56 protein-coding genes (1 of these 56 only partly in view) are annotated in these 56,301 nt (G+C 56.3%); 21 read left to right on the top strand and 35 right to left on the bottom strand.

The genetic code is table 11. The features are described from left to right. The 3 genes from FVB43_RS05040 to FVB43_RS05030 form a co-directional block, all read right to left on the bottom strand. Positions 1-707, bottom strand: the 5' portion of a protein-coding gene (locus tag FVB43_RS05040) for a type II toxin-antitoxin system HipA family toxin (RefSeq protein WP_167863506.1). Its footprint begins 559 nt before the window's first position; 707 of the gene's 1,266 nt are visible here — the first part of the coding sequence; the start codon lies at positions 705-707; the stop codon falls past the left edge of the window. After that, entirely contained in the window at positions 697-1,017 is a 321-nt protein-coding gene (locus FVB43_RS05035) for a helix-turn-helix domain-containing protein (protein ID WP_242462107.1), read from the bottom strand. The genes FVB43_RS05040 and FVB43_RS05035 overlap by 11 nt, the downstream gene beginning before the upstream one ends. 182 nt (positions 1,018-1,199) lie before the next feature. Next, on the bottom strand, positions 1,200-2,114 hold the full coding sequence (locus tag FVB43_RS05030; RefSeq protein ID WP_167863505.1) for a LysR family transcriptional regulator: 915 nt from the start codon (positions 2,112-2,114) through the stop codon (positions 1,200-1,202). Positions 2,115-2,231: 117 nt separating this feature from the next. On the opposite strand from FVB43_RS05030, the gene FVB43_RS05025 reads away from it, so the two are divergent. From FVB43_RS05025 to FVB43_RS05005, 5 genes are all read left to right on the top strand, one after another. Next, positions 2,232-3,671, top strand: coding sequence for an NAD-dependent succinate-semialdehyde dehydrogenase (locus tag FVB43_RS05025; protein WP_167863504.1), 1,440 nt, complete (start codon positions 2,232-2,234; stop codon positions 3,669-3,671). Between the two features lie 19 nt (positions 3,672-3,690). Beyond that, positions 3,691-4,023, top strand: a complete 333-nt coding sequence (locus FVB43_RS05020; protein ID WP_167863503.1) for a carboxymuconolactone decarboxylase family protein — start codon at positions 3,691-3,693, stop codon at positions 4,021-4,023. Between the two features lie 48 nt (positions 4,024-4,071). Further along, on the top strand, positions 4,072-5,055 hold the full coding sequence (locus FVB43_RS05015; protein WP_167863502.1) for an NAD(P)H-quinone oxidoreductase: 984 nt from the start codon (positions 4,072-4,074) through the stop codon (positions 5,053-5,055). 102 nt (positions 5,056-5,157) lie between these two features. Further along, positions 5,158-5,676, top strand: a complete 519-nt coding sequence (locus FVB43_RS05010; protein WP_167863501.1) for a hypothetical protein — start codon at positions 5,158-5,160, stop codon at positions 5,674-5,676. 421 nt (positions 5,677-6,097) lie between these two features. Next, positions 6,098-6,235 carry a hypothetical protein gene (locus FVB43_RS05005; RefSeq protein WP_167863500.1) on the top strand — a complete coding sequence of 46 codons (138 nt, stop codon included), beginning with the start codon at positions 6,098-6,100 and terminating at the stop codon, positions 6,233-6,235. A gap of 3 nt (positions 6,236-6,238) precedes the next feature. Here the strand turns inward: FVB43_RS05005 and FVB43_RS05000 are convergent, their stop codons facing one another. Further along, positions 6,239-7,906, bottom strand: a complete 1,668-nt coding sequence (locus tag FVB43_RS05000) for a methyl-accepting chemotaxis protein (RefSeq protein WP_167863499.1) — start codon at positions 7,904-7,906, stop codon at positions 6,239-6,241. 571 nt (positions 7,907-8,477) lie between these two features. Beyond that, positions 8,478-9,470 (bottom strand): threonine ammonia-lyase, encoded by a 993-nt coding sequence (locus FVB43_RS04995; protein WP_167863498.1) that lies wholly within the window; start codon positions 9,468-9,470, stop codon positions 8,478-8,480. Between the two features lie 51 nt (positions 9,471-9,521). On the opposite strand from FVB43_RS04995, the gene FVB43_RS04990 reads away from it, so the two are divergent. Then, a complete protein-coding gene (locus FVB43_RS04990; RefSeq protein ID WP_167863497.1) occupies positions 9,522-9,857 on the top strand; it encodes an ArsR/SmtB family transcription factor in 336 nt (111 codons plus the stop codon). A 135-nt stretch (positions 9,858-9,992) separates the two neighbouring features. Here FVB43_RS04990 and FVB43_RS04985 read toward each other — a convergent pair whose 3' ends face one another. Then, complete coding sequence (locus FVB43_RS04985; RefSeq protein ID WP_167863496.1) at positions 9,993-10,688, bottom strand: DJ-1/PfpI family protein; 696 nt, start codon at positions 10,686-10,688, stop codon at positions 9,993-9,995. Between the two features lie 384 nt (positions 10,689-11,072). Between FVB43_RS04985 and FVB43_RS04980 the strand changes: the two genes are divergently transcribed. Beyond that, entirely contained in the window at positions 11,073-12,881 is a 1,809-nt protein-coding gene (locus tag FVB43_RS04980) for a sensor domain-containing diguanylate cyclase (protein ID WP_167863495.1), read from the top strand. Here FVB43_RS04980 and FVB43_RS04975 read toward each other — a convergent pair. Beyond that, complete coding sequence (locus FVB43_RS04975) at positions 12,857-14,242, bottom strand: aldehyde dehydrogenase family protein (RefSeq protein WP_167863494.1); 1,386 nt, start codon at positions 14,240-14,242, stop codon at positions 12,857-12,859. The genes FVB43_RS04980 and FVB43_RS04975 overlap by 25 nt on opposite strands. Positions 14,243-14,381: 139 nt before the next feature. On the opposite strand from FVB43_RS04975, the gene ptrR reads away from it, so the two are divergent. Beyond that, on the top strand, positions 14,382-15,296 hold the full coding sequence (ptrR, locus tag FVB43_RS04970) for a putrescine utilization regulator PtrR (protein ID WP_133846752.1): 915 nt from the start codon (positions 14,382-14,384) through the stop codon (positions 15,294-15,296). Beyond that, positions 15,293-16,045, top strand: a complete 753-nt coding sequence (locus FVB43_RS04965) for a hypothetical protein (RefSeq protein WP_242462106.1) — start codon at positions 15,293-15,295, stop codon at positions 16,043-16,045. The genes ptrR and FVB43_RS04965 overlap by 4 nt, the downstream gene beginning before the upstream one ends. 55 nt (positions 16,046-16,100) lie before the next feature. Here the strand turns inward: FVB43_RS04965 and FVB43_RS04960 are convergent, their stop codons facing one another. Further along, positions 16,101-16,700 carry a TetR/AcrR family transcriptional regulator gene (locus FVB43_RS04960; protein ID WP_167863493.1) on the bottom strand — a complete coding sequence of 200 codons (600 nt, stop codon included), beginning with the start codon at positions 16,698-16,700 and terminating at the stop codon, positions 16,101-16,103. Between the two features lie 183 nt (positions 16,701-16,883). Between FVB43_RS04960 and FVB43_RS04955 the strand changes: the two genes are divergently transcribed. Genes FVB43_RS04955 through FVB43_RS04945 form a run of 3 tightly spaced genes read left to right on the top strand, consistent with a single transcriptional unit; the run spans position 16,884 to position 19,700 of the window. Further along, positions 16,884-17,939, top strand: a complete 1,056-nt coding sequence (locus tag FVB43_RS04955; RefSeq protein ID WP_167863492.1) for a sugar phosphate isomerase/epimerase family protein — start codon at positions 16,884-16,886, stop codon at positions 17,937-17,939. 2 nt (positions 17,940-17,941) lie between these two features. Continuing rightward, a complete protein-coding gene (locus FVB43_RS04950; RefSeq protein ID WP_133846749.1) occupies positions 17,942-18,802 on the top strand; it encodes an alpha/beta fold hydrolase in 861 nt (286 codons plus the stop codon). Next, positions 18,789-19,700 (top strand): alpha/beta hydrolase, encoded by a 912-nt coding sequence (locus tag FVB43_RS04945; RefSeq protein WP_167863491.1) that lies wholly within the window; start codon positions 18,789-18,791, stop codon positions 19,698-19,700. Before FVB43_RS04950 ends, FVB43_RS04945 begins: the two co-directional genes overlap by 14 nt. 6 nt (positions 19,701-19,706) lie before the next feature. On the opposite strand, the gene FVB43_RS04940 is transcribed toward FVB43_RS04945, so the two are convergent. The 3 genes from FVB43_RS04940 to bhsA form a co-directional block, all read right to left on the bottom strand. Beyond that, positions 19,707-20,306 carry a hypothetical protein gene (locus tag FVB43_RS04940; RefSeq protein ID WP_133846747.1) on the bottom strand — a complete coding sequence of 200 codons (600 nt, stop codon included), beginning with the start codon at positions 20,304-20,306 and terminating at the stop codon, positions 19,707-19,709. Between the two features lie 105 nt (positions 20,307-20,411). Continuing rightward, the gene (locus FVB43_RS04935; protein ID WP_133846746.1) at positions 20,412-20,669 is read right to left on the bottom strand and encodes a hypothetical protein; all 258 of its coding nucleotides are present in this window, start codon (positions 20,667-20,669) and stop codon (positions 20,412-20,414) included. A 35-nt stretch (positions 20,670-20,704) separates the two neighbouring features. After that, the gene (gene bhsA, locus FVB43_RS04930; RefSeq protein ID WP_133846745.1) at positions 20,705-20,962 is read right to left on the bottom strand and encodes a multiple stress resistance protein BhsA; all 258 of its coding nucleotides are present in this window, start codon (positions 20,960-20,962) and stop codon (positions 20,705-20,707) included. A 281-nt stretch (positions 20,963-21,243) separates the two neighbouring features. Here bhsA and FVB43_RS04925 point away from each other — a divergent pair, with 281 nt between their 5' ends. Then, positions 21,244-21,885: a TetR/AcrR family transcriptional regulator gene (locus FVB43_RS04925; RefSeq protein ID WP_167863542.1), complete on the top strand. Its 642-nt coding sequence runs from the start codon at positions 21,244-21,246 to the stop codon at positions 21,883-21,885. A gap of 41 nt (positions 21,886-21,926) precedes the next feature. Here the strand turns inward: FVB43_RS04925 and FVB43_RS04920 are convergent, their stop codons facing one another. The 17 genes from FVB43_RS04920 to FVB43_RS04840 all read right to left on the bottom strand — a co-directional run bounded on the left by FVB43_RS04920 (position 21,927) and on the right by FVB43_RS04840 (position 41,143). Further along, the gene (locus FVB43_RS04920) at positions 21,927-23,234 is read right to left on the bottom strand and encodes an NtaA/DmoA family FMN-dependent monooxygenase (protein WP_133846744.1); all 1,308 of its coding nucleotides are present in this window, start codon (positions 23,232-23,234) and stop codon (positions 21,927-21,929) included. Positions 23,235-23,239: 5 nt separating this feature from the next. After that, on the bottom strand, positions 23,240-24,031 hold the full coding sequence (locus FVB43_RS04915; protein ID WP_133846743.1) for an amino acid ABC transporter substrate-binding protein: 792 nt from the start codon (positions 24,029-24,031) through the stop codon (positions 23,240-23,242). Positions 24,032-24,051: 20 nt separating this feature from the next. Continuing rightward, entirely contained in the window at positions 24,052-24,720 is a 669-nt protein-coding gene (locus tag FVB43_RS04910) for an amino acid ABC transporter permease (RefSeq protein ID WP_167863541.1), read from the bottom strand. 20 nt (positions 24,721-24,740) lie between these two features. Continuing rightward, positions 24,741-25,472: an amino acid ABC transporter ATP-binding protein gene (locus FVB43_RS04905; RefSeq protein WP_167863490.1), complete on the bottom strand. Its 732-nt coding sequence runs from the start codon at positions 25,470-25,472 to the stop codon at positions 24,741-24,743. Positions 25,473-25,606: 134 nt separating this feature from the next. Continuing rightward, the gene (locus tag FVB43_RS04900) at positions 25,607-26,419 is read right to left on the bottom strand and encodes a MetQ/NlpA family ABC transporter substrate-binding protein (RefSeq protein WP_167863489.1); all 813 of its coding nucleotides are present in this window, start codon (positions 26,417-26,419) and stop codon (positions 25,607-25,609) included. An 18-nt stretch (positions 26,420-26,437) separates the two neighbouring features. Further along, positions 26,438-27,106, bottom strand: coding sequence for a methionine ABC transporter permease (locus tag FVB43_RS04895; RefSeq protein ID WP_167863488.1), 669 nt, complete (start codon positions 27,104-27,106; stop codon positions 26,438-26,440). Next, complete coding sequence (locus FVB43_RS04890) at positions 27,099-28,124, bottom strand: methionine ABC transporter ATP-binding protein (RefSeq protein WP_167863487.1); 1,026 nt, start codon at positions 28,122-28,124, stop codon at positions 27,099-27,101. The genes FVB43_RS04895 and FVB43_RS04890 overlap by 8 nt, the downstream gene beginning before the upstream one ends. 421 nt (positions 28,125-28,545) lie before the next feature. After that, the gene (locus tag FVB43_RS04885) at positions 28,546-28,791 is read right to left on the bottom strand and encodes a hypothetical protein (RefSeq protein ID WP_167863486.1); all 246 of its coding nucleotides are present in this window, start codon (positions 28,789-28,791) and stop codon (positions 28,546-28,548) included. An 82-nt stretch (positions 28,792-28,873) separates the two neighbouring features. Continuing rightward, a complete protein-coding gene (locus FVB43_RS04880; RefSeq protein ID WP_167863485.1) occupies positions 28,874-29,713 on the bottom strand; it encodes a transporter substrate-binding domain-containing protein in 840 nt (279 codons plus the stop codon). Positions 29,714-29,767: 54 nt separating this feature from the next. Continuing rightward, a complete protein-coding gene (locus FVB43_RS04875; RefSeq protein ID WP_167863484.1) occupies positions 29,768-31,765 on the bottom strand; it encodes an oxidoreductase in 1,998 nt (665 codons plus the stop codon). Positions 31,766-31,800: 35 nt separating this feature from the next. Then, positions 31,801-32,580, bottom strand: coding sequence for an amino acid ABC transporter ATP-binding protein (locus tag FVB43_RS04870; RefSeq protein WP_277950365.1), 780 nt, complete (start codon positions 32,578-32,580; stop codon positions 31,801-31,803). Next, a complete protein-coding gene (locus tag FVB43_RS04865) occupies positions 32,577-33,539 on the bottom strand; it encodes an amino acid ABC transporter permease (protein WP_167863483.1) in 963 nt (320 codons plus the stop codon). The genes FVB43_RS04870 and FVB43_RS04865 overlap by 4 nt, the downstream gene beginning before the upstream one ends. 176 nt (positions 33,540-33,715) lie before the next feature. Then, positions 33,716-34,555 carry a transporter substrate-binding domain-containing protein gene (locus FVB43_RS04860; RefSeq protein ID WP_167863482.1) on the bottom strand — a complete coding sequence of 280 codons (840 nt, stop codon included), beginning with the start codon at positions 34,553-34,555 and terminating at the stop codon, positions 33,716-33,718. 27 nt (positions 34,556-34,582) lie between these two features. Further along, complete coding sequence (locus FVB43_RS04855) at positions 34,583-35,749, bottom strand: FAD-dependent oxidoreductase (RefSeq protein ID WP_167863481.1); 1,167 nt, start codon at positions 35,747-35,749, stop codon at positions 34,583-34,585. After that, positions 35,746-37,341: an ABC transporter substrate-binding protein gene (locus FVB43_RS04850; RefSeq protein ID WP_167863480.1), complete on the bottom strand. Its 1,596-nt coding sequence runs from the start codon at positions 37,339-37,341 to the stop codon at positions 35,746-35,748. The genes FVB43_RS04855 and FVB43_RS04850 overlap by 4 nt, the downstream gene beginning before the upstream one ends. A gap of 14 nt (positions 37,342-37,355) precedes the next feature. After that, the gene (locus tag FVB43_RS04845) at positions 37,356-39,029 is read right to left on the bottom strand and encodes a hydantoinase B/oxoprolinase family protein (protein ID WP_167863479.1); all 1,674 of its coding nucleotides are present in this window, start codon (positions 39,027-39,029) and stop codon (positions 37,356-37,358) included. Next, positions 39,026-41,143: a hydantoinase/oxoprolinase family protein gene (locus tag FVB43_RS04840; protein ID WP_167863478.1), complete on the bottom strand. Its 2,118-nt coding sequence runs from the start codon at positions 41,141-41,143 to the stop codon at positions 39,026-39,028. The genes FVB43_RS04845 and FVB43_RS04840 overlap by 4 nt, the downstream gene beginning before the upstream one ends. Before the next feature lie 216 nt (positions 41,144-41,359). Here FVB43_RS04840 and FVB43_RS04835 point away from each other — a divergent pair, with 216 nt between their 5' ends. The 4 genes from FVB43_RS04835 (at position 41,360) to FVB43_RS04820 (ending at position 45,662) form a co-directional block, all read left to right on the top strand. Beyond that, positions 41,360-42,343, top strand: a complete 984-nt coding sequence (locus FVB43_RS04835) for an ABC transporter permease (RefSeq protein WP_167863477.1) — start codon at positions 41,360-41,362, stop codon at positions 42,341-42,343. Continuing rightward, entirely contained in the window at positions 42,343-43,224 is an 882-nt protein-coding gene (locus FVB43_RS04830; RefSeq protein WP_422718014.1) for an ABC transporter permease, read from the top strand. Before FVB43_RS04835 ends, FVB43_RS04830 begins: the two co-directional genes overlap by 1 nt. Next, positions 43,221-44,912, top strand: coding sequence for an ABC transporter ATP-binding protein (locus FVB43_RS04825; protein WP_167863476.1), 1,692 nt, complete (start codon positions 43,221-43,223; stop codon positions 44,910-44,912). Before FVB43_RS04830 ends, FVB43_RS04825 begins: the two co-directional genes overlap by 4 nt. A gap of 135 nt (positions 44,913-45,047) precedes the next feature. Continuing rightward, on the top strand, positions 45,048-45,662 hold the full coding sequence (locus FVB43_RS04820) for a Fic/DOC family protein (protein WP_167863475.1): 615 nt from the start codon (positions 45,048-45,050) through the stop codon (positions 45,660-45,662). Here the strand turns inward: FVB43_RS04820 and FVB43_RS04815 are convergent. Next, on the bottom strand, positions 45,659-45,817 hold the full coding sequence (locus tag FVB43_RS04815; protein WP_167863474.1) for a hypothetical protein: 159 nt from the start codon (positions 45,815-45,817) through the stop codon (positions 45,659-45,661). The two genes, FVB43_RS04820 and FVB43_RS04815, sit on opposite strands and share 4 nt — an antisense overlap. Positions 45,818-45,929: 112 nt before the next feature. On the opposite strand from FVB43_RS04815, the gene FVB43_RS04810 reads away from it, so the two are divergent. Continuing rightward, complete coding sequence (locus tag FVB43_RS04810; protein ID WP_167863473.1) at positions 45,930-46,589, top strand: DUF1345 domain-containing protein; 660 nt, start codon at positions 45,930-45,932, stop codon at positions 46,587-46,589. 45 nt (positions 46,590-46,634) lie between these two features. Here the strand turns inward: FVB43_RS04810 and FVB43_RS04805 are convergent, their stop codons facing one another. The 5 genes from FVB43_RS04805 to FVB43_RS04785 are packed head-to-tail and all read right to left on the bottom strand — an operon-like array spanning position 46,635 to position 51,873. Then, positions 46,635-47,396, bottom strand: a complete 762-nt coding sequence (locus FVB43_RS04805; RefSeq protein ID WP_167863472.1) for an amino acid ABC transporter ATP-binding protein — start codon at positions 47,394-47,396, stop codon at positions 46,635-46,637. Next, positions 47,393-48,295 (bottom strand): amino acid ABC transporter permease, encoded by a 903-nt coding sequence (locus FVB43_RS04800; protein WP_167863471.1) that lies wholly within the window; start codon positions 48,293-48,295, stop codon positions 47,393-47,395. Before FVB43_RS04800 ends, FVB43_RS04805 begins: the two co-directional genes overlap by 4 nt. Then, positions 48,292-49,188, bottom strand: a complete 897-nt coding sequence (locus FVB43_RS04795) for an ABC transporter substrate-binding protein (RefSeq protein ID WP_167863470.1) — start codon at positions 49,186-49,188, stop codon at positions 48,292-48,294. Before FVB43_RS04795 ends, FVB43_RS04800 begins: the two co-directional genes overlap by 4 nt. A gap of 3 nt (positions 49,189-49,191) precedes the next feature. Further along, positions 49,192-50,541, bottom strand: a complete 1,350-nt coding sequence (locus tag FVB43_RS04790) for an LLM class flavin-dependent oxidoreductase (RefSeq protein WP_167863469.1) — start codon at positions 50,539-50,541, stop codon at positions 49,192-49,194. A gap of 15 nt (positions 50,542-50,556) precedes the next feature. After that, positions 50,557-51,873, bottom strand: coding sequence for an MmgE/PrpD family protein (locus tag FVB43_RS04785; protein ID WP_167863468.1), 1,317 nt, complete (start codon positions 51,871-51,873; stop codon positions 50,557-50,559). Positions 51,874-52,191: 318 nt separating this feature from the next. Here FVB43_RS04785 and msrA point away from each other — a divergent pair, with 318 nt between their 5' ends. Further along, positions 52,192-52,728 carry a peptide-methionine (S)-S-oxide reductase MsrA gene (msrA, locus tag FVB43_RS04780; RefSeq protein ID WP_133846730.1) on the top strand — a complete coding sequence of 179 codons (537 nt, stop codon included), beginning with the start codon at positions 52,192-52,194 and terminating at the stop codon, positions 52,726-52,728. Here msrA and FVB43_RS04775 read toward each other — a convergent pair whose 3' ends face one another. After that, positions 52,729-54,099 (bottom strand): DHA2 family efflux MFS transporter permease subunit, encoded by a 1,371-nt coding sequence (locus FVB43_RS04775; RefSeq protein WP_167863467.1) that lies wholly within the window; start codon positions 54,097-54,099, stop codon positions 52,729-52,731. It abuts the gene before it with no gap. Between the two features lie 111 nt (positions 54,100-54,210). Here FVB43_RS04775 and FVB43_RS04770 point away from each other — a divergent pair, with 111 nt between their 5' ends. Both FVB43_RS04770 and FVB43_RS04765 read left to right on the top strand, forming a co-directional pair. Further along, entirely contained in the window at positions 54,211-55,110 is a 900-nt protein-coding gene (locus FVB43_RS04770) for a LysR family transcriptional regulator (protein ID WP_159338424.1), read from the top strand. Between the two features lie 109 nt (positions 55,111-55,219). Further along, positions 55,220-55,933: an SDR family oxidoreductase gene (locus tag FVB43_RS04765; protein ID WP_242462105.1), complete on the top strand. Its 714-nt coding sequence runs from the start codon at positions 55,220-55,222 to the stop codon at positions 55,931-55,933. Positions 55,934-56,301: the final 368 nt, after the last annotated feature.

Genomic DNA, 56,301 nt, shown 5'->3' with positions numbered 1-56,301 from the left:
TTGGGAAGGGCAAAATACGCGGTATCTGGCGTACTGATTTGGCACTCGCGCAGACAGTGCGCATAGACAGCTTCAATGGCACAGACTTCCGGATGTTCCTGCCGGGCAGGGAACTTGATGAGCCAGGCTTCAAGGCCCGGTGTGCTGGCGGTGCTGAAGTGACCGCTATTCGGATCGCGATACAGCAGCGCTTTCGGTCTTGCACCCTGTGGCGAGCCTCCCATCTGCAACAGCCTTTGCAAAAACCCACCGCCTTCGCCCTCCAGTACTTCCTGAACTTCAGCGGAGAGTTGTGCGAGGCCGATATCTTCAGTCGGCCCTGCGGCTTCAGACTGTGACGGTTCAAATGACATGGCACCCATCGCATTGTTGCCGATCCAGGTCAGGCGTTCTAACGGTCCAATCCGTGCCGCATTGAGCCCGCGCTGGCGGAACAGTCGGTCCATCAACAACATGCCCCAACCATCAGGAAGTGCGTCATAAACCGGGCCGGGAAGGCCCAACTGATGAACCGGGAAGTCTCTGCGCAGGCGGGGCCCCTTCAGCGGCAGGGTGAGGGAGGCCAGCTCCAGGCCACGGCGAACCGCCTCTTCGCTGTACTCAAACAGGATCACCGGCCGCCCGGTGAGCGCCGTCGAGGATACCAGCGATCCCCAGAGCCAGCGATCGCCCCATCCCTCGTACCAGACATCGACTTTATTCACCATGATGCGCGCTCTTTTTTACCCGCTGGCGGGTGGTGGTTTTCTCAAAACGCCGCAAATCGTCCAGACTGTCGATCTGAGGGGCAAACAGCGCCTCCAGCTCTTTGCCACGACCCAGCACCATCGCCACTCTCACCAGGTTTTCAAACCCGACATTGCGCCCGGACTCCAGGTTGGACACAGTGTTCACACCGATCCCGGCCCTGGCAGCCACTTCAGCCTGGGTCATCTGTTGCAGCAGACGCTCTTTGCGCAGTCGCTCGCACAGCAGCTTAACGATTTCATCGGGCTTACTGAGAGTTAAATCCATCATAAAGTGGTTCAGGTCCGTGAGATGAGGTAACAGCCACCATTATAGTGTTAATCCAGCAAAGTGCGAAGCAAGATAAATCCATTATTATGTGGTTTAAAACTCTATTTTTAATATAAACCACAAAATACTGTTTTTATATTTCACACTTTCTCTGCGTTCTTCTCTCGGTTCTACATGAATAGCTAAGACCACACAGGGGGCTGACCGATAGAAGCACGCAGATAATCCATGAATACGCTGACGCGAGCAGGCGGGTTGCGCAGGGCGCGCAGGGCATGGATGCCGGTGCAGGCTTCGGGCTGTTCTGACCATTCAGGAAAAATCTGCTGTAACAGGCCAGTTTTAATATCCATGCCAACAACCCAGTCCGGCAGGTAAGCAATGCCCAGGCCTTCCAGCGCCGCCTGGCGCATTCCTTCAAAATCATCGCAGCCAAACACCGGCTGCGAATGCGAACAACGCGCCGGATGCCCCAGTACATCGGTCCAGCCAAGCAGATCAGCGCCGTGTAATTTATCGATCAGACGATGTGATGCAATGTCCGGAAGCTGCGCCGGTTGCCCCGCCGCGTTCAGATAATCCGGGCTGGCGCACAGGACTCGCTTCTGCAGCGCGATACGGCTGCCAATGAGCGTACTGTCCGACATATCACCGATACGGATAACCACATCCAGACGTTCAGCCACGGGATCGGCAATGCGCTCGGTGAGATCCAGTTCAACCTTTAACTCAGGATATTTTCGCGCCAGTTGCCCCATCACCGGTAAAAGATAGCGTTTACCGAACGTCGGGAAGCAGGCCACGCGCAGAACGCCGGCAACTTCCCCCTTCATTGATGCCAGCTCCTGCCGGGTGTCTTCCAGCGAATCAAGTATCTGGCGGGCGCGAACCAGCAGCACTTCTCCCGCATCCGTCAGGGTCAGATGGCGCGTGGAGCGAAGGAATAAGGGGGTGTCCAGCCAGGCTTCAAGCGCATCAATCTGACGACCAATCGACGAGGGCGTGCGACCACGCCGCCGGCCCGCAGCGGAAAAACTGCTCTCCCGCGCAACATCGGCAAACACACCAAGAAACTCTGCGAATTTTTCTGACTGCATTTGTGCGTTCTCTGCATAGCTGTTGTGGGCAGGGGCTATCTTATCAGCTACCTGCTAACCCCTTAAGCTTCTTCTCACCGGAAAAACATCCCTGAATAATCCGAAGAGGAAAAGGCCATGCAAACACCATCTTATGATCCACTGTATCTTTTTATTAATGGTTGCTGGGAATCAGCAGGTGAGCGGGATACGTCGCCCGTCATCAACCCAGCGAACGGCGCTGTTCTGGGCCGTCTTCCAATGGCAACAGACGCAGACATTCAACGTGCCCTGAACGCCGCATCTGACAACTTCGCCATCTGGCGCCATACCGTTCCCGAACAGCGCGCAATGATAATGAAAAAAGCAGCGGGATTGATGCGTGAACGGGCAGACCATATTGCAACACTGATGACGTTAGAAGAGGGTAAGCCGCTGGCGGAAAGCCGTGATGAAGTGCAGCGCGCTGCCGATTACTTCGAGTGGTTTGCCGAAGAAGCGCGGCGTATTGACGGTCGTATCGTCCCGGCGAACCGGCCCGGGGTTCAGCAGCTCGTCAAACGCCAGGCTATCGGTCCGGTTGCGGCATTCACGCCCTGGAATTTTCCGGCCATCACCCCGGCACGCAAACTTTCTGCAGCCCTTGCGGCAGGGTGTAGCGTTATCCTGAAGCCCGGCGAAGAGAGCCCGGCGACAGCGCTGGCACTGGCACGTTGCCTGGACGATGCGGGCCTGCCGAAAGGTGTATTGCAGATCGTTTTTGGTGTTCCGGACAGCGTTTCCTCAACCCTCATCGCCTCACCAATCATCAGAAAGGTCGCCTTTACCGGCTCCGTTCCGGTAGGTCGCCTGCTGTCAGAACGCGCGGCGGCAGGCGTCAAACCCATCACGCTGGAGTTGGGTGGTCACGGGCCAGTGCTGGTGTTCAATGATGCCGACATCGAAAAAGCGGCGGAAGAGGGTGCCGCAAACCGGTTCCGCGGCACCGGCCAGATTTGTATCTCCTCAACCCGCTTTCTTATCCAGCATGATGTTTACGACCGCTTTGTCGAACGCTTCGTTGCTGCAACAAAACAGCTCGTCATTGGCGATGGCATGGCGACAGGAACGCAGGTGGGGCCTTTAGCCAATTTGCGACAGGTAGAAAAAATGGGCGGGCTTATCGCCGATGCCGTTGAGCAGGGAGCGGTGATCCTCACCGGGGGAAAACGCATCGATGGCCCCGGCTATTTCTTTGAACCCACAGTGCTGGCCAACGTGCCAATGAGCGCGCGCATCATGCATGAAGAACCCTTCGGCCCGATTGCCATCATGCGTCCGTTTGATGCCCTTGAAGACGGACTGGTCGAAGCCAACCGGCTGCCCTATGCGCTTTCAGCCTACGCCTTCACCACCAATGCGCGCACCGCGCTGGATGTCGGCGATGGCCTCGAAGCGGGCATGATCGGTATCAATCAGTATCGTATTGTCGCAACCGAGTTGCCTTTTGGCGGCATGAAGGAGAGCGGTCATGGGTCAGAAGGCGGCCGCGAAGGCATCGCGCCATACCTGACAAATAAATTTATCAGCCAGATTTGAGCCACCTAAGGAACTCCTTATGAAACCGATCGACTTTACCAGCCCGCGTGCCGCTGCGCGCCCATTTACACCCAGGCTTGCCGAATTCGTGGAGCATCCACTTTACACCGAGGTCTGGGCCGACCCCGCGCTCGCCCCGCGAGATCGCAGCCTGATTACGATTGCCTGTCTGATTGCACTGAACCACGCCAACGAGTTACCGGCACACCTGAAGCGTGGCATCCAGAATGGCTTAACCGAGACGGAGTTAAGCGAAGTGATCACCCATCTGGCTTTTTATGCCGGGTTCCCGGCAGCGATCACCGCGTCGGCTTACGCCAATGCCACCTTTGCTGGCAACCAGACTGCCTGAAAAGCCGGGGCAGATGGGTATTAGATAAATAACAGAGGAAAAACAACGATGAAAGCCATTACTTTTGATCAATTCGGTGCGCCGGATGTGCTGCACCTGACAGATATCGCGCAGCCGGTTCTCCGTCCACACGACCTGCTGGTACGCAACCATGCTGCCGGCGTTAACCGCGCTGACCTGACCCACCGGCGCGGCGGGTACGGACGGCCAGACTTTGGTGATTCAACCATTATGGGGCTGGAAATAGCGGGTGAAGTTATCGCAACAGGGTCAGCGGTAGAAGGCTATAAGGTCGGCGTTCGGGTAATGGGGATCGTGGGCGGTGGAGCCTATGCTGACGTTTCCCGCATCGATTACCGTATGGCGATGCCCATTCCTGACCGACTGAATTATATTCAGGCCGCAGCCATCACTGAAGTCTTCGTCACGGCCCACGAAGCCCTGATCCATCTTGGCAAATTGCAGGCGGGGGAAACAGTTTTGATCCATGCCGGTACTGGCGGTGTGGGCGGGGCCGCTGTTCAGCTGGCAAGGGCCACGGGTGCAAACGTAATCACCACGGCGAAAGCTGAACATCATCAACAGGCTATTGCGCTGGGTGCTCATTCTGTCATTGATTATCAGAATGAAGATTTCGCTGAAAGGGTGGCGCAGTTAACTCACGGCAGCGGTGTTAACCTCATTCTTGATTTCATTGGTGCGCCTTACTTTGAGCGTAATATCAACGCGCTGGATTTTGGTGGGCGTCTTGTTCAAATCGGCATCATGGGGGGAATTGAAAATGCCCGTATTCCTCTCGACAGACTTCTCTATCGTCATTTGCAAATTATGGGCACGGTGATGAAGTCCCGCTCACAGGAAGTGAAACACAGCATGTCACGCCGTTTTCGTGAACAGTGGCTGGCAAAGTTTAACGATGGCACGCTTAATCCGGTTATCGACAGCATCTATCCCTTAGCGGAAGCCGCTGCTGCCCATCAGCGTATGGAGTCGGGCCTGAATGCCGGGAAAATTGTGCTGACAATGGCGTGAAATTCTTTAGAGGAAACGCTTTTTTACCGGGCTGGAGTTGGTCACACTGACTCCAGTGTAATAATATGACGATAATGTCCTGGTAAACGAAAAGGGAAATCAATGAAGTCTTTTTTGACTTGCGCATCAATTCTGGCGCTGTCATTTTCAGCAGGTGCTGCTGAAAAGAACGACAATATGATATATACACAACCCTCAGCAGGACGAGATGTCTATCTTACCTGCAAAGGTTACCAGGTAAAGGATCGTGTGTTAAGCAAACTTGAGAAGGACGCCTATCTTGAAGGAACAGGAGAACAAATTCAGTTTGCACTTATCGCTACTGACTACTCCCCAAATGCATTGAAAGTCTTTTTTGATTCATGGGGTTTCACTCCTTTTGGATTGATTGAAAACCATACGATGCATAATAGCTGGACTTTAATTCATACAGGAGGAAGGGTGTCTGTTGAGGAAAATAAAATTGATTACTCCTTTGTGGATACTCGACCACAGAACACTTTAAAGCCTGAATCAAAAACTGGCGTATTTCTCTACAACTGTCGGGAGGCCGGGAAAAGGCCTTCATGGGTTGAAAAAAAATTAACGGCGGCAAAAGCCTTCAGTGGCATCCTGAAATGATTCGGTGATTAAAATCACCACATAAAAATCATATTATCGCGTTGTACTGATCCTGATGAGTGTTCGGTGACCGCATGTGCGGCCACCATTACATACGGAGACAGATACAGAGCATTATTCATCAGGTCAACTTGAGCTGCAACCTTAAGGCATATTATTGCTCAACCACCTGGCTGGTGCAATTAATTTACTGCTGTTTTTTCTTGATAATTTCACTCAAATTACTGATTAAATTTGAAATCACTTTAAAAGAAAGGATCATGCTTTGCAGATTGTAATAGAGTTGTGAATCACACCTGATGATATAATCATTAAACCCTTCAGAGGATAATATTTTTCTCGCTTCCAGATACTGGGTATGCAAATGACTACAGTTGTTGATATAGATATCCATTGACTGATACTGGCTGTCTGACATCTGATGAATAAGCGTCACCATATGTTCGAACGTGAAGAGCAGTTCCTCATGCAGGATGAGATGATTGTGATTATTATCAATATTGTTCATATTTCCCCGAAAAGCATGAGCGGCATGATATTTACCGCTCATAAAAAGTAAACATTAAAAACTCTGCCAGTTATCCTCTTCCGTCGTCACTGACGATGGTTTTATTCTGGCTGACAAATTTGAGGAGGGAGGTATATATGGCAGGTTCCTGTTAACACTGCTCTCATACCGCTCAGGTGCTTTATTAAGCCGGAATTCTCCAACCAGTTGTGACAGCATAGACGCCTGTTCGCCCAGAGACTGAGAAGCTGCGGAGGCCTCTTCTACCAGGGCTGCGTTCTGCTGGGTTACATCATCCATCTGATTGACAGCCTGATGTACCTGAGTGATCCCCTGGCTTTGTTCGGATGCCGCTGCAGCGATTTCGTTTACCAGATCCGTGACCTGCCTGATCGCACCCTTCATGACCATCATGTTTTTACTTACATCTTCTGCCTGATCCGCACCCGTTTCGATCAGTAACGACGAGTTATCAATCAGCTCTTTAATCTCACGTGCTGCCGTCGTGGAGCGTTGGGACAGGTTCCTGACTTCACCAGCCACTACCGCAAACCCTTTACCATGCTCGCCGGCGCGTGCAGCCTCGACCGCCGCATTCAACGCCAGAATATTGGTTTGAAACGCAACACCCTCGATAAGAGTGATGATGTCGGTTATTTTGCGCGAACTGTTGCGAATCCCCTCCATAGTGCCCATCATTGTATGCAGTGAGTCGGCATTTTTTTCTGACAGTTCATTCACACTATCAGCCAGAAGACTCGCCTGCCGGGTGTTGTCTGCCGTCTGCCTGACGGTCTCACTGAGTTCAGCCATACTGGATGCCGTTTGTTCTAAAGATGCAGCCTGTTCTTCCGTACGTGCAGACAGATCTTCGTTGCCCGCTGCGATCTGAGCTGAAGCACTACTGACCGAATGAGAGGCAGAACTGACCGATGTGAGTGCTTCGGAAACACGTTTCATCAGTGCATTAAATGCACTGCCCGTGGTCCCTATTTCGTCATGCCTTCTGACATCGGCCACAATCGTGAGGTCCAGTGATTCACTGACCTCTGTCATCGTCTCACGAATGCCTTGCAGACTCCGGCGTATACCGACTATCACCTTTATAGCAAAAGTCCCCAGGATCAGGATTACCGCAAGGACACCTAAACTGAGTCCCCATAGTGTTCTTTCATAAGTCTTATGATTTACTTCACGCAGCCCATCCCCAATAGCCACATTCAGCGCAAACTGCTTTTTATAGGTCTCCGTAAGTGCTCTGATTGACTGACCGACGCCACTATTTCCTTCAATCAGACTCAATGTGACATCATCATGATGTTCCCGTGACGCAGACAGAAATTCCGGTAGCTTTTTGCCAATCGCCTCAATATATCCATAAGCAATATTTGTCATTCTTCTGTCTTCATCAGAGGAGATGTCATTTTCGAGATAATGGTCAGTCAGCGACTTAAGTTCGGAATAACGATTCTGAAGATTCGTTTCAATGGGCGGCATTTTGCTGTTATCAGTCTGGCTCTGATGTTGATAAAGTGTCAGCATCAAGCGGTGACTTTTTTCAACTAACTGACTGAGATCTTTGATAGAGGGTATCGCATTGCTCTGCACAGCCTCAAAACGGCCCTGAAAACCCGAGAGTAAAATTATTGCCGTGATAGCGACCGCCAATAGCGCTGTTGACATAAGAAAAAAAGTCAACATAAGTCGTTGCGTAATATTCATATTTTTCCCTTTGAAATTCATTCAAAATCAGAAACAAGAAAAGTAAAAAATCGTTTCATTAAGGGTGTAATTTACTTCAGTTTATTTAACACTTTCAACAAAATAACTTTATCTGATTTTAAGTAGATCTTAAGTGTCTTTATTTAGCCAAATTTATAATTGTAAAAACTCATGTTGATCGTTTTTTTGAAATAATATTCCGACAATAATCACCCTCCATTGCTCGTTACGTAAGCTCCTGCTTCAATTGGAATTAATATATAAAAAACAACAGAGGAAAACCTCTGACTTTTGTTCAAAAAAAATCAATCTCATTGTGATTTATCAAGAATTAAATTGAACTAATACCTATTCTCATCATTCAACCATGACGCTTTACATGGAAAGAACAACGGAACTTACGGCAGGATTTGAATCGTTGTACGCCACGATGACGAGGAGGATGACAAGAAACCCTGCGCGACAGGCTCTCTTGTCGGACCTTAAATCAGCTTAAGCAAAGCCCTTTAATCCTCAAAAGACACTGTGCAGAACACTGACCACCGTGTTCTGCAGAGCCGTCAACCTTTCCTCAGGTTGTCGCTTCATTCAGTAAGCCGAGATAACGTGAGCCTGATATATTCCTGCCCGTGACTACACAGACCGTTTTGCGCTCCCTGAGCGCTTTCGCATAGCGAAGTGCTCCCGCAACGGCCGGAATACCTGAAGGTTCGACAACGTGACGATGCAGATTGAGCATTAAATGCATCGCTGCCTTGATTTCAGCTTCAGAGACGGTTACTACGCGATCAACATAATCACGGATAATTGGCCAGGTCATCGTCCCCGGTTCTATATAGCCACTGATGCCCTCGGCAACAGATGGCGCTAATGTAACAGAGACAGTATCATTCGCCTCTTTCCAGCGGGCGAACGTCGGGCTTGCTTCGCTTTGTACGCCCCACACTTCAACTGCGGGATTAATGGCTTTGATGGCCGTCGCAATGCCTGCGGCCAACCCGCCGCCACCGATATTGACGAGGATCACCTCAGCATCCATCCAGTCTTCCAGAATCTCCAGCGCGACGGTGCCGCCACCAGCGATCATATGCGGATTATCATAGGCCGAGACAAACGTCGCCCCAGAGTGCTGAGCAGCGGCAATCGCCGCCAGCCTGGCCTCTTCGATCCCGTCAAAATACCTGACCTCAGCACCATAGCCCTTCATTGCTGCAACCTTCATCGGGTCTGCCGACTGCGGCAGGCAGATAGTCACCGGAATACCGGCTATTTTCCCTGCACAGGCCAGACCCAGCCCATGATTTCCCGCCGTCGGGGCAATAACCCCAGAGCGTCGCTGTTCTGCATCAAGGCTGGCAAGCACGTTGGCAGCACCTCTTAGCTTAAAGCTACCGGTTAGCTGGAGATTTTCCATCTTAAGCCGGACTTCTGCCCCCACAAGCGCTGACAACTCTTGCGAATACTCCAGCGGCGTTCTGCATATTGTTGTTTTAATACGTTGAGCAGCGAGGAAAATGTCCTTCAGATTTACGTTGTCCGTTGCCCTCAGGTGGTGATTTGTCATAATATTCTCCATCAAGTGTATATGAAAAAGACTATATAGGTGTTTGGCTATATGAACAAGCAAGCGACAGCAATGGCCGACATATTTCGTGCTCTCGGCAATGAACAGCGGTGGATAATCGTGGAGTGGTTGGCTGATCCACGGGCACATTTTCCAGAGCAGCAGGACGGTGATTTGGTGTTGGATGGGGTATGCGTTGGGTTTATCACTGAGAAAATCGGCCTGAGTCAGCCGACGGTCACAGGCCATCTTCACACACTTTCAAAAGCAGGTATTGTGACGTCGAAACGGATCAAGAACTGGGTATTCTACAAACTCGTCCCTGAACGGCTGAATGAAGCCATAACAACGCTGGCTGAACAGATTAAAACCACATCAAACAATTAGTTACAAATCAATAGCATACGTTCGCATAACGTTAATTATGTTAAATTGAGAATCAGAGTATGGCGACGAGCCAATATTCTCTGCAAGTTTAATCACCTCAACACCGCCTTTCCTGACACCCGGAAGAAAACAGGTTTACCCTTTCAGTCTGCCCGCCGATTTCAGCGTCGCTAATCGTCTCTTTTCAATAAAGGGGGCAAGCCGTTCTCTCATCTGTCTGACCTGCTCTTGCGGTGCAGAATGCGGAGATCCGCTATTAAAGGGGGGCTCGGGATCATATTCCAGACCCAGCTGAATGTTTTGTGCGATTTCAACGCCGTAAAGTTCCGCCACAACATACAACGCAAAGTCGATGCCCGACGTCACGCCCGCACCGGTAATACGATTACCATCCCGAACCACACGCTCACTGACCGGTTCAGCGCCCAGAAGAGCAAGCTGGTCGGACGATGACCAGTGAGACGTGGCTTTATATCCCTGAAGCAACCCTGCCGCCCCCAGGATCAGGGAGCCTGTACAGACGGACGTCACCAGCCTGGCCTGCTGGCTTTGGTGCCTGATAAACGCTAGCGTGCTGTCATCGTCCATCAGGTTTATCTGCCCCGGACCGCCAGGTATGCAAATCACATCTAACGGCGGACAGCTTTCGAAGGTCTGTGTCGGTAGCATCGCCAGCCCGCGATCGGAGATGACAGGGTCGAGGGTCTTCCAGATAAGGTGGACTTTCGCCCCAGGCGCACAGGCAAAAACCTCATACGGTCCGGTCAAATCCAGCGAGGTTAATCCGGGGAACAACAGCATGCCGATAGAAATGTCAGGGAAATCACTCATAGTCGCATCCTTATAAGAGAAAGATTACAACACCCGTTTAAACAGCCGCTGCACGCTGGCGTAAAGCAGGCCCGCAACATCATCCAAATGGAAACACCATTCAGGATACACGACAGGTTACTCAACATGTTCACGCTTCTTTTGCACAAGGTTATCCGCAGAATGTGCGTCAGCACGTGCCTGTATTGCGCCGGCTCCTCTGAGAGAGCAGCGCACGTCAGGCGCATCCTGCCTGTATCCCTCTGATATTTTTCGCTTCTTTTACACATTTTTATTGATTAAACAATTTCGTCATGTAATCAATAAAGTTTGGCTAAAAACCGCCGATACCGATCCTAGCCTGGCCCCGCTTCACGGCCGATAATCTGGAAAGCGAATCTGAATATGAGCGGGACTTTTTGTAGCGACGAGGCTAAACGCCTGGCGGCCCTTGAGATGCTGAAGGCCGATGATGCGGACCGTGATGATATTCTCGAAAAATTTACCCGGCTGACCAGTGAACTGCTGGGCATCCCCGGCAGCTTTGTCTCCATTCTCGATGACGAGAATCAGTTTATAAAAGCATCCTGTAACTTCGACCTTAAACAAACGTCACTGCAGAATGCTTTTTGCCGCCATACGCTGGCGCTGGGAACCGTGCTGGTATGCAACGATACGCATCGTGACCCGCGCTTCAGCCAGCATCCCCTGACGCTTGGGGAGCCTTTTATAAGGTTCTATGTCGGTGCTCCACTGCGTAATCGTGATGGCATACTCATCGGCACCCTGTGTGTTACCGATGTCAAACCTCAGACATTTTCTGATGACAAAATTGAATTGCTGGAGCTGTTAGCCGGTCTGGTCATCGGCTATCTGGATGCGTGGTACATTGCCGGTTATCAGGACGTGGTGACACGGTTACCGAATCGTCAGCGCCTGCTGAAAGATATCGAACTGTTGCAGCAGGCCGGTAACGATGAGACTCATCATCTGACCCTTATCGACTGCATTGATATGCCTCGGGCTTATGAAATTGCACGTTCGGTGGGAATGAATGCGGTTGAAAGCCTGCTCAAAGAACTGACATCCATGCTGCGTTCGCGTCTGCAGCTGGAAGATGATGACGTGCTGTATACCGTCGCGGTTGGCCGTTTTGCGTTGTTGAGTGGCAAGAATAATGGTGCCCGCGCCCGTGAGCTCAGCAAGCGGCTTGGCGGCATACGCGCCCAGATTTTTGACAATATTACGATTGATGCTAAACCGCACCTCGGTGAGGTGAGCTTTGTTCCGGCTGAGTCACAGGTCCCCGAAGTGCTGCGTCGTGCGGTCAGCGCCCTGCATGAAGCCATCACGCTGAAGCAGAGTTACATGGCCTACAATGCCGACAGTGATGGCCGTAACAGCCAGAACTTCCGCCTGTTGCATGACCTGGCGGCGGCGCTGCGCGGCAACAAAGGGCTGTATCTGGTTTATCAGCCGCAGATCTCCCTGCTGCACGGTAAACCGGTCGGACTGGAAGCCCTGCTGCGCTGGGATCATCCGCTGTTCGGCAATATCCCGCCGGATGAATTTATCCCGCTGGTGGCACAAACCAGCCTGATGGAAGAGTTAACGGACTGGGTGATCGACCACACCCTGGCGCAGCTGCGTCAGTGGCGCAGTACCGGGCTAAACCTGCCGGCCTCGGTGAATCTGTGCGTCAGTGATTTTTCACGTGCGGACTTTGCCGATAAGCTGGAAGAGAAGATGCTCAATGCCGGGCTTAATCCCGACGATCTGTGCATTGAATGTCTTGAGACCGAGCAGGTACTGGGGAATCCTGATGCACGGCGGGGGCTGGATAAACTTAAGCTGCGCGGTTTCCGCATAGCATTGGATGATTTTGGTTCCGGCTACAGCAATATCAATACGCTGTGCCGTATTCCGGTGGATGTGATAAAGCTGGACCGATCGCTGATCCAGAAGCTTTCTCACGACCCGGCCAGCGAAGTTATCGCCCGCCATGTCATCACCATGCTGAAAGAGCTGCACTATGTGGTGCTGGCCGAAGGCGTAGAAGATCAGCAAACCCTGGCCTCATTGCAGCGTTTAGGCTGCGATGAGATCCAGGGTTTTTATTACTCACGCCCTCTGGCACCGGAAGGTCTGGAACACTGGCTCAGCAACCACTACCCGGCAGCAGCAGACGATCAGGACTCAATCCAGACCGTCTGAGTATTGGTGAACTCGCGTAGACCGAAGTGTGACAGTTCACGGCCAAAGCCACTTTTCTTCACACCACCGATCGGCACGCGCGGATCGGAGAAACTTGGCGAGTTAATAAACATGCCTCCAGTTTCAATCTGTGATGCCAGCTGCTGTGCTTTGGCCAGATCGCGGCTCCACAGGCTGCCCCCCAGGCCGAACTCAGAATCGTTAGCCATCGCAACGGCGTGCGCGGCATCGTCTGCCACAATCAGCGAGGCCACCGGACCGAACAGCTCCTGAGTAAAACTGGTCATGCCAGGTTTAACATCACTGAGTACCGTTGGCGCATACCAGTTCCCTTCTCCTGGCAGCGCATGGCCGCCCAGCAGCAGCGTGGCGCCCTCTTTCAACGTTGCCTGCACCTGCGCGGCCAGTTCGTCACGCAGGTCGAAGCGTGCCATCGGACCAATCCAGATCCCGGACTCACGCGGATCGCCGATTTTCATCGCTTTGACGGCACTGACAAATTTCTCGCTGAACTGTTCAAACACCGCCGCCTCCACAATAATGCGTTTTGCCGCGATACAGATCTGTCCGTTGTTCATAAAACGCCCGGCGATAGCGCCCTTCACGGCCGCATCGATATCCGCATCGGCCAGCACGATAAAGGCATCGGAACCTCCCAGCTCCAGAACGCATTTCTTAATCGCGGCCCCGGAGAGCGCGGCGATGGCCGCACCGGCACGCACGCTGCCCGTTACCGTCACGGCGGCAATACGTTTATCGCCGATCGCCTGTGCCACACCGTCATTGTCAGCATTCACGACAGCAAATAAGTTCTGCGGCACACCGGCATTCGTCAGAATATCCCGCAATAACAGCGCACAGCCCATCACGTTCGGTGCCGGTTTAAGCAAATAGCTGTTGCCCGCCAGCATGATGGGTACAGCACCACGCAGCACCTGCCACACCGGGAAGTTCCACGGCATCACGGACAGCACCGGGCCGAGTGGCAGATAGTCCACGAAGGCTTTGTTACCTTCCACCAGCGTCGGTTCACGCTTGAGGAATGCCGGACCATGCTCACCATACCATTCGCACAACCTGGCGCTTTTTTCCACTTCAGCCAGCCCCTGATCGACAGGCTTACCCATTTCACGGGTCATCATATCGGCCAGTGCCTGGGCCTGCTGACGCAGTCCGCCTGCGATGTTTTGCAACAACGCCACACGGTCGCTCATTGCACTGTGGCGCCACTGCTGAAACGCCGAGTTAACAGACGCCAGCGCCTCGCTGACATCCGCGCTGCTGGCGAAAGGATAACGGGCAATGATCTCGCCCGTCGCCGGATTACGTGAAACTGCTACCGCAGAAGAGACATTTGTCATGATGACCGCCTTATCAGAAAACAGAGAATGTGGCGCCGCGTATTCACCCAAACGACGCGATATACCGTCATCATAGGCTTGCGAGAGATTCTTTTAAAATGAATAATAGAGAAAATTATTAGCTCAAAAAGAGAATGATATGGAATTAGCCCAGCTTGAAATTTTCCGTGCCATTGCAGAGGAAGGCAGCGTCACGGCGGCGGCCGAAAAGCTACACAGGGTGCCGTCTAATATCTCCACACGTCTGAAGCAGCTGGAAGAAGAACTCGGCTGCGCCCTGTTCCGGCGCGAAAAATTGCGTCTGTACATTACGGACAGCGGCAAAACGTTCCTCGACTACACCCAGCGTATTCTGGCCCTGACGGAAGAAGCGCGGCAGAGCGTGTCCGGCCAGCATCCCAGCGGCATTTTCACCCTGGGGGCGATTGAAAGCACTGCGGCCGTGCGGTTGCCGCCGCTGATTGCGCGTTATCATCAAACCTGGCCCCAGGTCGAGCTGGATCTGACCACCGGCCCGTCCGGGGATATGATCGATGGTGTGCTGGCCGGACAGTACAGTGCCGCCTTTGTTGACGGGCCGCCAAAGCATCCACAGCTGGAGGGCGTGGCGGTGTTTGCCGAAGAACTGGTGCTGATTGCCGCGCTGAATCATCCCCCGGTACCCAGCGCGGCCAGTATCTCCGGTTCAACTATCTACGCGTTCCGCGCCAACTGCTCCTACCGCCGGCATTTTGAAAACTGGTTTTCACGGGAAGATGCCGCACCGGGTAAGATTTTTGAGATGGAGTCTTACCACGGTATTCTCGCCTGCGTCAGCGCCGGGGCAGGACTGGCGCTGATCCCCGCCAGCATGCTGGCCAGTATGCCCGGCAGGGACAGCGTACGATCCTACCCGCTTAGCGGCGGACGCGGCAAAATTGCCATCTGGCTGATCTGGCGTAAAGGCACACAATCCACTAATTTACAGGCCATGACCCGGCTGCTACAGGCCAGCGTTACCGATGAACAGGCAGCCATCACCACTGAAAATACAGGGAAGAAAAGAGAACCATGAAGATGAAAACAGGCCTGACGATCGCCGCATTCTTACTCGCCGGCAGCGCCCACGCCGGATGGTATGTGGTGGATAACTATGAAGGTTCGCTCGGCGCCTGGCCGATACATCTGTCATTGCAGGAATACGACAGCTATGGCAGTGGGCTCAACATCAAGGGCAGCTATTATTACGATAAGTATCATGCCCCCATCCCGCTATACGGTAAACGCACCGCTGACGCGCTCGAACTCTGTGAAGTTCATGGTGCAGAGGACTATGACCGTGCGCTGGTTCAGGGAACACAAAAGGGTTTTGATACGCACTCCTGCCCGTTTCGCCTGACGCGCAAGGGCGAAGCGCTGACCGGACACTGGCAGCAGGGGGAAAAACGCTATGCCGTTGCACTGAAGCACACCACCTCGCTGGACAATACCAACGAGGGCAGCGTCACTGGCCAGCTGGTTGATATTCCTTTCTGGGGGCAAACCGCGACCCACAGCTTTATTGGCCACTATCAGGCCAGCACGGATGGCATCGCCATCGACAGCATCAGTGTCGTCAATAAAAAAACCGGCAACACTGACCAGACGATTAACCCGCAGCGGCCCCCGTGTAAGTTTGGCTTCTTTATGACGGCGATTTATCAGAATATGGAGAGTGATAACACAGGAAAAATGGTGTGGCTGAACTGCTACAGCGAGAAGGCCGATATCACCGTCGATTACCATTTTGATAGAACCCGACAGCGCTATATCACCACAGAATAGCGGGATCACAGATGGCAAACGCAGGGAGGCGGCGGGCCATCCGTGATATCGCGATTTATTCGGGTGTGCGCGTGCTCTGCAACAGCAGCAGTGAGCAACGCACCACCGGGTATAGTGCCTCACGGCTGACGCCATCACGGGCCTGAACAGAAAGGCCATGCAACACCGTAGCGTAATAGTTTCCCAGGCTTTCCGTATCGGTTCCCGCTAACAGTTGCCCAGCCTCTGCCGCCTGCTGCATTCGCTCAACGATCCCCCGGGTGCGACGGGTGCGTTGCTGCATCAGCCATTCACTCAGCAGCGAATGGTCTTCACTTAAAGCGCCCGTCGCCGACACCACCATACAGCCCAGCGGCGCCTCAGGGCGGGCATATAAACGGACGGCCTGTTCCAGCATCTCTCTGATGGCCACCTGGATATCAGGGTGCCGCAGGGCGCGTTCAGCAAATCCCCCTTCCTGCTGCTCGTAATGGCCGATAGCTTCACGGAACAGCTGCTCTTTCGAGCCGAACGCTTTATAAATACGTGCCGAGGCGATCCCCAGCGCCGCCACGAGGTCAGACAGGGAAGTGCCTTCATAGCCGTGGCGCCAGAACAGATCCCGGGCCTGAACCAGTGCCGTCTGCCGGTCAAATTCTCTTGGTCTGCCTGCCATAATGTTCCCGATAAGTCGCGATAATCAGCGCCTATTATCCTGCATATTTTATAAAAACCCACTGGCAATCCATCACGGCGGTCACAGGAAGATGAACCCTTTGTGCTGCCACAGCGATCCCGGGTTGCCAGAAACAGGCCGCGCCCCTATTGTTTGTTGATTGACAACAAATAGGAAAACACCATGCAAACGCTCAAAGGTCCCAGCCTGCATCTGGCCCAGTTCAGCGACGATATTTATCCCTTCAATACCCTCGACAACCTCGCCGCCTGGGCCCAGGGAAAGGGGTTTAAGGCGTTACAAATCCCCGCCTGGGACAGTCGCCTGTTCGACGTCAATACAGCGGCGCAGAGCCAGACTTACTGCGACGACCTGCGGGGACGCCTGGCCGAACACGGTCTGGCGATCAGTGAACTGACCAGCCATATTTTCGGCCAGCTGATGGCTGTTCATCCCGCCTATGACACCCTGTGTGACGGCTTCGCACCGCCCGCGCTGCGCGGTGAACCGTCGGCCCGACAGGCCTGGGCGAAAACACAGTTGCTGGCCACCCTTAAGGCAGCATCGCGTCTGGGCTTAGAAGATGTCGGCACCTTTTCAGGCTCGCTGGCCTGGCCCTATATCTTTCCTTTCCCCCAGCGCCCGGCGGGACTGGTGGAGAGTGCCTTTGATGAACTGGCCCGCCGCTGGCGACCCGTGCTGGATGAGGCAGAAGAGCTGGGCGTGAATCTGTGCTTTGAGATTCATCCGGGGGAGGATCTGCACGATGGCATCAGCTTCGAGATGTTTTTACAGCGTACCGGTCACCACCCCCGCTGCAAAATCCTGTTTGACCCCAGTCACTTTGTTCTTCAACAACTGAAGTATCTGGATTTTATCGATATCTATCATCCTTTCATCCGCATGTTTCACGTGAAGGATGCCGAGTTCATACCAACGGGGCGCCAGGGACTCTACGGCGGCTATCAGTCCTGGACAGAGCGCGCCGGACGTTTTCGTTCGACCGGTGACGGGCAGGTGAACTTCCCTGCCATCTTCTCAAAACTGGCGCAGTACGATTATCCCGGCTGGGCAGCGCTGGAGTGGGAGTGCTGTCTGAAGAACAAGCAAGATGGCGCACAGGAAGGGGCCGAGTTTATCCGTCGTCACATTATCAACGTGGCCGATACCGTGTTTGATGATTTTGCCGCTGCCCGCGTCAGCCAGACGCAGATAAACACACTGCTGGGAATCGACTGATTATGGAAAAGAAACACCATTATCTGCGGATTGCAGGACGAAAACTGCACTGTGTCACCGAGGGTGAAGGCCCGGCCGTGCTGCTGCTGCCAGGATGGCCGCAAACCTGGTTTGCCTGGCGTGACGTCATGACAACACTGGCACAGCAAGGCTTTACCACGGTGGCCATCGACCCGCCGGGCACCGGAGAGTCTGAGGCACCCGCAGGCGGTTACGACACCGGGAATATCGCGGCAGTGGCCCACCAGCTGATGACACAGCTGGGACACACCCGCTACCAGGCCATCGGCCACGATATCGGTATGTGGGTGGGTTACGCGCTGGCCGCTGATTTTCCCGAGGCTATTGAACGGCTGATCCTGACCGAAGCGGTGATCCCCGGGCTGGCACCCGCCCCGTCAATTTTTGTTGATCCCCAGGAAAATATCTTCCTCTGGCACTTTATGTTTAATCAGCTGGCCGACCTGCCAGAGGCGCTCACCACGGGCCGCGAACGCGCCTATCTCAGTTTTATCTTTGACAAATGGTCATGGCAGCGTCACCGGGTGGCGGCCGATATCTATATCCAGGCCTATAGCGAGCCCGGACGGCTTCAGGCTGGTTTCAGTTATTATCGCGCCATACCTGAAACAGTGCGTCAAAATCAGCGCCGCGCCCTGACACCGCTGCCGATGCCCGTGCTGGCCATTGGCGCAGAACATGCCACCCGTGATGCGCCCTATCTGACGATGCAGCCCGTCGCACCTTACCTGCAAAATGCCATGGTGGAGAACTGCGGCCACTTTATTACCGAAGAGTGCCCTGAGGCATTCTGTCACCTGGCCCTGCCATTTTTACAGGGAATAACCCATGCCGCTGAATAAAGACGTTGCGGCCTGGCTTGCCCGGCAGGTGCCGGCAGAGTCGTTGTCACTGGCGGCACTTCGCCACCAGACCGATCTCAGTCTGATAACGCAGCAGGGCGAAGCCCGCGATGGGCATTATCAGCACAGTTTCACCTTTCCCGCGAGCGACGGGCACGCCATCACCGTACGGGTCTATGTGCCCTGCGCGCTGGAACAGGAGACAGGACGCCCGGCGCTGATCTGGGCTCACGGGGGAGGATGGTGCCTGGGCAGCCTCACGGCGTGGGACCGACCCTGCCGCCTGCTGGCAGAAAACACCGGGTGCGTGGTATTTTCTGTCGACTACCGGCTTGCACCGGAACACCGCTGGCCCGTGCCGTTAAACGATCTCTGGCAGGCGCTGTGCTGGATCAGCGACCATGCCACAGACTGGGATCTGGACAGCACACAGATTGCCGTGGGAGGTGACAGTGCCGGGGGGAATCTTGCGGCAGCGGTATGTCTGATGGCACGGGACCGGGGAGGTCCTGCCATTTATCATCAGCTGTTGCTCTATCCGGCGCTGGATGCCAGCCTGTCACAACCCTCTTATCAGACCTGTGGGCAGGACTTCGGGCTGACAAAAGAAATGATGGCTTTCTGCTGGCAGCATTATCTTGGCCAGCAGCCGCTGCCGGAAACATCGCTGATTTCCCCCCTGCTCCTGTCATCGGCACGCGGCTTACCAGCGACAACATTGTTACTGTGTGAATACGATCCGTTGAGGGATGAAGGCGAGGCCTTTGCCCGGCGTCTTATCACGGAAGGTGTGAACGTAAACCTCCACTGGCTCGATGGCCTGATCCATGGTGCCATGCACATGACCGACATCACCCCGGAGGCAGAGCGCTGCTATACCCTGTCGCGCTTTATCTGAAGAGATTCAGCGCCCGCGCACGGGCGCTGAAACCTGTCGCCGGATTGCAGCCAGCGTCCGGCGACGTATCAGTCCACTGGCTGCACGGATCAGCAACCAGTAAGGCAGCAGTTTAAGACGGGTACGGGTATCCGGGCAGCCAATAAAGGTTTCAGTACATAACCGCCACGCTTCTCCATCAGGTAACAGGTGAAAATGCAGTACCAGCCGGGCAACCCCCTTATCCTGAAGCCGTCCGAAGTCAGCCGCATCCTCCAGCGTAATAATCCCCATATCCGGCCGCCAGAAACGCCCGGCCAGACCAAACGACATCAGCTGATCCTGACGTTGCAACAGCGTAAATGTGTGCAAACCAAATTCCGGCTGTGGGTTGATTTGCCTGCCCAGGCGCAGCACCTTCCCCGGTAGCTCCCGCACCGTCATCAGAGCATCAGCGACCCGATCGTTACGCATATCATACTGTTCCACCGCATTAAGGATGGCCTGCGGAGTGGCATAAATCGGCGCGGAGTGGTGTTTTTCGTAGAAGTGAGTCGAGGGTAGGTACGGCGTATAGCAAAGAGACTGCTGTCGGTCCTTTTCACTTACCCATCCCAGAATGGTCATTGCTGCTCCTGATTCACATGGCTGGCTTCCGTGTCGATAGTAGCGTAGTGGCTTTTTTTTCGCATAAAAAAACCGCCGGATAAGCGGCGGTTTTCAAAATACATTTTAGTGATAGCTGATGGTGGTGCCATACAGACTGTTCGCACCCGTCACCCGGGCTATCGCTAACGGTCTTGCCGCAGGTAAGGCAGGCGTTCCCGAGAGCTGAACGTCCAGGGATACCAGCGTGGTGCTGCCGGTAACATAGGTCGTGGCCACAGCAGGTGGAACCGTACTCACTTGCCCTTCAGGAAGTGCTGCCAGGCTGGCACCAGACATCGTGCTCAGGATGACGGCAACAAGGGCGGATTTGCTAAGTTTCATACTATCCCCTTGATGCTCATTCATAGTCATCGCTATTACTGGTAAATCACCGCGGTGCCGTTCAGTTTATTGTCACCGACAGTGGAAGTGATTCGGAATGATTTCGCGCCCGCCTGGTCCGCTTTTGCAGACAGCTGGGATTCCAGTGAAGAGAGGTTAGACGCGCCGCTGGCAGAAATGACACCTACCTGCTGTTGCTGAGCGGGATCGGCATTCACGAGATCAGCGGCAAAACCGGCGAAAGATACGGAAGTCAGTGCGATAGCGGCCAGGGTCATTTTGATGGTTTTCATAATTTTACTCTCAGTTGAATTCGGTTGTTTGATGTTGCCGTCGTTATTAATTAACGATCGATAGGTAAATGTTATGCCTGTTTGTGATCTCCGTCAACATTGTTTTATTAACGATCGCTAATTTAAAAACTAACATCTTGAATTTATTTACAATAAAGTTATATTTTTTTCTTCTTAACGCCAGATCACAGCACATGTAAACGCCGCTCGACAGCGGGGTTTAATGTTTTTATACTGATTGATAATTAAATGACCGAGCGGGATTGCGTAAGTGAGGAATGATGAATACTGAGCAGGACGCAGGCATCAGAAAAGGCCGGGGACGGCCAAAAACGTTTGACCGGGAAGCCGCGCTGGATAAAGCGCTGGAACTGTTCTGGCGCCATGGCTACGAAGGCACGTCACTGGCAGATCTGGTGGAAGCCACGGGTGCGAAAGCGCCAACGCTGTATGCGGAATTTACCAATAAAGAAGGGATGTTCCGTGCCGCTGTCGATCGCTATACAGAGAAGTTTGCCCGCCAGAGTGAAGCGGCGCTGAGCTGCCCGGAAAGCTGTGTTGCGAGCGGTATAGAGAACTATTTCCGTTCAACGGCCGCCTGTTTCACCGACGGTAAAAAACCCGGAGGCTGCTTCTTTATCTGCACCTCCAGCACCCTGTCAGCGGATTCGTCGGAAGTGGCCGAAATGCTGCGCGACCGGCACAGCAATCAGGAACAGCATCTGCTGGCGTTTTTGCAGGCGCGGCAGGCGGCCGGAGAGCTTGACCCGAACACCCGCGTCAGTGCGCTGGCGGCGTATCTCTGCTGTTTGTTGCAGGGGATGTCGGTACGTGCGCGTGAGGGTGCGACGCGCGCGGAACTGGATCAGTTGATTGATACATTGATGTTGCAGTGGCCGCTGTTAAGTAAACTGGGCAGCTGAAAGCGGAAGGGATCACCCCCTTCCGTTTTTGCCTGATATTTTCAGCGCGTGGGACGTTCCAGCCCCAGATGCCCGCGTAACGTATCTGACTGATACTCGTCACGGAACACGCCTCTTTCCTGTAATAACGGCACCACCTCGTTGAAGAAGGCATCTGACGCGCCCGGCACCCAGGGCGGCATCACCACAAATCCATCGACTGCCCGTTGCTGATACCAGAGCGCGATCCGCTCCGCCAGCGCAGAGGCTGTACCGGCAACGGTAAACCCCGATCCGGCAATCCAGCGGGTAAACTGCCGCACTGTCATGCCCTGCGCACGTGCCTGATTCAGCATTGGCGCAAAACGCTCACGTCGTGCCAGTGTATCGGCAATGTCCGGCATCGGGCCGTCGAGATCGTGCTGCGCCCAGTCATAGTTCATGGTGTTCGACAGGTGCGTCAGCGTTGCCAGCGGATGATGCAGACGCGTCAGCTCGGCGAGTAACTCATCGGCTTCTTTCTGCGTACGCCCAATCACCGGTTGCAACCCCGGCAGGATCTTCAGGCTGTCCGCCGCACGTCCCTGCGCCACCACCAGCGCCTTTAACTGCGCGTAATACGCCTGGGCCGAGGCCAGATCCGGTTTCTCAGCGGCAAAGACGGCATCGGCTTCGCGTGCTGCCAGCGCCATAAACGGTCCGGAACCGCCCGCCTGGAAGGTGACCGGATGCCCCTGTGGCGGGCGTGACAGATTCAGCGGCCCACGGCTGGTAAACCAGGGTGTCTCAATGCCTGCATAGCGAATACATTCGCCGCGTGCATATACTCCGCTTTCACGATCCGCCACGATGGCATCGTCGGCCCAGCTGTCCCACAGGGTACGCACCGCCTGAATAAACGCAGCGGCTTTCTGATAACGCTGATCGTGGCTTAACAGTGTCTGACCGTAGTTTGCGGCTTCTGCATCGCTGGTTGAGGTCACTACATTCCAGCCGGCACGTCCCCCCGTGAGGTGATCAAGGGTTGCCAGCGTGCGCGCGGCGGCAAACGGCTGGATCACTGAGCTGGATATCGTCCCGGCCAGCCCGATTTTCTCCGTGACCGCCCCCAGAGCGGAAAGCACCGTAAACGGCTCCGGTCGCTCGGTCACCCGATAGCGCACGGCATCGGTGACACTGTCACCATACACATCATCAATCGACAGCTTGTCGGCCATAAAAATCAGGTCAAACTTTGCCGCTTCCGCCTTTAACGCCAGTGATTTCAGTACATGCCAGTCCGTCGGGCTGGGCCGCTCCGCGCCCGGCATACGCCATCCTGAATAGTGACAACCGGTGGCATCAAGAAACAGGGCAAGATGCAGAGACATGCGGGTTATCCTTTTACAGGCTGATGGCTGACGCTGAGATCGCTGTCGAACCATTTCTCAGAAATTTTCTTCAGCGTACCGTCTGCGCGCAGCTCGCCCAGCGCCTGGTCCACTTTAGCCTTCAGCGCGCTGCCCCGCTCATCTTTGCGGAACGGCAGCGCCACCTGTTTCTCACCAAAGGTTTCTCCCACCACCTTCAGCGGCAAATGTTTGCGCTTAATCTGCCCCAGCAGGATCACCTGGCCGGAGACAAACGCATCCACTTTGCCCTGCGCCACGCTGCTGACAATCACGTCCATCCCCTCAAAAGTCACCAGCTTAATCTGGTTCTGCGGGTCAAACTCCTTCAGCACCTTCGCATAGTTAGAACCGAGTTCCGCCGCCACAGTTTTGCCTTTCATATCACTCAGGCCATGGATCGTGGTGTTATTTTCACTGACCGCCAGTGCCGCAGCGGAGTAGTAATACGGGACGCTGTAATCATACTTTTTCCGGCGCTCCGGGGTATCCGCAAAGTTACCGACCGTATCGACCTTACCGGTTTCCAGCGATCCCAGCACACCGACCCAGTCAGAGGTCACCCACTCCACTTTATAGTGAATTTTATCGGCCACCGCCTGCAAAATATCCGCGCTAAAACCCTGAACTTCACCGTCCTGCACAAAGTAGTGCGGGTAACCGTCCGGCGTGGCCCCCACGCGTAAAACAGGCTGTTCACTTGCTGAGTCAGATGGCTTGTCGCAACCGCTCAGCAGCGACAAAACGCAGGCCATCAGCGCTATTTTTTTCCCTTTCATTGTTCTGTTTTCCCGATTAATCAGACTTTATAAGGTTTGCCGATATAGCGTTCCAGCTGTCGCTGGAGTGCACTCAGCACAATGGTCAGTGCCCAGTACACCAGGCCCACCGCGAAGTAGGCTTCAAAAAACTTCAGTGACTCTGTAGCGATTAACTTCCCCCCCGCCAGCAGCTCACTGACACCCAGTGTGAACGCCAGCGAGGAGTTTTTGATCAGGCCAATCCAGATATTGCCCGCACCGGGGATAGCATTGCGGCATGCCTGGGGCAGCACAATACGCCGCGCCGCCTGGATGTGACCCAGCCCGGAGGCCAGTGAGGCTTCCCACTGTCCTTCGTCCACTGAATCAATTGCCGCTCGGAACACTTCCGCCAGATAGGCCGCACTGTTGAGGCTCAGGCCGAGGATCACCGCGTGAATAGCATCGAGGTTGTTCATTAACGGAAACACCTGCGGCAAGCCAAAGTAGATCATCAGCAGTTGCACCAGCACCGGCGTACCGCGAAAGAAAGAGATATACAGATGGGCGAAGGCCGCCAGCGGACGCGCGGCACGCAACAGTAAGGCCACGCCCAACCCCAGCACGGTAGCAAGCACAATGGAGAGCAGTGAAATGGTCAGCGTCACCGGCAGGTACTGAAGGATCTGGGGGATAATGCCCAGCATGTAAGCCACATCAAAATGCATCAATAACCTCCCTGTTGCGATCAGGCAACATCATGAAGAAAGTGCCGGGCGCGGCCTTCGCCAGTGATATCGAACAGCTCGGCGGGGGGACCCTGCTCGATAATCCGCCCCTGCTCCATAAAGAACAGGCGGCTGGAAATATCGCGGGCGAAATGCATCTCGTGGGTAACAATCAGCATGGTGAAATCCCGTTCCGCCAGCGCAGCAATCAGGTTAAGAATATCGCGGCGTAATTCCGGATCGAGCGATGAAGTCGGTTCATCCAGCAACAACACCTCAGGTTCAAGACTCAGCGCACGGGCGATGCCCACCCGCTGCTGCTGGCCGCCGGACAGCGTGGCCGGATACGCCGCCGCTTTGTGCGCCAGCCCCACGCTGGTCAGCAGCGCCATGCCGCGCTCTGTGGCATCCGCACGCGAAAAGCCGCGCCCGTAGATCAGCACTTCAGTGATGTTCTCTAACGCCGTTTTATTACGGAACAGGTTGTAATGCTGGAACACCATCGCGCTCTGACGGCGAAAAAGGCGGGTATCACTGCGACTGAGCCGACGGGCATCAACGGACATATCGCCAATCGTCAGCTGACCGCTGTCGGGTTTCACCAGCAGATTAAGGCTGCGTAACAGAGTCGATTTGCCGGAGCCGGAAGGGCCGATAATGGAAATCACCTCACCCCGTTTAACGGTGAAATGAATATCATTAAGTGCATGATAATGCTGGAAGGTTTTGTTTAATCCGCTAACCGATATCATCGTCGCCCCGGGTAAAAATTGACATCCGGGCAGTGTAGCGTTGCAGAAATGAGTAAACGAATGCTTAAAAAATATAAGGTTAGCAGGGAAAAGTCAGAGGGAAAAAAGGCCGGTTACCCGGCCTTCTGTCAATATCAGTTATTAACCGGGATCACCGCGCCTTTGTATTTGGTACGGATCCAGTCCTGAATCGCTTTTGAATGCAGCACGGTCACCAGCGCTTTCACATCCGGCTTGTTCTCATCACCACGGTGCACGGTAATGATGTTTGCGTACGGGTTGTTCTCACCGCTTTCTACGGCAATCGGGCCTTTCACCGGGTCCAGACCCGCATCAATCGCATAGTTTGCGTTGATCACTACCGCATCGCCTTCGTCATTGTTGTACATCTGCGGCAGCAGCGCGCCTTCAACATTGGCAAGGAATTTCAGGTGTTTCGGGTTTTCCACGATATCGCTGATACGTGCATCAATTTTGCTGACGCCAGGTTTCAGTTTGATCACACCTTCTTTCTCGAAGATAGACAGGATACGGCCTTCTTCAGCCACCGCATCACGCATGATCACTTTGCCGTTCTGCGGCAGATCTTTCAGCGATTTGTACTTCTTCGAGTAAATGCCAATTGGCTCGATGTGGATAGCGCCAGCGCTGACGAAATCGTAGGTTTTATCCCCGGCGTGATCTTTCAGCACGCTGTTCAGGTAAGGGATATGCTGGAAATAGTTAGCATCGATATCACGGCTGGCCAGCGCGGTGTTCGGCAGAATGTAGTCCTGGAAGGGTTTGATTTCCAGATCAATGCCCTGCTTCGCCAGAATCGGTTTCGCCTGCTCAAGGATCTCAGCGTGCGGCACGTTGGAGGCGCCGACGGTCAGCGTATCAGCCCATGCACTCAGACTCAGCGCACCCAGAGTGGCCGCAGCCAGCAGCGTCAGTGTTTTTTTCATTTTGTTTTTCCTAAAAAGTTAACGTTTGTCGAGCCGTGCCGTGAGCACATCACCTAAGAACTGGATGATAAAGACAATCACCAGAATCATTACCGTCGCCACCAGCGTCACATCGCCGTGGTTACGTTGAAAACCTTCCAGATACGCAAGATTGCCGAGGCCGCCCGCGCCAATTACGCCAGCCATCGCGCTGTAACTGACCAGTGCAATCAGGGTCACCGTGATACCCGACACCAGTGCAGGAGATGACTCCGGCAGCAGCACGCGGAAAATCAGGGTACTGAGACGTGCGCCCATCGAACGCGAGGCTTCAATCACACCTTTGTCGACCTCACGCAGGCCAATTTCCACCAGTCGTGCATAGAACGGTGCCGCACCGACGATCAGGGCAGGCAGCGCAGCATCTGCGCCGAGAATGGTGCCGATCAGCGTTTTGGTAAACGGGATCAACAACACGATTAAAATGATGAACGGAATCGAGCGGAACACGTTGACCAGGACCGAGATCACCGAATAAATCGCACGATTCTGGAACAGTCCCCCGCGTGCGGTCAGGAACAGCGCCAGCCCGAGCACAATGCCGAGCACAAACGTCGCCACGCCGGACAGCGCGGTCATATACAGCGTCTCACCGGTGGCGGCCCAGAGCTGATCCAGTTTCAAATGCGGGAACAGGTTCTCAAACATGGCTGACGACCTCGGTAGTAATGGCATAAGAATGTAAATCGTCGAGAATGTTCGACAACTGGGCAGGCGTCGCAGGTACCTGCAGCCAGAGTTCGCCAAAGGTGCCGTTGGTGGTCTGGGTCATTTTTCCATGCAGAATATTGAAGGGTAAGGCGTACTTCAGCGTCAGCTCACCGACAATCGGCTGCTGGGTGCTTTTACCGACAAACGTCAGCCTGACCACCGCGCCCTCCTCGGCATTAATCAGCTCAGGATTAAACGGAGTATCTGCGTTGCTGTACTCCGACGTCTGCTTAACAAACATGCGGGTAATGGGCTGCTGCGGGTGAGTAAACACCGACAGGACTTCGCCCTCTTCAACGATTTTACCGTCTTCCATCACCGCCACGTGGTGACAGATTTTACGCACCACATGCATCTCATGGGTGATCAGCACGATAGTCAGTTTCAACTGACGGTTAATATCCAGCAGCAGATCGAGAATGGCATCGGTAGTTTGCGGATCGAGCGCAGAGGTTGCTTCATCACACAGCAGCACATCCGGGCTGTTGGCCAGCGCACGAGCAATACCCACACGCTGTTTCTGCCCGCCACTGAGCTGCGCAGGATAAACCTGCTCTTTACCGGTCAGCCCCACCAGCGCGATCAGTTCCTGCACCCGGCGCTGGATCACCGCTTTTGGTGCCCCGGCAATTTGCAGGGAGAAGGCGATATTTTCGCTAACGGTGCGTGACCACAGCAGGTTGAAGTGCTGGAAAACCATGCTGATTTTCAGACGGGCCTGACGCAGGGCTTCACCGCTGGCCAGCGCGATGTCCTGCCCGGCGATAATCACGCTGCCGGAAGTCGGTTTTTCCAGCCCGTTAAGCAAACGGATCAGGGTACTTTTTCCTGCCCCGCTGTAGCCGATAATGCCGTAAATCTGCCCCTGCTCAACCTGCAGGCTGACGTCATTAACGGCGGTCACCGGGCCTGATTTGGCGTTAAATATTTTTGAAACGTTGCGTAAAACTATCATCTGATGCCTGTTTTCTGCCGTCGTACCAGCGAAAAACGCTGATTAATTAAACTGATTATTATGCGTGCATTATTGGTAGCACTAATTGCCAAACGATATTAATCAGGCCGGGAATTATTGGAAACGATTGAAATGACATGGGTTATAACTAAATGGAATATGTAGAATGGATCGCATACAAATGATCTAAAAATACAGCGTTGGTCCTGAACGTGGCAGGCTGGGCTGTCAGGAATGCGTTTATTTACGCACGCGTAACAAGCGGGCTGATGGCGAACGGATTTTTCAGGGAGATGAAAAGCAAAAAACCACCCGTAAAGGTGGTTTCTGTAATGCTTTTAGTGTTCGTCGGCCTGCATCTTTCAGCGTCGCGAGGGAGAGCGCCGTCTCTGTATCCCTGCCGATTGATATTACAGCACTGTTATACCCTGGAATCAAGCTGCTGCAGATACTCTGCAACCTCCGCATCCACGCCATCAACAGCAGTGTGTTCCGAGGCGGGGAGGTATAGCTCGGAGAGAATACGATGTTTTTGTTTCAACAGCGAAAGTTCGCTTTGCAGCAGGCTTTCCGCATACCGGGTATCGGCCAGTTGAGTAGTGAGTTCTGCCTGCCGGACGTCAAACGTGGCTCGTGTCTGACGGGCGTTAGCTTTGCGGCGAACCACTGCGAATTAGCCGACAGATTTCATTCATGACTCTTTGTAGCATCAAGCACAGGGAGCCACAAAGGCTCCCTGTGGCAACCCCCTACTCCGCTTTCGCCGGGTTGATCGATGAATGGGTAATGGCGACATCTTCTACATGGTATTTCGCCAGAATCTTCTGGTAGGTGCCATCCGCAATCAGCGCATTGATCGCCTCAGTCCAGTATTTTGCCGCGCCGGATGACTTGCTGACCGGTATCCCTGCATAAGTGGTATCAAACACCGGGCCAACGGCTTTCAGGTCTGACTGGCTTTGCAGCAACCAGCCATTTTCCCCGGTATACCCCAGCGTGGCATCGGCACGGCCGGAGCGCAGAGCCAGCCAGGTCGCACCGCGATCGGGGAACTGACTGACAGTGATCGCTTTCTTCCCGGCGGCAGTACACTGCGCCGACTGCGTTTCCAGCGTTTTGGTGGACGGATGGCTGGCCAGTAACGCCACGGTTTTCCCGCACAAATCCTGCAAGGTGGCCTGCTCATTCAGCGCCGAATTTTTCAGCACAATCAGCCGGTATCCGGCAATAACCGTGGCGGCAATATCCACCACCTGCTGGCGCTCCGGCGTGGCATCCAACCCTGCCGCCAGCGTAAATTTACCGGACTGGATAGCCGGGATCACCGCGGCAAAATCCCCGCTGGTGACCTCCAGCTTGGCCCCCAGGCGCTCGGCGGCCGCCACGGCAATATCATAGAAATAACCGGTCGGTTTCCCTTCATCGTTTTTAAACGATAAAGGCTGCCAGTCATACTGTATCGCCGTCACCAGCGTTTTACCGACATAGGGCGAACCCGCTATCGGTGCCGCAGCAGCGATAGCGGGGAACAACGTTGCAGCGATCAGGGCACTGGCGATAGCGGTGAGACCCGCTTTAGTCACTGGCATAATGGTCTTCTCTGGTTGCAGGTGAAAGACCTCCCGCAAAGGGAGGCGTTGAAATTAGTCAGAACGCCGTACCCGGCCGAACGTACGGGCGGCCAGATAGCCTTCGCGGGTGGCTTCGGTAATACCGCGTGGCGCACGGGCATCACCGATAATCTGCACGGCGATCCCGGCCTGCTGTAAGGCGGTAAATAGCGGGAAGTTCACCGTCGGGACGCGTGAAGTCACCAGTGCCGTGAAACGTTCCGATAACGGCTGCTGTTCACCGGAAAGTGAATCAACCCGGATCAGCGCCCCCTGCCGCAGATGCAGAGACTGATTCACGCTGAAACGGCAGCCAAGACGGGCGAGACGCGCCACGGCCGGTAAGCGTACCGTGCCATTCAGCCCTTCGCCGGGATAGGTCAGCGGCGTGACAAACTCAATCTGATGCCCCTGCGCCGCCAGATACTCAGCCACACTCAACGCCGCGCGGCCGCCCCATTCGTCATACACCAGCACCGGCTGTAAGCCGTCCAGCGGCTGCGTCAGTGCCTGGCTGACCGTCAGGATCTGACCGTTAAACGCGTCCAGCCAGCCAGCATCAGAGACTTCCTGTGCACCGCAGGCGACAATCACCTGGTCCGGTGCGCTCGCCAGCAAGCTTGTCGCATTCACGTCGGCCCCGAGGCGCAACTCAACGCCCGATACCGCCAGTTCACGTTCGAACCAACCGATGATGTTGCGCAGGTCCTGGCGATGCGGCACCTTCTCAATCAGTGCCAGCAGGCCACCTGGCTGTGACTGGCGGTCATACAGCGTCACCCGATGCCCCAGCAGAGCGGCGTGGCGCGCGGCTTCCAGTCCGGCGGGCCCGGCGCCAATCACGCTGACGTTTAACGCGGTGTCGACCATCACGGCAGCGTTATCACGTTCATCCACTTCGCGCCCGGCTACCGGGTTAAAGGCACAATGAATGGGTTTTCCATCGGCAACGCGCTGCCAGCAGCCGGACTGAATACCGACGCAGGGCCGCACGCTATCAGCCTCACCGCGCTGTGCTTTCAGCGGCAGGTCGGGGTCGGCCACCAGCTCACGCGCCATCGTCACCGCATCGCAGTAACCGTCGCGGATCAGCTGCTCTGCCAATCCGGCCGTCAGCACGCGTCCGGCGAGAAAAATCGGGATCTGGCGCGGATGCTGGCTGAGCTTACGTGCGGCTTCACGCCATAATGCAGGCGGGAAACTGGCATCCGGTAAGTTTGTCGATACACCCCAGCCGCTGGAAAAGTTGCCGCCGCTGACCGAAACGTAGTCCAGCAGGCCGCTGTCCATCAGAGCCTGAACCTGTTCGGTCAGCTCTGTCTGCGTCTCTTCCTGCGGCGAGAGCTCAAGATTGACCCGCGCCCCCACCACCAGCCGATCGCCAACCCGCTGACGCACCGCCACCAGAATGGACCAGGCCAGACGGTTGCGGTTCTCTGCGCTGCCGCCCCAGCGATCTTCACGGTGATTGGTTTCCGGGGACATAAACTGCTGTACCAGGTTGCCATGACCAAAATGCAGCTCGATGCCGTCAACGGCGGTCTGCGCCACCGCCTCAGCCGCTCTGGCAAAATCCTCAATAATTTGCAGTATCTCGCTGTCGGAGAGCGGCGTCGGCACGCGTACCTGCTTACCATATTCGCGGTGTGGCACCGCAGAGGCAGACCAGAGGATCTCATCACCCCGGTTCGGCCCGAGAAAAGCCTGCTTCCCCGGATGGTTCAGCTGCACAAATGACAATGCACCCTGCGCCTGAATGCGCCGCGCCAGTTCGTCATACTTGCCGCTTTCTGCCTCATAAAGGGCATAAAAATCCCCGGCGCCGGGGCTGACGGCATTGGCCTGGGTGATCACCACCGCCGCCCCGCCCTCAGCACGCCGGGCTTCATAGGCCAGCAGGTCTTCGTTGTGTGTGCCCGGTCCAAGGCTGGTGCCGTGCCCGGAGTTAATAATCCGGTTACGTAGGGTACGCCTGCCGACCTTCAGCGGGGAAAATAGGGTGTCCGCCTCAGCGGTCAAAACATCTGTCATCGTCACTCCGGGGTCATTGTCAGCATGAAGCGCCATCAGTGGGCATGGATTTGATGGAGAAACTCGCGCGTGCGCGCTTCCTGCGGGTTATCCAGCACCTGCGCAGGCGGGCCATATTCCACAATGCGTCCGTGGTCGAGAAACGCCACATGGTCGGCCACGCGGCGGGCAAACCCCATTTCGTGGGTGGCAATCGCCATGGTGATCCCCGTCGCGGCCAACTCGGCAATGGTCGCCAGCACTTCGCCCACCAGCTCGGGATCTAGCGCACTGGTGGGTTCATCAAACAGGATCAGCTGAGGCTCACGCGCCAGAGTGCGGGCAATCGCCACGCGCTGCTGCTGCCCGCCGGACAGCTCCCCCGGATAAGCGTCGGCTTTATGGGCCAGCCCCACTTTTTCCAGCAGATCCAGGCCACGCTGGCGAACAGCGCGCCCGGCCCCCAGCAGCGAAGGTGCCAGCGTTACGTTCTGCAACGCGGTCAGGTGCGGAAAAAGGTTGAACTGCTGAAACACAAAACCAATCCGGTCACGTTCGCGACGCGCCTGTTTTTCACTGGCATGGAATAACCGTCCTTTCTTCAGCATCACGCCCAGCGGGGCATTATTAAAGAAGATCACCCCACCATCGGGACGATCAAGGGTCGCCAGCGTGCGTAACAAGGTGCTTTTCCCTGAACCGGACGGGCCGATCAGACACAGCACTTCCCCGGCCGCGATATCCAGATCGATACCGTTCAGCACATGATTTTCACCAAAGCTTTTCGACAGATTACGGGCGCGTAAAATAGGGACAGGAGGCGAAGGTGCCGTCATGGTTTTTTTCTCCCGGTTAAACTGTTTTTCACTACGCGGCGATAGCCCCGTGAATAATATTTTTCCGTCCAGGACTGCCCCAGAGAAAGTAATGAGGTAATAAAGACATACCAGAGTGTTGCCACCATTAGCAGCGGAATGATTTTATAATTGCGGTTGTAAATTAACTGCGCGGAATAAAGCAGTTCCGTTACCGCCACCACGCTGATAATCGAGGTGCCTTTCAAATTATCAATCAGGAAATTACCCAGCGCCGGAATAATGGTGCGCAGCGACTGTGGAAAAACGATTTTTCGAAATATCTGCCCGGATGACAGACCGAGCATTCTGGCTGCTTCCTGCTGCCCTTTCGGCACCCCCAGCAATCCGCCACGAATAAACTCGGCGGAGTGTGCCACGCCGTGCAGGGTCAGCCCGAGGATGGAAGCGCCGAGCGCGCTGATCAAATCGTTGGTCGGAATGCTCCACAGCGGCGGCAGGCCGGGTAAACCGATATTCAGCTTAGGCACCAGGTAACCGATATTGAACCAGAACAGCAGCTGCACCAGCAGCGGCGTGGCGCGAAACAGCCAGATGTAGCACCAGGCCAGCAGAGAAATCACCGGGTTGGCTGACAGTCGCATCACTGCGATCAGCACGCCAAACACCATACTGAGGAACGTCACCAGCAGCGTTAACCACAACGTGGTCCACAGCCCGGCAAGGATTTGCGGATGAAACAGATACTGGCGCACCAGCGGCCAGTCAAACGCCTGATTGTCTGCGGCCTGTAGCGCCAGCCAGCCTGCAATCAGCAGCGTCAGCACGCCCAACAGCCAGCGTCCAAGGGGGAACGCCTGCGCGATACCCTGCTCCTGTTCCAGTCTGATCAGTAAATCAGCGTCAGAGGTAATCTGTTTTTGAGGCGCAGGATCGGCGCGTTTTTCTGGTGAAATAAATAAACGATCGACATCAGACATGCTGTTTCCGCATCAGGACAGGGTAAATAACAGTCTTAATTTTTTACACAGCACAACGCAGCATCACAAACACCTTTTCCGGCTATTTATTGTCATATTTCGGATATCAGAAAGGAATGATTAGCGGTATTAAATAAAACGGCGGCAATAAAAACAGTGCCGCCGTTAACGCTATATCAGGACTGTGGATTCACAATAATTTCTTTTAATGCTACTGACTCAACGCCATATTTTTTCAGGATCTGCTGGTAAGTGCCGTCCGCGATCAACGCATTCACCGCACTGGCCCAGGCCTGAGCATTACCCTGCTGTTTATTGACGGAAAAACCGGACTGCCCGCGATTAAACGTTGGCCCGGTCACGCGCCAGTCCGGATCTTTTTTGGTGATCCAGCCCGCCTCCCCGGTATACACCGGTGTCAGCTCCGCCTGGCCACTTTTCACCGCCAGCCAGGCCGCCGAACGCGACGGGAAAATGGCGATTTTCAGTTCGGCTAAGCCGCTGGTTTTACACTGATCTGCCTGCGCACTGAGCGCCTCCAGCGTTGACTGCCCCGCCAGCGCTGCCACCGAATGTCCACACAAGGAGGTCAGGCTGTTATCCAGCCGAACCGGGCCACTGGTTTTGGTGATAAACGAGTACCCTGCGTCGATCAGCGGAATAATATCGACGATTTTCTGGCGTTCAACGGTGGCATCGGTGCCCAGCGCAAAGTCATAACGCCCGCTTTGCAGGCCAGGAATAAAGCTGTCGAAGGTGCCGTTCTTCACCTCGATCTTCGCCCCCAGTTTTTTGGCGGCGGCCGCCACAATCTCATAGAAATACCCGGTATTGTTGCCCTGCTCATCCAGGTAAACCAGCGGTTCATAATCGTTCTGCATAATGCCGTGCAGCGCCTTATCGCGCAGCGGTGTATTCAGCGGGGCGTCGGCGGCCATCGCGGAGGAAACCAGCGTCAGGCTACCGGCAAACAGCACAGCATGCAGTTTCGTTAACGTATTAAGCGTGAAAGTCATTGCAGTATCCCAGGTGAAAGAAAAAAATTAACGTGAATAAACCGCTTCCGGTTCATGGAACTCGCGCCCCGGATCAAAACAGCCCCACTCCTGTGACAGATCGACCTGCCCGGTTACGGCGGTTGCCAGCAGTTCGCCCAGCGACGGTGCCAGCTTAAAGCCGTGGCCGGAAAGCCCCAGCCCTACATAGACCCGCGAACCAGCATGGCGTGCACCCAGCAGCGGAGCCTGATCGAAGGTGTAAGCTTCCGGGTAGGTGGCACCCCCGACAATCGCCCGTTCAGCGCCGTTGACCGCCGAGGTCAGATGCAGGTCAATGCGGTCAATAATGCCGGGCGTCAGTGCGCTGCTCTGATCCACGGCGCGTTTGCCCGGATGATGCTGCTCGTCGAATTCGGCATCACCGACAAAAAACTTAAAGGATTGCCCGTCGGGCATCGGCTGAGTGTTCCACATCGGACGGCCCGCACTGACGCGCATGGTGGCCGGAAACGCAGCAGTATCGAACCCGCTCTGTTGTGGCAAGTGGAAGGTCAGCCCCAGCCGCCGCGAGGAGAGCGCCACGTCCGGTAACAGGGCTTTGCCCCAGGCGCCGGTGGTCACCACCACCCGGTCGAAATGACGGCGCTCGCCGTCAATATCCAGCGTCACGCCGTCGTCGTTTTCCGCAATATCGCGGATGGTGGCGCGTTCATGCACTTTCGCCCCCAGCGCCTCCGCTTGCCTGACCGAGGCGATAAGCAGCTCGTGCGTCAGCAGTACCCCGCCAGCCGGGTCGAACAGCCCGACTTCATCGTGGTCCACATTCAGCCGTGGAAAGCGCTGGTTGATCTCATCACGACTGAGCAGCTCATAAGGCAACTGCTGTTGCTGCGCGGACTGCAAAACCGCGTTAAACCACGGGCTGTCCGCGGTACCCAGCGTCAGAAACCCGGAGGACCAGAACAGCTGGCGCTGCTGCTCCGCCTCCAGCTGCTGCCACAGCGCACGGGCGCGCAACAGCAGCGGGGTGTAGCGCTGCCCTTCACCGTAAATCAGACGGTACTGACGCGTTTTCCCCCCGGAGGCACCGAACTCATGCCCCACCCGGTACTGTTCAAATCCTTCGACGGCAATCCCCTGGCGGGCCAGTGCCAGCAGGGTGGCGCTGCCCAGCGCCCCCAGACCAATGACGGCAACCTTAAGCTGGCTCATTTCTGCTCCACCCAGACGGAGGACAGATTGCCCTCCACGCCGTCAGCGGTCACGGAATGGTCATGCACGCGGCGGTTGTAGATAGTGATAAATTCCGGCGAGACCAGGTTGATGTCGGGCAGGTCGTGCTCCACGATCTGCTGGAACTGTTTAAATTCTTCTACGCGCTTCACCGGGTCATTTTCGGTCTGGGCCGCTTCCAGCAGGCGGTCGACCTCCGGGTTGTGGTAGTGCGACGCATTCGAGAACGGTACGCCTTTGCGGAAGTTCTTCGACCAGTAAATGCGCTGTACGCCAACCGTCGGGTCAAACAGGTTGCTGTGGCCGTTCAGCGTGAACGCAAAGTCACGGTCGGTATAAATGCGACGTACGAAGGTGGAGAGATCCTGCGCACGCAACGTCACGCTGATCCCCACTTTTGCCAGCGCCGAGCGGGTGTATTCAGCGGTTTTCTTCAGATCTTCCGCAATCGGGTTGTAATCCAGTGTGACACTGAAGCGGGTGCCATCGCTGCCGCGTGGATAGCCAGCCTCGTCCAGCAGGCGATTTGCCGCGGCCAGGTCAAACCCGTAAGGCGAAGGTGACGGATCGGAATACTGAGTTATCCCCGGTGCAATCGGTGATGCGGTGGTTTTCGCATAGCCGAAGTACGCCACCTGGCGGATCACGTCGCGGTTAAGGGCATGCGCAACGGCCTGACGCACGCGCAGATCCTTAAAGCGAGCATCATCGAGGTTGAACTGCAACGACGAGACGTTATGCGAGTAGCTGTTTCCCCGGGTTTCGAAACCGAGCTGCGGCAGCGCTTTTAAGCGTTTGAGGTCGCTGAGCGCCACAGGCGAACGATAGCCCAGGTCGGCTTCGCCGGTTTCAAACGCCAGCGAACGGGCGGCGGCATCTGGCACAAAACGAATGATCAGCCGATCCACATAGGGCCGGGTGCTGTCCCAGTAGTTCGGGTTACGTTTGTACTGCACATAACTGCCGCGCACCCATTTCTCGAAGATATAAGGCCCGGTGCCCACCGGCGCGCTGTTATTGGGGTTGGTCAGCGGATCTTTATCCTGATACAGATGTTTCGGCAGGATCGGTGACTCCGCCGCAGCAAAGGCTTTAAGCAGGTAAGGGGCCGGTTTGGACAGCACAATCACTGCCGTCAGCGCATCCGGTGTTGCAACCTGGGTGACGTTGGCAAAGGTACTGGAACCACGCGGGTGAACCTTTTTCAGCAGCTCAATGGACCAGGCCACATCCGCCGAAGTAAACGGCTGACCATCATGCCATTTAACCTCCGGGCGCAGATGGAAGGTATAGCGTGTGCCGTCGGCGCTCACTTCCCATGACGTCGCCAGCTGCGGCTGCGGCTCCAGCTGCTCGTTGTAACTCAGCAATCCTTCCGTCACTTTGGCGCTGACGCTCAGTGCCGGGGTCGCCACCGTGGTCAACGCCACCAGCGCAGGCGGTTCGTAGTTGATAATCATATTCAGCGTGCCGCCGCGCTGCACATCGGCCGCCAGCGTGCTGGCACTCAGCGCCAGCCAGAGGGAAAGCGCCAGCGCACCACGACGGGCGCTGAAGGTTAACGAAGACATAGTCACTCCTGTTTTTATTCTGCTGCAGCCGACCAGCCGTAGATCGCCTGTGCGGCATCCTCGCTAATCAACTGGTTAGTGAGATCGCGTTGTACCGCCTGCGGGTCACGCGTTGTCGGATCGCCGATGCCGCCGCCCCCCGGGGTTTCCACCACCAGGTGTTCGCCCGGTGGGATCACCTGCCGTCCTTTGCCCTGTAATATCGCACCGGAAGCCAGCGTCACGCGCCCCGGCGCGCCGTTGCCGCCACCGTCAGCGCCCAGCGCCGGGAACAGAATGCGATCCCATGCTGCCCCCAGTTCCATTGGCGCGGCATCGCCGTGCGACACTTCAATCACCTGTCCCAGGCCGCCGCGCAGGCGTCCGGTACCGCCAGAATCCTGGCGATACTCTTTACGCCAGAACACCACCGGGCTGATCGATTCGAGAATTTCGACAGAGACATTGCGCACCCCGCTGGGGAATGAGGTGGTGGAAAGGCCGTCCAGCCCCGGACGCGCCCCGGTTCCTCCGGTGGAGAAACTGGTAATGGAGAAGCGGCGCTGTTGCAGGAAATCAGCGGCGTTATAGCCCGGTAGCACGTGGCCGCCGGACAGCTGGATATTCCACAAGCAGGAGGCCCCTTCCGCAGGCACCGCATCGGGTACCGCCTGGCGCAGGCAGCCAAACACCACATCCGGCAGCATCTGCCCGATAATATGGCGCGAGGTCACCGCCGCCGGATACGGCGCGTTAACAATTGATCCCTCCGGTGCCTGAATGGCAATCACCCCCAGTGAACCGGCATTGTTCGGCACATCCGAACCAATCAGGCAGCGGATACCAAACGAGGTGTAAGCATCGGTATACGCCTTCACCACGTTGATCCCCTTCGCCACAAAGCCCGAAGTCCCGGCGAAATCGACGGTAATGCCCTGCGCGTTCAGGGTCAGTTCAGCCTGTAGGAAAATCGGCTGGTCAAAGCCATCCACCCACATCCCGTAACGCCAGCCCCCGGCTGGCCACTGTTGTAACGCGGCCAGCATTGCCTCACGCGAATGTTGCAGAATATGCTCGCCGCTGGCCTGCAAGTCTTCCAGACCAAACTCCGCCATCATCGTCAGCAGGCGGCGTGCGCCTACGTCATTACAGGCCACCAGCGCCAGCAGATCGCCTTCAACCTGCTCCGGTTCGCGCACGTTGGCTTTCACAATCGCCAGCACGTTGTGGTCCAGTTCACCCCGGTGAATAAACTTCAGCAACGGCAGGAACAACCCTTCATGGTAGATCTGATGTCCATCCGGTCCCGGCCCGAGACCACCGATATCCACCACGTGCAGGGTGGCGGCAAACAGCGCGATCAACCGTTGTTCACGAAACACCGGGGTCACCATCGTCATATCGTAAAGATGGCCGGTGCCCTTCCACGGATCGTTGGTGAGATAGACATCACCCGGCTGCATTCCCTCTGCCGGGAACGCCCGCAGAAAATGTTTCACCGACTCCGCCATCGAATTGATATGGCCCGGCGTGCCGGTCACCGCCTGGGCAATCATGCGCCCGTCAGGCAAAAACACCCCGGCGGAGAGGTCACCCGCTTCGCGCGTGGCGGTGCCGAAGGCCGTGCGGATCAGCGTCTGTGCCTGCTCCTCGACTACTGAAATCAGCCGATCCCAAATCAGCTGGTGCTGAATTAACTGCATGCTCATTTTGCCTCCGTGATGTCATCGTGGCGGTTGAGGATCAGGTGACCGTGCGGCGTCAGCCAGGCATCAAATCCCGCTTCCACCAGCGTGGTGGTTTCCTCCTCAACAATCAGTGCCGGACCCGGTACCCGCTGCTGTTGCGGCAGGGTCTCGCGCTGATAGACCGCAACCTCATGCCACTGATGTTGCGCATCCAGCAGGCGGCGCACCCCGCTGCGCTGCGCGGCGCTGACGGACTGCGTCGGTTCAGACACGTCATCGGCGGTCGCTGGTGGCGGCGTGGTGCTGACGTTCACCGTCCAGCTGATCGCCTCCACCGGCACGGTATCCAGGCTGCGGCCATAGAGTTCGCGATACACCGTGGCGAAACGCACGGCGAGTTGTTGTACCGTCTCTGAGGAGAGTTCGCCTTCTGGCAGCGCGACACTGACTTCATGGCCCTGCCCGGCGTAGCGCAACAGCGCACTGCGCTGCACCGTCAGCGCGGTATCACCCGCCGCCTGCGTGACAATGTCACGGGCCTGCTGCTCCAGCCCAGCCAGTACCTGGTCCACCGCTTCGCGGTTAATCCGTGCCAGCGGCTGATAGAAACTGCGTACCGCCTGAAACGCCACCGGCGCCCAGAGGAACCCCAGCGCCGATCCCACTCCCGCCGAACGCGGGATCACCACGCGTCGAATACCCAGCTTGCGCGCCAGGCTGGCGGCCTGTAACGGTGCGGCACCGCCAAACGCCACCAGGGTATAACGGGCAGCATTTTTTCCCAGCTCCGTGCCGTGCACGCGCGCGGCGTTCGCCATGTTTTCCACCACGATCTGCGCAATCCCGGCGGCAGCCACCTCCACCGTGACGCCGAGCGGCGTGGCAATATGCTGATCGATGGCCGCCGTGGCTTTCTGCCGATCAAGCTGTACCTTGCCGCGGGCAAAACTGTCCGGGTCAATCACTCCCCGTTGCAGGTTGGCATCGGTCACCGTCGCCAGTTCACCGCCAAGGCCGTAGCTGGCCGGGCCTGGTGCAGAACCCGCGCTATCCGGCCCGACCTGGATGCGTTTCAGGCTGTCGATGCGCGCTACCGATCCGCCGCCCGCGCCGATCTCGACCATCTCAATGACCGGAATACGCAGCGGCAAACCCGATCCTTTCTGATGACGATGGGCGCGACCAAATTCAAAGCTGCGCGAGATCTGCGGCTGATAGTTGTCGATAAAACAGATTTTGGCGGTGGTGCCGCCCATATCGAAGGAGAGAATGCCGGGTTGCTGTAACTGTTCACCAATCTGGCGGGCGAGGATCGCGCCGCCCGCAGGCCCGGACTCCACCAGACGGACCGGCTGATGAATGCCGTTTTCCAGCGTGGTGATGCCACCGCCAGAGGTCATTAAAAACAGCGGAACCTGGAGGCCGCGTTCGCCCAGTTGCTGTTCCAGCCGGGTGAGATATCCCGCAATCAGCGGCTGAACATAGGCATTGGCGCAGGCCGTCGACAAGCGTTCATACTCACGAATTTCCGGGCATACTTCACTCGACAGCGTCAGCGTCAGTGCGGGCAGTGCTTCGCGCAGCAGTTCGGCAATCCGCTGCTCGTGGCGCGGGTTGACGAAGCTTTGCAGCAGAACGATGGCGACACTCTCGATGCGCTGTTCACGCAGCTGATCGGCAATCGCCAGCACCTGCGGTTCATCGAGCGGCGTCAGTACCTGGCCTGCTGCATCAATCCGTTCCTGCACGCCAAAGCGCCAGTGCCGCGCCACCAGCGGTTGTGGTTTTTGCAGCAGCAGATCGTACTGGGCAAAGCGATCTTCCTGACCAATCTCCACCAGATCGCGAAAACCTGCGGTGGTGATTAACGCGGTTCGCGCCCCTTTACGTTCAATTAAGGCGTTGGTCGCCAGCGTGGTTCCCAGGATCAACTGGCTGACGGCGGAGAGCGGTCGCCCAGCCTGTTGCAGCACATCATCAATACCTGTAATCACCCCTTCTTCCGGGTTACCCGCGGTGGTCAGCACTTTGGTGGTATAGCGCGCTTCCCCGGCCAGCAGTACCACATCGGTGAACGTGCCCCCCACGTCCACCGCCAGCCGCAGGCTGCCGGGCGGTGTTGTTAATCCGGACATAGCTTTTCCTTTTGACGGTCAATAAACAGGGGGATATTTAGAGGGAGTTAGCGGAGCGCGACTACTGAGTTATTGTGATTTGTTAACCCGTATTTCACCTAAGTTGCTTGTTCGTTTTCCTGCTTTACTTCGGCAGAAAAAGCATTAATTCGTCACCTGCAGGTCTGCTAGTTTCTCTCGCTGATGCAAAATTTTCTGAAGCGGAAACCGATGGTTATGAATGTCTGGAAACGTCTCTCTCTTACTCTGCTGCGCACGCTGTGGCATGCCATTCCGACGGTTCTTGGCATTCTGGTGATCATGTTTATCGTGCTGCAGTTCGTGCCCGGCGATGCCGCCGATGTGATGGCCGGGGAATCAGGCGGTGCCAGCGAGGCCACGCTGACTCTGCTGCGCCAGCAGTACGGGCTGGACCAGTCCTCGTGGCAGCAGTTCCTGCACTGGCTGAACAATATCGCCCACTTTAATCTCGGGTTCTCACCGCGTTTTAATACTCCGGTGACGGAGCTGATCCTCTCCCGCTTACCCAATACATTGTTTCTGATGCTGGCCGCCCAGGCGCTGGCGGTGTTCTTTGGGCTGCTGCTCGGTGCTTTGATGGCGATTAATGTTAACCGCTGGGGGGATCGGGTGATTTCACTGCTGGTGTTGCTGCTCTATTCACTACCCGGATTCTGGATCGGCCTGATGCTGCTGGTGCTTTTTTCCGTCAGGCTGGGCTGGCTGCCGAGCGGCGGTAACCTGACGTTGGGCGCCGATCTGCACGGGCTGGCCGCGCTGACCGACCGCCTGCGCCATGCCGTGCTGCCGGTGCTCGCGCTCGCCAGCTTCTTTATCGCCATCTACGCCCGCCTGACGCGTGCCACCATGCTGGAGATCACCCACCAAGACTATATCCGCACCGCCCATGCCAAAGGGGTTCACCCGCTGCGGGTCGCGTTGCGTCATATCCTGCGTACCGCCCTGATCCCGGTCACTACCGTTGCAGGCATGCATATGGCCACGCTGCTGAGCGGCGCGGCAGTGGTGGAAACCGTCTTTTCCTGGCCGGGGCTGGGGCGACTGGCGCTGGATGCGGTGATGGCACGCGATTTTAACGTGCTGCTGGGGATCCTGCTGTTTTCCTCCTTGCTGGTGATTGTCACCAACCTGTTGGTTGATTTACTGCACGCGGCCCTCGACCCGCGCATTAAGGCCTGATGATGACGTTATTGAACCCGGAACTGGTATTACATGCTTCTCCCCGTCGGCGGGCGCTGCGCCAGCTGTTGCGAAATCCCGCTGGCGTAACCGGTCTTATCCTGTTGTTGCTGATTGTTATTATGGCGCTTGGCGCTGACGTCTTTTATCCCGGTGACCCGCTGGATATGGTAACCACGCCGCTGTTGTGGCCCGGTGCGGAATCTCAGTGGCTGCTGGGCAGCGATGCGATGGGCCGCGATCTGGCCGCCGGTATTTTCCACGGATCGCGAGTGTCACTGACTATTGGCCTGAGCGCCGCGCTGGTCAGCCTGGTGGTGGGTGTGGTGGTGGGTGGCCTGAGCGGCTGGTATGGCGGCGCCATCGACAGTGCGTTGCTGCGGCTGACGACCCTGTTTCAGACCATGCCGGCGTTTCTGCTGGTTGTAATTGCCGTCGCCATTACCACGCCCTCGGTGACGCTGATTGCCCTGGCGATTGGCTTCACCTCCTGGCCGACCGTCGCCAGACTGGTGCGTGCCGAATTTCGCGTACTGCGTGAAGCTGAGTTTATTCTTGCCGCACGCACTCAGGGGTTCTCGTCGCTGCGCATTATGGTGCAGGAGATGTTGCCCGCCACGCTGCCCTCGCTGATTGTGACCGCTTCGGTCATGGTGGCGAATGCCATTTTAATGGAGTCCGCGCTGGCCTTTCTCGGCCTTGGCGACCCTAATCAGATCAGTTGGGGATCGATGATTGGCAGCGGTCGCGAGATGCTGCGCACCGACTGGTATCTGACTGCGGTTCCTGGCCTGGCGCTGGTGCTGGCGGTTCTCTCCCTGAATCTGCTGGGCGATGCGCTGAATGATGCGCTCAATCCACGACTGAGGCAGCACCCATGAATCCGTTACTGAAAATTGAACAACTGAGTATTGATTTCCCCGGCCACCGTGCGGTGCACCAGCTGGACCTGACGCTGCGCTCGCGGGAGTTGCTGGCGCTGGTGGGTGAATCCGGTTGTGGGAAATCGACGACCGCGCTGGCGATCCCGGGTCTGCTGCCACCGCAGGCCCGCCGTCAGGGGCGCATTCTGTTCGATGGCGTAGATTTGCTTACGCGCACGCCACAGCAGTTACGCGCCCTACGTGGCAGCCAGATCGCCATGATTTTCCAGGAACCGATGACCTCGCTGCATCCGGTTCATACTCTCGGCAGTCAGCTGATTGAGGCACTGACCATTCATCAGCCGCTGAGCCGGGCAGCCGCACGACGCCGGGCCATTGAACTGCTGGATCTGGTGCGCATCCCCTCCCCTCATCAGCGTATCGACAGCTACGCCCACCAGCTCTCCGGCGGGCAGCGGCAGCGCGTGATGATTGCAATGGCGGTGGCCTGCGAACCCCGGTTACTGATTGCCGATGAACCTACTACCGCGCTGGACGTCACGGTACAGCAGCAGATCCTCGAACTGCTGGATAACCTGCGCCAGCAGCTATCGATGGGCGTCCTGTTGATTACGCACGATCTCGGGCTGGTAGCGGAGCGCGCCGACCGGGTGGCGGTGATGGTGCGGGGAGAAAAAGTGGAAGAAGCGGTCTGCGACCGCCTGTTTGCCGACCCACAACATCCTTATACCCGCGGGCTGATCGCCAGTTCGTTACACCATCAGGACAGCCTGCACTATCCGCAGCAGCGCCTGACGGAGATCCGCCAGCAGCCTGATGCCACATCGCAGACGGCTTTCAGCCTGTTTACGCCACCGGTACTGGAGTTTGCCCCGCGGGATCCCCACGCCGCCCCGCTGTTATCGGTACGCCATCTCAGTACCGACTATGTTCAGCAGGGTGAACGCATACGCGCGGTGGATGACGTCAGTTTTGATCTTTCGCCGGGGGAAACCCTCGGCCTGGTGGGTGAATCCGGGTGCGGAAAATCCACCCTGTCGCGCACGCTGCTGCGGCTGCTGAAGCCAGCTGAAGGCGAGATCCTGCTGGCAGGGGTGGATATCAGCCAGCAAAACAATACACAGTTGCAGCCGCTGCGTGACAAGGTTCAGATGATTTTTCAGGATCCTTACGGTTCACTGAATCCCCGCCGCAGCGTTGGGGCGATTCTCGACAGCGTGCTGCGGGTAAAAGGCATTAAGGATGCACGCCTGCGCGATAAAAAAATCCGCACCATGCTCGATCGCGTTGGCCTGGCGCAGAACAGTGTGCAGCGCTATCCCCACGAGTTTTCCGGCGGCCAGCGTCAGCGTATCGGCATTGCCCGTGCGTTGATTGTAGAACCTGAGCTGGTGATCTGTGATGAAGCGGTTTCCGCGCTGGATGTCTCAGTGCAGGCCCAGATCCTCAATCTGCTGGTGGCGCTGAAACACGAGATGTCGCTGTCCTATCTGTTTATTTCGCACGACCTGGCGGTGGTCCGATATATTGCCGACCGGGTGATGGTGATGCAGCAGGGGAAAATCGTCGAGAGTGCCGAGCGCACGGCGCTGTGGAAGGCCCCGCGCCATCCGTATACCCGGCAACTGATGACCGCCGTTCCGGGTACCGGTCGCTACCCGTGGCAGCAGGAGCAGATGGCGTAAATTAATTTTTTGGCCCAATCAGCGGATCTGTTTTTCAGCCATCCGAAACTTGACTCAACATTAGGCGTTGAATGATATCCGCACAACACACTATGATCGCCCTGGTCATGAGGATATTTGGGCGGAGGTCAGTGCTTGTCAAAATATGTGCTTCATTCCGCAGAAGAGCGGTATCAGCCCGGTTCCGGTGATCGGGTATTAGCAAATAAACGAGGGATCACCGATGCAGAAGATATGGAGGCTCTGGAGTCTGGCTTGCTACTGATGCTGTATGAACATCTGTTTATCGGTTCTCAGCCTCCCGCAACGCTCACTTTTGCCGTTATCCGCGAATGGCATCGTCAGTGGCTGGGTAATGTGTACGACTGGGCAGGGAGACTGCGTAACGCTAACCTGGCGAAAGACGGGTTCCAGTTTGCCGCAGCCAGCAGGGTTCCGCTTCTTATTGATAATTTCGAAAGACAATTTCTTGTCAATTCTGGCGAGCTGAATTCCTTATCCCGCACGGAGCTGGTTCGCTATCTGGCTGAAAGTCATGTGGAATTCATTTTGATCCATCCCTTCCGGGAGGGCAACGGACGTTTATCACGGCTGTTGTGTGATGCGCTGGCAGTCCGGGCGGGAAGAGGGTTACTGGATTACAGTCTGTGGGACGAACATAAGACGTTTTATTTTAAGGCTATCCAGGCAGGAATATCCGGTAATTACCGCCCTATGCTGCAACTGGTCGGCGACATTGTGCCAGACTAACGGGCGAGGCCAACGGCTTTTGCCTGAGCCAGATTGAGTTTGAGCTGCTGCTCGATTTTTTGCACGGACACACCTGTTTCAATCGCAGTTGAACTGGCAACAGCACGATAGATTTGAGTTTTAGTAATTTGATGATGCGCTGTTTTTTTTGTCATGTCGGAAGCCCCGTTGTTCAGGACCTGATTCTAGTTCGGATAAGAACGGCTCGCAAGGACGTTATCAGTTACAGTTAAGGTTATCCTTCTCTTGTGAAAAACAGCTGACACCATGCGTCTTTCCCTGCACCATTACCTCCACGCCCGCCTCCGGTTGCTGATATCCATTGCAGCCGGGCTTGTCTGTTTCGTCGCCCTGCCGACTTCACTGGGCATCCTGCAACGGCTGCTGATCGGCTGGAACGTACTGGCCCTACTGTATCTGGTTTTCCTGTGGGGTCTGATGCTGCGCACTGCGGCGAAAGATATTCCCCGTATCGCCAAAACCCAGGATGAAAGTGCCCGGCTGGTGCTAAGTCTGGTCACACTCGCCTGTCTGATCAGCATTCTGGCTATCCTGATGGAACTGACGTCGCTGAAAGATCTCAGCGGAACTCCGCGCATTCTCCATCTGCTGCTGACGGCCAGCACACTGATCCTCTCCTGGGCGCTGCTTCCCACCGCCTTTGCCATGCATTACGCCCATCACCACTATCTGCATCGCACGCCGGACGTTACGCCGATGATCTTCCCGGAAAAGCCCGACGAACCGGGATACTGGGATTTCCTCTATTTCTCTTTCACCATCGCCGTCGCTTCGCAAACCGCCGATGTGGCAACAGGCACCACCGATATGCGCCAGATTGCCCTGCTCCAGTCGGTGATCTCGTTTGTGTTTAATCTGGCGATTCTGGGGTTGTCAGTGAATGTCGCGGCGGGGTTGTTAAGCTAGGTAACAGAGGCAAAACTTCTGCCTCCGGGAGGAGGCAGAATGGCATTACAAAACGCTGGCCAGAAACTCGCGCAGGCGCGGGTGCTGCGGGTTATCCAGCAAAGTACGGGCATCACCGCTTTCCACCACCTGGCCATTATCCATAAACACGATATTATCGGCGACCTCGCGGGCAAAGCCGATTTCATGGGTCACCACCACCATCGTGATACCGGAATGCGCCAGCTGTTTCATCACCTGTAACACCTCGCCCACCAGCTCCGGGTCCAGCGCTGAGGTCGGTTCATCAAACAGCATCACTTCCGGCTCCATCGCCAGCGCGCGGGCAATCGCCACACGCTGCTGCTGACCACCGGATAACTCGCGTGGCCAGGCCTGGGCGCGATGCGCCAGCCCGACCTGCTCAAGCAGTTTCAGCGCACGCGCTTCCACCACAGAGCGTTTCTCGCGGCGGATACGCAACGGGGCATCGCTGATATTTTGCAGCACGGTGCGGTGCGGGAACAGGTTAAACTGCTGGAACACCATCCCGATGCGCTGGCGCTGTACGGCGACGAGCTTTTCTGGTAACTCCACCAGATGCTGCCCCCGGCGGCGGTAGCCCACCAGCGACTCACCAACATGAATCGTCCCGGCATCCAGTTTCTCAAGATGGTTAATGCAGCGCAGCAGCGTCGATTTACCCGAACCGGACGGCCCGAGGATCACCGTCACCGATCCGGCAGCAATATCCATATTGATATCCCGCAGCACCGTTTTCCCTGAGAACTGCTTGTGAATGCCGCGCAGGCGGATCGGTTCACTCATGACTGCGCCTCCTGTTGTTCAGCAGCTTTGCGGAACCAGCGTTTTTTCACCGGCGCATTTCCCCGGCTGAACCACACTTCCACATAATGCTGCCCCACCGACAGCACCGACGTCATCAGCAGATACCAGGCGGTCGCCACCAGCAGCAGCGGGATCACTTCATAGGTGCGCTGATAGATAATCTGCGCCGAATAGAGCACATCCTGCAGCGCAATCACCGATACAACCGCGGTGGTTTTCAACTGACCGATCACCTCATTACCGGCCGGAGGCAAAATGGTACGCATTGCCTGCGGCAGCACGGTCTGGCGAAAAATCTGACCAGGTCGATAGCCCAGCGCTTTAGCGGCTTCCAGCTGGCCCGGATTGACACTCTGGATCCCGGCGCGGATGATTTCAGCCGCATAAGCAGACTGGTGCATCACCAGCGCAATCACCGCCGCACTGAACGGGCTGATGACTTCGTTGGTGCTGGCGCTCCACAGCGTGCCCAGATACGGCAGAGAGAGCGTCAGCTTTGGATAGAGCGCGGCAATGTTGTACCAGAGGAACAGCTGCACCAGCATCGGTACTGCGCGGAAAAACCAGGTATACGCCCAGCTGACTCCCACCAGCACCGGGTTGGCCGACAGACGCATCAGCGCCAGCAGCGTGCCCCCGGCAAACCCGAACAGCACGGAGATCACCGTCAGTTTGAGAGTCATCATCACGCCATTGAGGATCGAGGCTTCCGTCAGGTTCTGCGCCACCACGTCCCATTCAAAACGCGGGTTGCTGACCACAGACGAGCCCATCAGCGCCACCAGCAGCAGCACGATCAGCGCGCTGAACCAGCGCCCGTAGTGACGATGCCCGACAATACGCAGCCCGGCGCCGGGGTCGTCAGGCCGCTGACTCATTTCGCGATCTCTTCATTCAGACCGGCGGTTTTCACCGCGCCGAAGCCGATTTCCCATTTATCGAGGATCTGCTGGTAAGTACCATCTTTGATCAGCGAGTTCAGCGCCGCCTGAATTGGCTTCTCCAGCGGTGAGCCTTTCGGCAACGCCATCGACACAATGGTATCTTCGATAGTGATCTCACCCGCCAGCGCCAGTGCTTTCACCTGGCTAGCCTGATAGCGCAGGCCTTCATACGGCCCGAAGAACATCGGTACACGGCCACTCATCACTGCCTGTACGCCTGCCGGACGATCCGGGAAGACAGGAATGGTGATAGCCGGTTTTTTATCGGCGATGCAGGCATCGCTGGCGGTCTGCAGACGGGTGATCTGTGAAGTGCCCGCTCCAGCGCCAACGGTTTTACCGCACAGTTCAGCAAAGGTGTTAAACGGCCCCAGTTCAGCGTCTTTACGCGAGATCAGCGCCAGCTTCGATGCATTGTAATAACCGACAAAATCCACCTGCTGCAGGCGCTTTTTGTTGGCATCAATATTCGAGGCGGCCAGATCGTAACGACCGGATTTCAGACCCGGAATGATATTGTCGAACCCGCCGGTATCACGCCAGTGCACGGCAATCCCCAGACGGTCGGCCACCGCACTGACGATATCAATTTCGCGTCCCGCGAGGGTCTTGTTATCCGCCTGGTAGAAGGTGGTGGGCGGCGTATTCGGGTTGGTACCCGCCACGAGATACCCTTTTTTCAGGATATCTTCCGGCAGCTGGGCATGTAACGTTGCATCAGCCTTCGGTTTGACGCTGGCGGTAAACGCCACGTCCTGGTCAGCCGCCAGTGCAGAAGTGAGCGGCGCCAGGGCCAGCAGAGCAGCGGTCAGGGCAGAAAGTTTCATCAGTTATTCCTTCTCAGTCGCCAGCGCGGGGACGGCGGCAAAATTTTCATCAAACGGCGGCAACCCGAGGTTTTCACGCAGGGTGCGGTACTGGTATTCGGTACGGAACAGGCCACGGCGCTGTAACTCAGGCACCACCAGCTCAACAAACAGTTCCAGCTGGTTTGGCAGCACGGCAGGCATAATGTTGAAGCCATCGGCCCCTTCCTGCTCCAGCCACAGCTGGAAATCATCGGCGATATCCTGCGCCGTTCCGACGATCACGCGGTGTCCACGGGAGCCCGCGGCCACGGCAGCCAGCTGGCGCAGAGTCAGGTTCTCGCGTGCGGCCAGCTCAGTCAGCAGCTTCACACGGCTCTGCCCCCCTTCCGTACCGCCAATTTCCGGTACCGGACCGTCCAGCGGGTAAGCGGTCATATCCACACCAAAGCGCGCTGACAGTTGCTCAATACCGTTATCGATGTCGACCAGCTCATTCAGCTGGTTCCAGGTTTCCTGCGCTTCTGCGCGGGTACGACCCACAATCGGCATCACGCCCGGCAGGATCAGCAGATGGTCAGGATGACGCCCGGCCTCACGTACAAACTGTTTCTGGCTGCGGTAAAAAGCCTGGCCCTCTTCCAGCGAGGCGGCGGCAGTAAACACCACTTCGGCGGTTTCCGCGGCCAGCCTCTGGCCTGCCGGGGAAGAACCGGCCTCAATGATCACCGGGCGCCCCTGCGGCGAACGGGCAATATTCAGCGGTCCCTGCACCTGGAAGTACTTGCCGTTGTGATTAGCGGCATGGATTTTCGCTTCGTCGGAGTAACGGCCGCTCTCTTTTTCACGCACGATAGCGCCCTCTTCCCAGCCGTTCCACAGCTTGAAAGTGACATCGAGAAATTCGCGTGCCATATCATAGCGTTCCGCATGGGATGGCAGATCTTCACGGCTGAAGTTACGCGCAGCATCAATAGAAAACGAGGTCACCACGTTCCACGCGCCGCGACCCCGGCTGATGTGATCCACCGAGGAGAGCGCACGCGCGAGGTGAAACGGCTGGTCAAAAGTGGTTGAAGCCGTGGCTGCAAGGCCAATGTGTTGCGTCTGCACGGCCAGCGCAGAAAGCAGCGTCAGAGGTTCCAGACGGGACATGGTAGACGGCAGACGATGTACGCTGGTGGCCAGCGCATCGCCGACGAAGAACATATCAAACTTACCCTCTTCACCCTTTTTGGCGATCCAGGTAAACCAGTCAACATCAGTGGGTGAACCGCTGGCACCTTCCGCACGCCAGCCGCCCACATGGTGGCCCAGCGCCTGAACAAACAGACCAAGGCGCAGCTGACGTGACGACGTTTTTTGCACAGACATGGGAGATCCTTTTCGTTATTGGCTAATCAGAAAAATAAGACGGTGTAATGCAGCAGCATCCGGCAGACGGGCATCGTTAATGATGCTCTGCGCCTGGGGTGCAGGCAGTGCGGCAAGACTGCGCTGTAATTTGGCCTGCACATCGGTATAAGCGGCGGCCGTGGTGCGACGGGTGACGCAGTGGCTCAGGGTACTGCCATCGCGCAACCACAGCGTGACGCGGTGAAAACGCCGATCCGGGTCCAGTTCATCGGCCGGTGCCGTCAGGTCTGGCTGACGTGTCACCCGCGCGGCCAGTGCCGCGATAGCCGATTTCACCGGGGCTTCGCTGTAGTGTTCCAGCGCTACGCTGCCGTTAATCAATGCATCGGCGATGACGTATTCAAGACTGAAGCGCGCTTCCACGCCGTTTTTTGGCGCAATAATATTGGGGGCTGTATCTGCGCCTGGCGGGAAACTGACCTCAATACGTTCGATGTCGTCCGGGCTGGCGTCCTGCCCGGCAGCAAGCCGCTGTTCGCGCAGGACAAACGCTGCTTCGGCGGCGCTGTGAGTGCCGCCGCAGGTCGGATAACGTTTAAACTCCAGACCCGGTTCCACGATGCGCCACGGCTGACCCCAGCCGCTGAGCAAGGCCTGCGGTTGTTCCACACCAAAACCCAGCGCCTGCAGGAAGCTTTCCAGTACACCGTTGCTCTGCGCACGGAACCCGGCCTGCGCCAGCAGTGCGCTGTTAACGGCACTGCGTGCGGCCAGCCCGGCGTGCAGGGGTTTGGCGGCTGAACCGAACTGGCTGCGCAGCCCCGATGCCTGCGTTGCCGCCAGACCGAGGGCAACCTGGGTTTCTTCCTGGCTGAGCGCCAGCAGACGGCAGGCAGCTCCCGCAGCGGCAATCGTGCCCAGGGTGGCGGTGCTGTGGAATCCTGCGGAATAGTGACGCGTACCGATGGCTTTTCCCAGGCGGCCAGCCAGCTCAACGCCGACAATATAGGCATCGAGGAACCCGTCTACGCTGACCGTTCCTCTCTCTTTGCTCAGTGCCAGCAGCGTGGAGAGCACGACCGTGGTGGGATGACCGCGAAAGTTCGCATGATAATCATCGAAATCCAGCGAGTGGCTCATATAGCCGAGCTGTAAGGCAAGATTCTCGACGGAATGCTCAGCCGGGTAAACGCGGAAGATCGCATCCAGTCCGCTGTCGATAACGCTGCCATGCAGTACAGGAAACAGACAGGCGAAATAATCCGTTACCCCGTCACGGGCATTGCTACGTTCAGGTTCGCCAGGATGGAGGCTGAAAATGGTCTGCGCCAGCAGCGGGGTAAGCGACATGTTCAAAAGACACCTTTTTTAATAAGGTATTGACATAAATCAATACGTTATAAGTTAGTGTTATTTTCTTCGCTTAGAACGCCGCCAGCCAATAACCAACGGTTATAGGACATTCCAAAATAAACTAAGGAAAAACGTTATGAACAGTATCTTTTTCATAACATCCTGTTTCTACCCCTTGGGGGATGACCTGGGTTGATCGCGATATCAGCGACTGTGCGGCCTGAGCGAAAAACGCATTGACCTTGCGAGGTAACACGCTAAGGTGATTCTTATATCAACAGCCCAACAGCAGGAATGTTCCTGAAGGAGTGTCAGATGGCGACAGAATACGCAACCCTCGCCGGAGGCTGCTTCTGGTGTACCGAAGCGGTGTTTAAACAGATTAACGGCGTGGAGTCACTGGAGAGCGGTTACATTGGCGGTCATACCGAGAATCCGACATATAAACTGGTCTGCAATGGCGATACCGGACATGCGGAAGCGATCCGCATTGCCTTTGACCCGGAAAAAGTCAGCTATGGCGACCTGCTGGATATCAGCTTCGCCACGCACGATCCCACTCAGTTGAACCGCCAGGGCAACGATATAGGTACCCAGTACCGTTCGGCTATTTTCCCGAACAGCGCCAGCCAGGCAGAAGAAGCCAAAGCGGCCATCGCTCGTGCGCAGGCTGAGCACACTGATCCGGTGGTAACCACCATCGAAGCCGATGCCACCTGGTATCCGGCCGAAGACTATCACCAGGATTACTGGGCAGGTGAAGGCCAGGAAAATCGTTACTGCCTGGCGGTGATCCCACCTAAGCTACAAAAACTGCGTAAGCGTTTTGCGGCAAAAACCGTCACGGGTTAACTATCCCCCCGCGCCAGCGGATGCAGGGCTGGCGCGGCGTATTGAGATTGCCGCCGTTATCATCCCCATCACAGACAGTACCGCCAGCAGCCACATGACCCATTGATAGCCCTGAACCGCCCCGCCCGCCTGATACAGACGCGTCGCCACTGCGAGGCCCAGCGCCCCCCCCAGGTTATGCAGCGTCCATGAGATCCCGATCCCCTGCCCGTGCTGTGACGGTGTCAATGCGCCCAGTGCAGCGGCAACAGAAGGCCCAAGGATCGCGCCCCATCCCATACCCATCAGAACAAAAGCCGTTATCACCCAATACACCGACTGCGTGCTGCTGAAAGTGCTCTGCAACAGTGCGGATGCCGCCAGCAGCGTGAATCCGCTTGCCATAATCGGCCAGGGCCCGAGGCGATCGCCCAGCCTGCCTGCCAGCGGAGAAACCAGCGCCATCACCAGCGTAACTGGCAACAGCATCAGACCAAGCTGCGCGTCATTTAATGCATAAAGCTCAATCAGCCTGAATGGCATCAACATAAATGCCACACAGTAAAAAATCGCCAGCAATACGGATAATCCACAAGCCCGGCGAAATGTCTTCTCCCGCAGCACGCTGAAATCGATCAGCGGCTGTTGCGTGCGCCGTTCCACCCGCACAAAAGCGGCCAGCAACAGGATAGCGATGCCCAGCGTCACCAGTGAAGGCAGACTCAGCCAGCCCCAGCGCGCGACAAAACTTGCCCAGAGCAGCAACGGCACCAGTCCACTTACCATCAGCAACCAGCCGGGGTAATCCAGCCGCAGGTGACGACGCACGGAATGCCCCGGGATATTGCCGACGCAAAGCGCAAAGCTGAGCAGAATAAAGGGCACATTCAACAGAAAGATGGAACGCCAGCCAAACTGACTGACCAGCAGCCCTCCTGCCACCGGCCCCAGCGCGAGGCCCACGCCGTTGGCCGCAAACAGCAGTCCCAGCGCCCTGCCCCGCTGTGATGCCGGCATCACCTCCACCAGGATCGCGGCTGTCGCGGTATACAGCACGGCACAGCCTGCCCCCTGCAACAGACGAAAGAGATTAAGTATCGCCAGATCGGATGACAGTCCGGCACCCAGCGACGCCAGACCAAATCCGATTATGCCGGTATACAGCACCTGCCGCTGTCCGAAATGCTCGGCGAGGCGGGCGGTGAGAACCATGCAGCAACAGAGCGCCATGACAAACAGGGTCATCGCCCACTGGACTGCATCCACACCCACGGAAAACTGCCGCTGCAGCGCAGGCAGCGCGGTGTTGACGATGGTGAAATCAATGCAACCGAGAAAACTGGCCAGGCAGATACCGGCCTGTAAACGGAACAACTGTGACGGGTTTGTCATAGCAAAAGATGCCTCAAATCAGAATGCCACCAGCGTGACACGATTTAATGTCTTCATTTACGCGATTATTTCGCCATACTGACGAATTAATATCGCCAGTCAGGTGTGCGTATGATTAACAGCGACAGACTTAACAGTATCCGTGCCTTCGTTCAGGCCGCCCAGGCGGGTGGCTTCAGCCTGGCGGCTGAACAGCTTGGCCAGTCCCGTTCTACCGTCGGTAAGGCTGTCGCCCGGCTGGAATCCCGTTTACAGGTCAAACTGTTTCAGCGCACTACGCGTTCACTTTCCCTCACCAGCGAAGGTCAGCGTTTCTATGAAGACTGTCTGCAGATTTTGTCCAGCCTCGATGCGGCAGAGAATCGCCTGGCACTGCATGCCCGTGAACCGACCGGGCGGTTGCGGGTGAGTGCCCCTCCCCTGTTTGGTGAGAAATGGGTGCTACCGGTGTTGTTGCCGCTGACACAGCGCTGGAATTCACTGGCACTGGATATGCAGTTCTCCACCCAACGTATTGACCTCGCGGCTGAAGGCGTCGACCTGGCGATCCGTATTGGCGATCCGGGCCGGCATGCCGATTTGACGGCGCGTCATCTGGGGTCACAGCCGTTGCTACTGTGCGCCTCTCCGGCTCTGGTAGGTCAGGTTCCGCAGATAAACAATCTGGATGACCTCAGCGCTTACCCGCACCTGACGCTACTCGAACAGGAGCGTTCTCAGCCGTGGTTACTGAAGAATCAGCAAGATGAACTACTGCACTGGCCGCCCGCTGAACGGCTGCGTCTCAGTACCATGAGTGCCGTGTATGCTGCCTGTAAAGCAGGACAGGGTATTGCCCAATTGCCGCACTGGCTGGTGAATGACGATATACGCGACGGGCGGCTGGTTGAGATCCTGCCGCAGAGCCGGGGCAGCAGCCTGCCGATCTATGCGGTATGGCTGAAAACGCCGGCGATGCCACAGCGACTGCGCTACGCCATTGATGCCCTGCTGGCCGCCTTTCCTCATTAATGGCTACCAGGAGTAATGCCGCCCGCTGGTAATGCTAAGCAGAATATGTCGTTCGTCTGTATTTTGCATGGGTGGTAACGTCGGAGGATTCCATCAAGAGGAGAAACCTGTGAATCAACCCCTTCAGCGTCCTGTTGCTGTCGTGACTGGCGGCACCAGTGGTATAGGGCTGGCGATAGTCAGAGAACTGGCGGTGAGTCATCTGGTGTATGCGGTTGGCCGTTCAGCCTCTGCACTGGCCGCACTGGAACAGTATGAACACGTGGAAGCGGTCAGTCTGGATTTGCTGGATAACGAGGCAGTCCAAAAATTTGTTTCTCGCCTGCCCGCGTTGGATGTCCTGATACACTCAGCCGCGATTTCCGAACGGCTCACCGTTGAACAGGCAACCCCTGCATTGTGGCAGAAACAGTTCGCCATCAACCTTTTTGCGCCAGCCGAGCTGACACGCCTGGCATTACCTGCCCTGCGTCAGCAGCAGGGCCAGGTTATCTTCATTAATTCCGGTTCAGGCACGCTGGCACTTGCCGGACATGCCGTCTATTCCGCCAGTAAATTTGCTCTCAATGCGCTGGCTCATGCGCTGCGCACGGAAGAGAGTCAATACGGCGTTCGGGTCTCAACGGTTTCTCCGGGCCCAACGGATACCCCGATGAATCGCACCAGCCGCGAACGTGCCGGCGACTTCGCTGCCATCGACCCACTCGCCTACAGCACGCCAGAATCAGTGGCTGCCGCAGTGCGACTGGTGGTGAATGCTACTGAGGATACGCAGATTACCGATGTGGCGGTTCGTCCACGTCGTGACAGTGCCCACCGTTAACCGAGGAGGACAGTATGCAACCGGCTTTTTTTTTCACACTGAAACGGCATATCCGCTTCAGTTACTGGAACGAGCTGTGCGAATAATCCGCTGACTGAACCCGGCCAGACATTGCTTCCTGTTATCTGACAGGGAGCAGTGCTGGCTGGTTTCTTCATCTTCCCCTCCCCCTGCCCTGACTCTTTTTTGCCTCCCCCTTTATCATTGAAATCAACATAACCTGCAATGCACGTATTGTGACGTCTGATAACGACAGGATTCAGGGATTCAGGGATTCAGGGATTCAGGGATTCAGGCAGATTTTTTCCGGGCACGCTGGGTATTACCAGCATCTCAGCATCTCAGCATCTCAGCATCTCAGCATCTCA

This window comes from Erwinia rhapontici (assembly GCF_012271765.1).
Taxonomy (GTDB): Bacteria; Pseudomonadota; Gammaproteobacteria; order Enterobacterales; family Enterobacteriaceae; genus Erwinia; species Erwinia rhapontici.
Note: the sequence above shows the minus strand (reverse complement) of the source record. Positions and strands in the feature narration are given on the sequence as shown.

Excerpts from the sequence above, each read along its gene's own strand:
- FVB43_RS05035 (WP_242462107.1), bottom strand. The coding sequence starts at position 1,017 with ATGATGGATTTAACTCTCAGTAAGCCCGATGAAATCGTTAAGCTGCTG.
- FVB43_RS05030 (WP_167863505.1), bottom strand. The coding sequence starts at position 2,114 with ATGCAGTCAGAAAAATTCGCAGAGTTTCTTGGTGTGTTTGCCGATGTT.
- FVB43_RS05025 (WP_167863504.1), top strand. The coding sequence starts at position 2,232 with ATGCAAACACCATCTTATGATCCACTGTATCTTTTTATTAATGGTTGC.
- FVB43_RS05020 (WP_167863503.1), top strand. The coding sequence starts at position 3,691 with ATGAAACCGATCGACTTTACCAGCCCGCGTGCCGCTGCGCGCCCATTT.
- FVB43_RS05015 (WP_167863502.1), top strand. The coding sequence starts at position 4,072 with ATGAAAGCCATTACTTTTGATCAATTCGGTGCGCCGGATGTGCTGCAC.
- FVB43_RS05010 (WP_167863501.1), top strand. The coding sequence starts at position 5,158 with ATGAAGTCTTTTTTGACTTGCGCATCAATTCTGGCGCTGTCATTTTCA.
- FVB43_RS05005 (WP_167863500.1), top strand. The coding sequence starts at position 6,098 with ATGAATAAGCGTCACCATATGTTCGAACGTGAAGAGCAGTTCCTCATG.
- FVB43_RS05000 (WP_167863499.1), bottom strand. The coding sequence starts at position 7,906 with ATGAATATTACGCAACGACTTATGTTGACTTTTTTTCTTATGTCAACA.
- FVB43_RS04995 (WP_167863498.1), bottom strand. The coding sequence starts at position 9,470 with ATGACAAATCACCACCTGAGGGCAACGGACAACGTAAATCTGAAGGAC.
- FVB43_RS04990 (WP_167863497.1), top strand. The coding sequence starts at position 9,522 with ATGAACAAGCAAGCGACAGCAATGGCCGACATATTTCGTGCTCTCGGC.
- FVB43_RS04985 (WP_167863496.1), bottom strand. The coding sequence starts at position 10,688 with ATGAGTGATTTCCCTGACATTTCTATCGGCATGCTGTTGTTCCCCGGA.
- FVB43_RS04980 (WP_167863495.1), top strand. The coding sequence starts at position 11,073 with ATGAGCGGGACTTTTTGTAGCGACGAGGCTAAACGCCTGGCGGCCCTT.
- FVB43_RS04975 (WP_167863494.1), bottom strand. The coding sequence starts at position 14,242 with ATGACAAATGTCTCTTCTGCGGTAGCAGTTTCACGTAATCCGGCGACG.
- ptrR (WP_133846752.1), top strand. The coding sequence starts at position 14,382 with ATGGAATTAGCCCAGCTTGAAATTTTCCGTGCCATTGCAGAGGAAGGC.
- FVB43_RS04965 (WP_242462106.1), top strand. The coding sequence starts at position 15,293 with ATGAAGATGAAAACAGGCCTGACGATCGCCGCATTCTTACTCGCCGGC.
- FVB43_RS04960 (WP_167863493.1), bottom strand. The coding sequence starts at position 16,700 with ATGGCAGGCAGACCAAGAGAATTTGACCGGCAGACGGCACTGGTTCAG.
- FVB43_RS04955 (WP_167863492.1), top strand. The coding sequence starts at position 16,884 with ATGCAAACGCTCAAAGGTCCCAGCCTGCATCTGGCCCAGTTCAGCGAC.
- FVB43_RS04950 (WP_133846749.1), top strand. The coding sequence starts at position 17,942 with ATGGAAAAGAAACACCATTATCTGCGGATTGCAGGACGAAAACTGCAC.
- FVB43_RS04945 (WP_167863491.1), top strand. The coding sequence starts at position 18,789 with ATGCCGCTGAATAAAGACGTTGCGGCCTGGCTTGCCCGGCAGGTGCCG.
- FVB43_RS04940 (WP_133846747.1), bottom strand. The coding sequence starts at position 20,306 with ATGACCATTCTGGGATGGGTAAGTGAAAAGGACCGACAGCAGTCTCTT.
- FVB43_RS04935 (WP_133846746.1), bottom strand. The coding sequence starts at position 20,669 with ATGAAACTTAGCAAATCCGCCCTTGTTGCCGTCATCCTGAGCACGATG.
- bhsA (WP_133846745.1), bottom strand. The coding sequence starts at position 20,962 with ATGAAAACCATCAAAATGACCCTGGCCGCTATCGCACTGACTTCCGTA.
- FVB43_RS04925 (WP_167863542.1), top strand. The coding sequence starts at position 21,244 with ATGAATACTGAGCAGGACGCAGGCATCAGAAAAGGCCGGGGACGGCCA.
- FVB43_RS04920 (WP_133846744.1), bottom strand. The coding sequence starts at position 23,234 with ATGTCTCTGCATCTTGCCCTGTTTCTTGATGCCACCGGTTGTCACTAT.
- FVB43_RS04915 (WP_133846743.1), bottom strand. The coding sequence starts at position 24,031 with ATGAAAGGGAAAAAAATAGCGCTGATGGCCTGCGTTTTGTCGCTGCTG.
- FVB43_RS04910 (WP_167863541.1), bottom strand. The coding sequence starts at position 24,720 with ATGCATTTTGATGTGGCTTACATGCTGGGCATTATCCCCCAGATCCTT.
- FVB43_RS04905 (WP_167863490.1), bottom strand. The coding sequence starts at position 25,472 with ATGATATCGGTTAGCGGATTAAACAAAACCTTCCAGCATTATCATGCA.
- FVB43_RS04900 (WP_167863489.1), bottom strand. The coding sequence starts at position 26,419 with ATGAAAAAAACACTGACGCTGCTGGCTGCGGCCACTCTGGGTGCGCTG.
- FVB43_RS04895 (WP_167863488.1), bottom strand. The coding sequence starts at position 27,106 with ATGTTTGAGAACCTGTTCCCGCATTTGAAACTGGATCAGCTCTGGGCC.
- FVB43_RS04890 (WP_167863487.1), bottom strand. The coding sequence starts at position 28,124 with ATGATAGTTTTACGCAACGTTTCAAAAATATTTAACGCCAAATCAGGC.
- FVB43_RS04880 (WP_167863485.1), bottom strand. The coding sequence starts at position 29,713 with ATGCCAGTGACTAAAGCGGGTCTCACCGCTATCGCCAGTGCCCTGATC.
- FVB43_RS04875 (WP_167863484.1), bottom strand. The coding sequence starts at position 31,765 with ATGACAGATGTTTTGACCGCTGAGGCGGACACCCTATTTTCCCCGCTG.
- FVB43_RS04870 (WP_277950365.1), bottom strand. The coding sequence starts at position 32,580 with ATGACGGCACCTTCGCCTCCTGTCCCTATTTTACGCGCCCGTAATCTG.
- FVB43_RS04865 (WP_167863483.1), bottom strand. The coding sequence starts at position 33,539 with ATGTCTGATGTCGATCGTTTATTTATTTCACCAGAAAAACGCGCCGAT.
- FVB43_RS04860 (WP_167863482.1), bottom strand. The coding sequence starts at position 34,555 with ATGACTTTCACGCTTAATACGTTAACGAAACTGCATGCTGTGCTGTTT.
- FVB43_RS04855 (WP_167863481.1), bottom strand. The coding sequence starts at position 35,749 with ATGAGCCAGCTTAAGGTTGCCGTCATTGGTCTGGGGGCGCTGGGCAGC.
- FVB43_RS04850 (WP_167863480.1), bottom strand. The coding sequence starts at position 37,341 with ATGTCTTCGTTAACCTTCAGCGCCCGTCGTGGTGCGCTGGCGCTTTCC.
- FVB43_RS04845 (WP_167863479.1), bottom strand. The coding sequence starts at position 39,029 with ATGAGCATGCAGTTAATTCAGCACCAGCTGATTTGGGATCGGCTGATT.
- FVB43_RS04840 (WP_167863478.1), bottom strand. The coding sequence starts at position 41,143 with ATGTCCGGATTAACAACACCGCCCGGCAGCCTGCGGCTGGCGGTGGAC.
- FVB43_RS04835 (WP_167863477.1), top strand. The coding sequence starts at position 41,360 with ATGAATGTCTGGAAACGTCTCTCTCTTACTCTGCTGCGCACGCTGTGG.
- FVB43_RS04830 (WP_422718014.1), top strand. The coding sequence starts at position 42,343 with ATGATGACGTTATTGAACCCGGAACTGGTATTACATGCTTCTCCCCGT.
- FVB43_RS04825 (WP_167863476.1), top strand. The coding sequence starts at position 43,221 with ATGAATCCGTTACTGAAAATTGAACAACTGAGTATTGATTTCCCCGGC.
- FVB43_RS04815 (WP_167863474.1), bottom strand. The coding sequence starts at position 45,817 with ATGACAAAAAAAACAGCGCATCATCAAATTACTAAAACTCAAATCTAT.
- FVB43_RS04810 (WP_167863473.1), top strand. The coding sequence starts at position 45,930 with ATGCGTCTTTCCCTGCACCATTACCTCCACGCCCGCCTCCGGTTGCTG.
- FVB43_RS04805 (WP_167863472.1), bottom strand. The coding sequence starts at position 47,396 with ATGAGTGAACCGATCCGCCTGCGCGGCATTCACAAGCAGTTCTCAGGG.
- FVB43_RS04800 (WP_167863471.1), bottom strand. The coding sequence starts at position 48,295 with ATGAGTCAGCGGCCTGACGACCCCGGCGCCGGGCTGCGTATTGTCGGG.
- FVB43_RS04795 (WP_167863470.1), bottom strand. The coding sequence starts at position 49,188 with ATGAAACTTTCTGCCCTGACCGCTGCTCTGCTGGCCCTGGCGCCGCTC.
- FVB43_RS04790 (WP_167863469.1), bottom strand. The coding sequence starts at position 50,541 with ATGTCTGTGCAAAAAACGTCGTCACGTCAGCTGCGCCTTGGTCTGTTT.
- FVB43_RS04785 (WP_167863468.1), bottom strand. The coding sequence starts at position 51,873 with ATGTCGCTTACCCCGCTGCTGGCGCAGACCATTTTCAGCCTCCATCCT.
- msrA (WP_133846730.1), top strand. The coding sequence starts at position 52,192 with ATGGCGACAGAATACGCAACCCTCGCCGGAGGCTGCTTCTGGTGTACC.
- FVB43_RS04775 (WP_167863467.1), bottom strand. The coding sequence starts at position 54,099 with ATGACAAACCCGTCACAGTTGTTCCGTTTACAGGCCGGTATCTGCCTG.
- FVB43_RS04770 (WP_159338424.1), top strand. The coding sequence starts at position 54,211 with ATGATTAACAGCGACAGACTTAACAGTATCCGTGCCTTCGTTCAGGCC.